This window comes from Blautia sp. MB18-30, assembly GCF_023669475.1.
GTDB classification, from domain to species: Bacteria; Bacillota; Clostridia; order Lachnospirales; family Lachnospiraceae; genus Blautia_A; species Blautia_A fusiformis.
Genome location: NZ_JAMOYY010000024.1, coordinates 1 through 48,742 on the forward strand (window position 1 = coordinate 1; position 48,742 = coordinate 48,742).

Below are 48,742 nucleotides of genomic sequence, written 5' to 3' on the forward strand. Positions count from 1 at the left end.
AACGAACAGACGGAAAATACTTATATAAATATGTGGACGCATTTGGAAACACAAAATATGTGTATGCTTGGAGATTGACACCCACAGACCCGACACCAAAGGGAAAACGGGAAAAACCCTCACTTCGAGAACTGGAACAGCAGATAAGACGGGATATTGAGGACGGTATCGACAGCACAGGCAAGAAAATGACGCTTTGCCAACTCTATGCCAAACAGAACGCACAGAGGGCAAATGTGAAGAAAAGCACAATGAAACAACGGGAACAACTCATGCGGTTATTGAAAGAGGATAAGTTAGGTGCTAGGAGCATTGATACAATCAAGCCCTCTGACGCTAAGGAATGGGCATTACGCATGAAAGACAAAGGCTTTTCCTACAATACCATTAACAACCATAAACGCTCGTTAAAAGCGTCATTCTATATCGCTATACAAGACGATTGCGTAAGGAAGAACCCTTTTGATTTCAAGTTAAATGAAGTCCTAGAAAATGATACCAAAGAGAAAGTCGCATTGACAGAGGAACAGGAACAAGCCTTATTGTCATTTATTAAGACGGACAATGTGTATCACAAGCATTATGATGATGTGCTGATACTGTTAAAAACAGGACTTCGTATCTCGGAACTGTGCGGACTGACAGTAGCCGATATTGATTTCAAGAATGAAGTTGTGATTATCGACCACCAGTTACTAAAGAGCAAGGAACAAGGCTATTATATTGAAACGCCTAAGACGAAAAGCGGAATAAGGCAAGTACCATTAAGCAGAGAAACGATACAGGCATTTCAACGGGTTATGAAAAAACGCCCAAAGGCAGAACCATTTGTGATAGACGGACGGAGCAATTTTCTGTTTGTCAATCATAAAGGCAAGCCCAAAGTTGCGATTGATTATAACGCCTTATTTATCCGTATGGTAAAGAAATACAACAAGCACCACAAGGACAATCCCTTGCCACATATCACACCGCATACGCTACGCCATACGTTCTGCACAAGGCTGGCAAGCAAGAACATGAACCCAAAAGATTTACAGTATATCATGGGGCATTCAAACATTAGTATCACAATGAATTGGTACGCTCATGCGTCCATAGATACCGCAAAATCAGAGGTTCAGCGTCTAATTGCATAGAAGTATTTACCACGATTTTAACCACGTTTGATAGAGAAAATATAAGAAGATAGACCTAGATATGTGAGGTTTACCACAAAAGAAAAATGCCCGTAGAGCCGATAAAATAAGGCTTTGCGGACATTTAAGAAGATATAAAAAGATAGTCAAAAAGACATATATAATTTCATCTAAATGCCAATAATATTTAGGCATTTTAACAGATTTGCCTAGTTTTTGGTCATGCCAATTATATTGTCTATTGTTATTCAAATGGAAAAAACGTACAGTAACACCATGAGTCAGGCAAAGATAGTAAGAAAGCTTTGGTACTCGAAATGCAGTGTGACGGAATGAAGATGTCCGTTTAGCTAGATTGCATATTTACATTGAGAGAAATAAGGAGAGATAGTATGAGCGCAATGAACACACTTAAGAAATTCGGACTTGAACAGGCATTCAATTATGTTTATAAAGATCCGGATAAGAATTTTATCAAGATCATGGACTGGGCAGATAAATTTTCCGGTGGTGGATTTCCTACACAGAGAGCAATGATCCGCGCAGCCATTTCTAATCCGGAACATCCGTATTATCCGTTTATTCATAGATTGGTAACTGATATTGATCCGCATGTTATGAAAACTCTGGTTGCAAACTTCTTTATCAATGCAAATCTTGCAGGCTGGAAGAAACAGGATGAATGCCGTGAGAAATATGGCTGTAATATCCCGTGGGCAATCCTTCTTGACCCAACAAGTGCATGTAACCTGCACTGTACAGGATGCTGGGCAGCAGAGTATGGAAACAAGCTGAACCTCACCTACGATGAGATCGATGACATCATCCGCCAGGGTAAGGAGCTTGGCGTTTATATGTATATTTACACAGGCGGAGAGCCACTTGTAAGAAAAAAGGATCTGATCCGTCTTTGCGAGAAACATAATGACTGTATCTTCCTTTCCTTCACAAATGCAACACTGATCGATGAGGATTTTGCAAATGATATGCTTCGGGTAGGAAACTTTGTTCCTGCAATTTCACTGGAAGGATTTGAGACTGCAACAGATGGCAGAAGAGGAAATGGTGTATACCAGAAGGTTATCAAGGCCATCAATCTTCTCAGAGAGAAGAAGCTTGTATTTGGTATCTCTGCATGTTATACGAGTGCAAATTTCGAGTCTATCACATCAGAGGCATTTTACGACAGCCTGATCGATCTTGGAGCGTACTTTATCTGGTATTTCCATTATATGCCGGTTGGAAATGATGCAGCACCGGAGCTGCTTCCTACTCCTGCACAGAGAAGAGAAACCTATGAGCGTATCCGTAAATACCGTGCAACAAAGCCGTTGTTTGCCATGGATTTCCAGAATGATGCAGAGTTTGTGGGAGGATGTATTGCAGGCGGCCGTCGCTATCTGCATATCAATGCAAACGGCGATATCGATCCATGTGTGTTTATCCATTATTCTGATTCCAATATCCGCGAGAAAACACTTCTGGAAGCACTGCAGTCTCCGATGATGATGGCATATCATGACGGACAGCCGTTTAATGACAATATGTACCGTCCATGCCCGATGCTTGAAAATCCGCAGAAGCTGAGAGAAATGGTAGAAAAATCCGGAGCACATTCCACAGATCTTCAGTCACCGGAGAGTGCAGAGCATCTCTGTGCGAAATGTGACCGGTATGCTGAAAACTGGAAGCCGGTAGCAGAGGAAATGTGGAAGGAAGACCAGGAGAGAAAGGCAGCGAAGAAAGGCTGCTGATCCTGAAACTTAAAAAAGCAGAACTTATGAAAGAGCACGGTACCGGAAACAGGTGCCGGTGCTCTTTTTTTGAAAACGGAGGGATCAGATCATGAAAAAAATGATTGACAACATCAGAAAATATCTGCCAGCGGTGCTCCTTCTTGTGCTTCTCCTTTTCTGTATCCGTTATAGAGAGGATCTGTCTGTGGAAAGGATCTTAAGCTATACACCGGAGGAACCTGTTAAGGCTGCATTACTTATGCTTGGGCTTTATGCAGTGAAAAGTGTCTCTTTTATATTTCCAATTGCGATCCTGCAGCTTGCTGTAGGGCATCTGTTTTCTACAGGAACAGCACTTCTGGTGAACTTTCTGGGAAGAGCAGTCACATTGGCACTTCCATATTGGATGGGACGCTTCTCAGGTGCATCCATGGTGGAAAGTCTTACAGCTAAATATCCGAAACTGAAAACAGTAGTAGATTACCAGAACGGAAATTGCCTGTATATTTCATTTTTTATGCGGACATTGAACTTTTTACCGGGAGATGCTGTGAGTCTGTTTCTCGGAGCTGAAAAGATTCCATTTGGAACCTATATGGCAGGTGGCGTGCTTGGAACGCTGCCGGGAGTTATTCTCGCTACAATATTTGGAGCAAATATCAAAAATCCGAAGTCTCCGGCATTCTGGCTTTCCGCAGTGCTTCTTGTGATGATCAGTGTATTCTCGATCCTGATCCATAGATATATTTCCGGGAAGAAAAAATAAAAGGGCTTTCTCCTTCCTGCTTTTACTGTGAAGAAAAATGTAGTATAATGCAGACAGTAAAGAAAAGAAGGGAAGGAACATGGGGATCGATCATAACAAAAGATTAAAGGAACATTTATATTATTACAGTGCAAGAATCAGCCGGGATATCTCAAATCTGATCAAGTGGCTGGTTTTTGCTGTCATTACAGGATGTATCGTAGGTGCTGCCAGCACACTGTTTTCTTTTACGTTGAAGGCAGTGACCAGTTACCGGAAGGCGCATGAATGGATTTTTCTTTTGCTGCCATTATCCGGACTTGTCATTGTATTTTTGTATGAGAAGCTTGGAAAAGAGGATGGAGGGACCAATCAGGTTCTTTCTACCGTGCGTTCCAGAGATGATGTGCCAATCCTTTCTGCGCCTCTGATCTTTATCACAACGGCGCTGACTCATCTTGCCGGTGGTTCTGCGGGACGTGAGGGAGCAGCGATCCAGCTTGGAGGAAGTATTGCCAACCAGCTTGGAAGATGGATCCATCTGGACGAGGAGGACCGTCATGTAATTGTCATGTGCGGCATGAGCGCGGCGTTTTCCGCATTGTTTGGAACACCGATGGCAGCGGCAGTTTTTGCGCTGGAAGTGGTCAGTGTGGGCGTGATGTATTATGCAGCACTGATGCCGTGTATGATCGCGTCACTGGTCGCTTCCGGATTTGCAGCCGGAATGGGAGTCACACCTGAAAGTTTTCATGTGACGGATATTCCGGCACTGACTGTGGAAACTGGCCTGAAAATGGGAGTGATCGCTCTGGGCTGTGCAATTGTCAGCATTATGTTCTGTATTGCGCTGAATGGTGCAGCAGGACTTTATGGCAGATGGTTTAAGAATAAATATGTCAGGGTTGCAGTGGGCGCCTGCCTGGTCATTGTTGTCACCTTTATTCTGAGAACAGATGAATATATGGGCGCTGGTGCGGAGCTTATTGAAAAAGCGGTGGAAAACGGACAGGCGGATACTTTCGCCTTTTTCTGGAAAATGGTGCTTACAGCACTGACTATGCGCGCAGGATTCCGCGGGGGAGAGATCGTACCTTCTTTCTGCATTGGAGCTACCTTTGGCTGTGTGATGGGTAATCTTATGGGAATTTCTCCGTCGATCTGTGCAGCCTGCGGAATGGCAGCAGTTTTCTGCGGTGTGACCAACTGTCCGATCACTTCGATCCTGATCGCTTTTGAAATGTTTGGCTTTAAGGGAGTATCCTTCTATCTGATCGCAGTATCTATCAGCTATGCAGCATCGGGATATTATGGCCTTTACAAGGATCAGACCATTGTGTACTCCAAATATAAAGCAAAATATGTGAACCGACATACCAGATTCTGATATAGAACGAAATGTGAAGGGGTGTGTATACTGGCATAATATCTTATGGAATACCGCATGGACATGGCTGGAAAATATCTGGACATCTGCGGAAATCTGATGTAATATATTAAACGTTAGTATTTACAGAAAGGCAGATTTTAAGGTATGGAAGAGAAGATTCTTGATTTTATCATGGAGTATGCACAGGAGAATGAGGGAGTCCCGTTTCAGGTGATCGAGGAGAATTTTAATATCGTTATGGATGATAAGCTGAAAGATATCATCAGTGATGCGATCTGGGACAGAGACAATGTTTCTGATGTGATCATGGAAAGTGAGCGTTATGTGATCACCTGTTTTGAAGATTAATACAGGACTATCTGTGACCGTTACGGTAATGGAATTAAGAAATCTGATATGAGGAGAATGCATATAGGGCATTCTCCTTTTTTCGTCAATCTGTCAAAAGAATCCAAAAGAATCTAAAAGAATCTAAAAGAATTGAAGTTCCCTAAAAAGAATGATATCCTAAAGAAAAACAGATGGGGTGGTTGAAATGAACAGCAAATATGAGATCAGCACAAAAGAAAACCGGGAATTTCTGAAAGCATCCTGTGAGGAGCTTTTGAATTTCGGGCATCGGTTTCCTTCACCGAATGGAGGTTCCTATTATCTGGGGGACGACGGAACACCATGGAAGGACAGAAACCGGGAAACCTGGATCACCTGTCGTATGGCGCATGTATACAGTCTGGGTCTGATGCTTGGCCATGAGGGAAGCGAAGAGCTTGCGGATGCGGCATTGAAAGGTCTGAAGGGAGAGCTTCACGATGAAAAAAACGGTGGCTGGTATGCAGGTGTAACACCGGAAGGAGATATTGTGCCCAATAAACAGTGTTATGCCCATGCATTTGTGATCCTGGCTGCATCTTCCGCACTGACAGCCGGAAGGCCCGGGGCGAAAGAGCTCCTTGAAGAGGCATTGGCTGTTTATGACCGACATTTCTGGAATGAAGAGGAGGGGCTGGCCTGCGATACCTGGAATACGGAATTTACCGTGCTGGATGATTACCGGGGATTAAATGCCAATATGCATACGGTAGAGGCTTTTCTGGCAGCAGGAGATGTCACCGGGGATAAAAAATATCACATTCGTGCAGGCAGGATCATTGATCATGTGATCCAGTGGGCAGAAGATAACTCCTGGAGGATCCCGGAACATTTTACGAAGGAATGGGTGGCAGATCTTGACTGCAACCGTGACCGTCCGGATGATCCGTTCAAGCCATACGGCGCAACACCGGGACATGGAATCGAATGGGCAAGGCTGATCACACAGTGGACGCTTGCAAACTGTGGAGAAGAGAAAGAAAAACTGGAAAAATATCTTCAGGCAGCAGAGAAACTTTACACAACAGCAATAAAAGACGGCTGGAACGCAGATGGTGCACCGGGAATTGTATACACGACAGATTGGAATGGCAAACCGGTGGTACATGACCGTATGCACTGGACTCTTGCGGAAGCGATCAATACCTCTGCAGTTCTTTATCAGGTGACCGGTAAGGAGAAATATGCGAAAGATTATGCTGCGTTTATGAAGTACCTGGATGAAGTGGTCATGGATCACGAAAACGGCTCCTGGTTTCATCAGCTGGATGAGCAGAATCATCTGAAAGGAACCGTATGGCCCGGAAAATCCGATCTGTACCATGCACTGCAGTCTACACTGATCCCATATCATAAAGCAGATACGTCTATTGCACCGGCAGTGAAGAAAAAACTGGAGATCTGAACAAAATCGTTTTGCGATTTTTGTTCGTGAGCATGTAATGAAGCGGAGTGCGAATGTTCAATAAAAAAACTTCCTGTGTTTACAGAAAAATTTCTCAGGACAGATACTTGCAGAGATACAGGTATCCGGTCTCGAAGAAATAAGAAAACACAGGAAGGTTTTTTGTTGAATAGTTATTACTCCGTAACCTCTTTCAGATCCGAAATATCCGGAGAAGCCATGAGAGAATAATTGGTGTAATAAACAACGAAACCGGGTTTCGCACCGGCAGGTTTTTTCACATGCTTTTTCTGGATATAATCGATTTCTACCTTGGGAGCAGAGTGTCCTTTGGAGTACCAGGCTGCCAGGCGGCCTGCTTCTTCGAAGGTACGGTCCGGAAGTTCACCGTCTTTGGTGCGGACGATCACATGGGAACCAGCCATTTTCTTTGCATGGAACCACCAGTCATTTCCGGTTGCGAACTTGAAAGTCAGCTCATCATTCTGGAAATTGTTTTTTCCCACATAGATATCAAAACCGTCACTGGATATGTAGTGGAGCGGTTTGGATTTCGGCTGGGCTTTCTGGCCTTTTTTGTTTGTGTAGTGACGTTTGATATAGCCGTACTCAGTGAGCTCTTCCTTGATCTGGGAAAGGTCACTTTCAGATCTGGCAATATCCAGAGCATTGGAGATAGATTCCAGATGAGAGATCTCACTTTCCGTATCTGTGATCTGTTCTGTGACGGCTTCCTCTGTACGCTTTAGCTTTCCGTATTTATCAAAATATTTCTTGGAATTCTGTGCCGGAGTCAGTGTCGGGTCAAGAGGGATAGTGATCTCCTCATTGGTGTAATAGTTCAGTGCCGTAAAGGATCTGCAGCCTTCCTCAAGCCCGTATCCGTAGGTGTTGATCAGTTCACCGTAGACCTTGAATTTATCTTTTTTTGCAGTATCATTCAGCTGCTTTTTCTGGATGTTGTATTTTTTTCGGTTACGTTCCAGAGCGGTCTGTACTACACGGCGAAGATCGGAGGATTTCTGGTGGATACGTGTCAGCAGACTTTTGGTAGCATAATAGGTTTCCAGCATAACAGAGACACTGTCAAAGATTTCGCTGCGGTATTCACTGCCAAACTGCTGATAAGGAAAGACACCGTATTCCACAGGTTCCTCTCCGCGGTAGACAATATTCGGGGTGAACTCTCTGTTCCGGATCTGTTCCATAAGGCGGAGAAAGGTATGATAAAGATGGGTGCAGGCTGCCTCATCCAGGGACTGCGATGCATCGCTTCCGTCAATGGATGCACGGTAGCAGATCTCCTCAGCCATTACCGGGCTCATACCTGTGAGTGAAGTGTAAAGCGCCTTGGAAATATTCACAGGCTTTTTACAGATGTGCTGTGTGAACTCCTCCTCGGAAACAGTCAGCGGATTTTCTTTATCCCTGGTATTGGGAATGAAATATTCTCTTCCGGGAAGAACCTCACGGACAGAGCTCATATGAGAAGAGACATGTTTGATGCTGTCCAGGATCATTCCCTTTTCGTCACAGAAGATGATGTTGCTGTGCTTGCCCATCAGTTCCATGATCAGACGCTTTCTGCAGGGATCCCCCAGCTCATTAAGATGCTCCAGCTCAAATTCCACCACACGCTCCATTCCAGGCTGTTTCACATCAAGGATACGGGCGCTTCCGATGTGCTTTCTGAGAAGCATGCAGAAGTTCGGTGCAGTTAAAGGACTGATACGGTTCTTATCTGTAAAATAGATCAGAGGAAGGGATGCGCTTGCACTTAAGAGAAGACGTTTCTGTCCATTTGCGCCCTTTCCTGTGATCAAAAGTTCATCGTTTTCCGGTTGGGCGATCTTGTTGATACGTCCGCCTTTTAAATTATCATCGATCTCTGCCACGAGAGCAGAAACTGTAATTCCGTCAAATGCCATGATTTTACCTCCATTTCAACATCAATCATTATAACAGTAAAAAAAGAGTTTGACTAGGGTTTTGGAATGAACTATAATAAATCCGTATGCAATCAGTTACTGTATTTATCAGCAGCTGATAAACTTAAGAGGCAGTATTGGAGGATAACATGATAAAAAGTATGACCGGCTTTGGCAGGGCAGAAGCAGTTTCCAGAGAGCGTAAGGTTTCTGTTGAACTGAAATCCGTCAATCACAGATATCTGGATCTGAACATCAAAATGCCGAAAAGACTCAGCTATTTTGAGGGAGAGATCCGAAATGTGATGAAGACTTATATCCGCCGCGGCAAAGTCGATGTGTTCATCACCTATGAAGACTATACAATGGGCGGAATGGCTCTGAAATACAATGCAGAGCTGGCAAAGGAATATCTGGGCTATCTGAACCAGATGAGTGAGGAACTGGGGATCGAGAATGATATCCGTGTTTCCACACTTTCCAGATATCCGGATGTGTTTACAATGGAAGAGCAGGCTCCGGATGAGGAAGAGCTCTGGAATTTTCTGGAAGGTCCGCTTCATGAGGCCTGCCGGAAATTTGTGGAGACCCGCCAGCGTGAGGGTGCTAATCTGAAACAGGACCTTCTTGGGAAGCTGGACGGACTGGAAGCAAAGGTCGATGTAGTGGAAAAACGTTCTCCGGAAGTAGTGAAGGCTTATCGGGAGAAACTGGAAGCCAAGATGCACGAGCTACTTGAAGATAACCAGATCGATGATTCCAGGATCGCCGCAGAGGTGATACTTTTTTCAGATAAGATTTGCAATGATGAGGAGACGGTACGTCTTCGAAGCCACATCCACGGAATGAGAAAGATCCTGGATGAGAACGAGGGCGTGGGACGTAAGATGGATTTCATGGCACAGGAGATGAACCGTGAGGCGAACACTATCCTGTCTAAATCCAATGATCTTATTGTATCCAACGCGGCCATCGATCTGAAGACAGAGATCGAGAAGATCCGTGAGCAGATCCAGAATATCGAGTAACCGGACAGGAAACAGGCTGTACACAGACAGAAAGGGAGAGCGTAAATGGCGAAACTTATTAATGTAGGCTTTGGAAATGTTGTCAATTCACGCAAGATCGTGGCTGTGGTAAGTCCGGATGCCGCTCCTGTAAAGCGCATGATACAGAGTGTCAAGGGGACCCGAACTCTGATCGATGCCACACAGGGAAGAAAAACAAAAGCAGTGATTGTTACTTCCGATGATTATCTTGTCCTTTCCGCTCTGCAGCCGGAAACTATTGCCAGGAGATTTTCGGAAGCGTATGGAGAGGAAATGAGGGAGGAAGGAAATGAGTAAGGGAATTTTAGTTGTTGTTTCGGGCTTTTCCGGTTCCGGAAAAGGTACTGTCATGAAACGGCTGATGGAAAAATATGACAATTATGCATTATCTGTTTCTGTTACTACCAGAAATCCAAGACCAGGCGAGAAGGACGGAGAGGCTTATTTCTTCCGCACAAAAGAAGAATTTGAACAGCTGATCCGGGAAGACGGACTGATCGAGTATGCACAGTATGTGGAGAATTATTATGGCACACCCCGCAAATATGTAGAGGAGCAGCTTTCCGCAGGGAAAGATGTGATCCTTGAGATCGAGATCCAGGGTGCCATGAAGATCCGTGAGAAGTTTCCGGATACACTGCTGGTATTTGTATGTCCGCCGTCTATGGAGGAGCTTAAGAACCGTCTGGTAGGTCGCGGAACAGAGACTCTGGATGTGATCAACGGGCGTCTCAGAAGAGCGGTTGAAGAATCCAGAGGAATGGATAAATATGATTATCTCCTGATCAATGATGATCTGGAGGAATGTGTTGATACACTTCATGAGACCATCCGGTGTGAGCGCATGCGTACATCCAGGAATCATGATTTTGTATCCAGGATCCAGAAAGAAGCGGAAGCTTTTTTATAAATACCAATTAACAAGTTAAATACGGCCCTGCCGTTACAGAAGGGAGAAAAGATATGATACATCCATCTTATTCAGAATTAATTGAGGCTATCAACACAAACAACGAGGACGACGATGAGGCTCTCGTGCTGAACAGCCGTTATTCTCTTGTACTTGCAGCAAGCAAACGTGCCCGCCAGCTGATCGCAGGAGCAGAGCCGCTTGTACCGGGTGCAGCAGGAAAGAAACCGCTTTCCGTTGCCATTGATGAGCTTTACAAGGGCAAAGTAAAGATCCTTCCCGGACAGGAGGAAGAGGAAGAGCTGGAGGCTCTTGAGGCTGAGAAGGAGGCTCTTGAGGCAGCAGAGGGCGAGACCGCAGAAGGCACTGAGACTGCAGAAGCAGCTCAGACAGAAGCGGAGTAATTTTATGAAAATATTATTCATCTCTCTTGGCTGTGACAAGAACCTGGCGGATTCTGAGGAAATGCTGGGACTTCTTACAGCCGGAGGTCATGAGATCACAGACGATGAAACACAGGCAGATGCAATCGTGATCAATACCTGCTGTTTTATCAAGGATGCCAAGGAAGAGAGTGTGGAAACCATTCTTGAAATGGCAGAGTACAAAAAAACAGGAAGCTGCCATGCACTAATCGTTACCGGCTGTATGGCACAGCGATACCAGAAAGAGATCATTGAGGAGGTTCCGGAGGTCGATGCTGTTCTTGGAACTACATCCTACGGCGACATCGTAAAGGCTCTGGAGGAAGCAGTAGCCGGAAATCATTTCGAAGAATTCCGTGATATTGATTATCTGCCGGATACAGGAAGCAAACGTGTCCTTACAACAGGTGGACATTTCGGCTACCTGAAGATCGCGGAAGGCTGCGACAAGCACTGTACCTACTGCATCATCCCGAAGCTCAGAGGTAAATTTCGAAGCGTCCCAATGGAGCGCCTCATTGCCCAGGCAGAGGATATGGCTGAACAGGGAGTGAAAGAGCTGATCCTGGTAGCACAGGAGACCACCGTTTACGGAAAGGATCTTTACGGCAAAAAATCTCTTCACATTCTTTTAAAGAAGCTCTGTGAGATCAGAGGTATCCGTTGGATTCGCATCCTTTATTGTTATCCGGAGGAGATTTACGATGAACTGATCGAAACCATTCGTGATGAGAAGAAGATCTGTCATTATCTGGATATTCCGATCCAGCACGCATCGGACCGAATTCTTAAAAGAATGGGCCGCCGTACTTCCAAACAGGAACTGATCGATATTGTCGGAAAGCTCCGTAAGGAGATTCCGGATATCGTACTGCGTACAACTCTGATCACCGGATTTCCGGGTGAGACGGAGGAAGACCATGAAGAACTGAAGGAGTTCGTAGATGAGATGGAATTTGACCGTCTCGGTGTCTTCACTTACTCTCCGGAGGAGAATACCCCGGCAGCAGAGATGGCAGACCAGGTTCCGGAAGAAGTGAAGGAAGAACGCAGAGACGAGCTGATGGAGCTTCAGCAGGAGATTTCTTATGACAGAGGCCAGGACCGTATCGGACAGGAACTTCTTGTTATGATCGAAGGAAAAGTTGCAGATGAAAGTGCCTATATCGGACGTACCTACGGGGATGCACCGAAGGTTGACGGATACATTTTCGTTCAGACAGGCGAACTGCTTATGACAGGTGATTTTGCAAAGGTACGTGTGACAGGTGCGCTTGAGTATGATTTGATAGGAGTGCTGAGCGATGAATACACCGAATAAACTTACAGTTGCAAGAATGATACTTGTACCATTTCTTGTAGTTTTCTTACTGACAGGCTGGGGAGGAGAAGCAAACCGCTGGATCTGTCTTGCGATTTTTGTCGCAGCAAGTGTGACAGACTGGTTTGACGGTCATCTTGCCAGAAAATATAACCTGATAACCAATTTTGGAAAATTTATGGATCCGCTGGCAGACAAGCTTCTGGTATGCTCTGCCATGATCTGCATGATCGAGGTTGACAAGCTTCCGGCATGGGTTGTGATCATTATCATCGGACGGGAATTTATCATCAGCGGTTTCCGTCTGATCGCAGCGGAGAACGGAATTGTCATTGCCGCAAACTACTGGGGAAAATTCAAAACCGTTTCCCAGATGATCATGATCATACTTCTGATGCTGGATTTCGGAGGTGTTTTTGCAGTGCTGACACAGATATTTATCTGGCTGTCCGTTGCACTGACCATTATCTCCCTGCTGACTTATATCATGCAGAACAGAAAGGTCCTTTCCATGCAGGAGTAGGGATCAGAGTATACGAAAGGAGTTTCTTTTCATGATCACAGAACTGATATCCGTAGGAACCGAGATCCTTCTAGGAAATATCGTAAATACCAACAGCGCCTATCTTTCTGAAAAATGCGCCCTGCTTGGGTTAAGTGTTTACTATCAGGATGTAGTAGGTGATAATGAAGGCCGTATGCGTGACGTGATCCGTACTGCACTGGATCGTTCCGATGTTGTGATCCTCACCGGAGGTCTTGGACCAACAGAGGATGATATCACCAAGGAAGTAACTGCGGATCTGATGGGAATGTCTCTTAAGGAAGATTCCCACTCAAGGAAACTGATCGATAAATATCTGAAGGAATATGAGAAAAACAATCCTCAGAGACGTATCACGAAGAACAACTATAAACAGGCCATGGTTCCTGAGGGAGCCATTGTTCTTGACAATCATAACGGAACTGCTCCGGGACTGATCCTTGAGAAAAAAGGAAAAACCGCGATCCTTCTTCCTGGACCTCCCAATGAGCTGAAGCCCATGTTCGAGGAGTACGTGGTCCCATATCTGCAGAAAAACCAGCCGGAGATCATTGTGTCCCAGATGGTAAAGATTAGCGGGATCGGTGAGAGTCAGGTAGCAGAGGAAATCCAGGATCTGATCGAAAGCCAGACCAATCCTACCATTGCACCTTATGCAAAAACCGGTGAAGTGCATCTTCGTGTGACAGCAAGCGCAGAGAATGAAAAGGCCTGCAGAAAGCTGATCAAACCGGTTGTCAAGGAGCTAAAGAAGCGTTTTGGAGAGAATGTTTTCGCTACAGATGAGAGCAAGACACTGGAGGAAGCAGTGATCGATCTTCTGAAAGAGAAAGATCTGAAGCTTTCCCTGGCGGAATCGCTTACCGGCGGTATGATCGCCCAGCGCATTGTCAATGTATCCGGTGCGTCTGAGGTGTTTGGCTATGGCTTTGTGACTTACAGTAACAAGGCCAAGCATAAATGTCTGGGAGTGAAGAAGCGTACTCTGAAGGAGCAGGGGGCAGTTTCCGCCAAATGTGCCAGAGAAATGGCAAAGGGCGCCTGCAAAGCATCCGGAGCAGACATCAGTATTTCCGTGACGGGTCTGGCAGGACCGGGAGGCGGAACAAAGGAAACTCCAGTTGGTACTGTATTTATGGGCTGCTGCTATAAGGGCAAGGCTATTGCCAAAGAGTTCCACTTTACAGGAAATCGCATGCGGATCCGCGAGCAGACTACAGCGCATGCACTGGCGATGTTACGTGACTGTATCATTATGAGCAGATAGCGAATGTCTTGATCTGCCTGCTATTACGGATCAACCATGATATTTTTTATATAACAGGACTGATTTTTAAACAGATGAAACTTTCGATTTCAAGTATCTGTATCAAAAATCAGTCCTGTTTTATTTTTGTTTCCTGACAATAAGCCCCGGTATGGGCGATGAAAGAATATAAACGATCATATTTACAAGGATACTATCATAAGTGCTAGTGTTTTTATAAGGGATTTCCTCTAAAATGTGATTAAAGCAATATATGACGTAAATATACGTTTTACCGGAAAGGGGGAAATCAGAATGAAAAAGAGAAAAAATCTATTGTGTTTTGTGCTGCTGATCAGCCTTATTTTTACGATGGCATTTGGAAGTGTGACGGTCAGCGCCGCACCAAAACTGAACAGAACAAAAGTAACTCTTTTAAAAGGTGAGAAGACAACACTTAAGGTTACCGGAACCAGGCAGAAGGTTGCCTGGAGATCTTCCAAAAAGAGTGTTGCGACCGTAAACAGCAAAGGTCAGGTGGTTGCCAAAAATAAAGGTTCCGCAATGATCTATGCAAAGGTAAGCAAAAAAACGTATAAATGTGTTGTAAAGGTAGAAACACCGAAGCTCAGCAGGACATCGCTGACATTAACAGAAAAGAAATCCAGTGCCATTAAATTGACAGGAACAACTGTGAAGGTGAAATATTCTTCTTCCAATCCGAAGATCGCACGTGTGGATTCCAAAGGAAAGATCACCGCAGTGAAAAAAGGAACAGCAGTGATCACAGCGAAGGCAAATACGAAGAAATTCAACTGTAAGGTTACAGTAAAAGCAGCGCAGAAACCGAAGCCGACACCTACACCGGTGCCGAAACCATCTTTAAGTGACACCACCTTAAATATGAATAAAGGTGATGTGAGACAGCTTCAGGTAAAGAATTATAAAGAGATTCTTGTATGGACCAGTGATGATACATCTGTTGCAACTGTAGACAGTAAAGGCAAGGTAACGGCAGTGAATGTGGGAACAACAAAGATCCAGGTCCGGGATAAGAGTACCTGGCGAGGCAGCTGTACTGTCCACGTGACACAGACAGTAAAGAAACAGGTGGAGCCGGTTCTTACAAAAGGAACTAAATCTGCAAAAAAAGAGATCACCAATGATAAAGGACAGAAGGAAGTCATTAATGTAACGATAAATACCTATACTTACACCTTTACCACGATCCCGACCAATGCAGAGGAACTGAAACAGTATGATATCACAACGGCAGACGGACGCTATAAGACCATGGCTCTGCTGATCCTTGCATATCGTACCTGGACACCGACCAATCCGACGGACTGCGAGGAGATGATTTCTTATCTCAATAATAAAGAGATGACTCAGTATTACAAAAACTTTTTGAGGGATCGTATGAAAGCGGATAACGGATATAAATATCTTGGCAATTCTTACCTGAACGGAGCAACTCCAGCCAACAATTATACTCCGTCTAAACCGATTTCCATTACGTTAAGACAGGACACACTTCCGGGTAAGGGAAATTCCATCAGTGAAGATATCCCGTATTTTGAACCGACTCAGACCACTCCTGCGATCTACAGATCATTTACTGATTTTGCAGGCAGCGACAGTTCCAGATGGATCTGTACATATAAGCACTCCAAAACCGGAAAATGGTATATCTGGGACCAGTCCTGGCATGATCTTCTTACCAGGATCAAACAGCCGGCAGGAAACTATGAATATTGATCGAATGTGAATGTACCGCTATTCAATCCCATTCTAAAAAAGGAACCGACAGCGTAAAAACTGTCGGTTCCTTTTGGGCATACATAATAGAATATCTCATCGGTGCAGCGCAAACTTTTCAATGGCGCGTGCTACACCGTCTTCGTCATTGGAAGCAGTAATATAATCGGCTGCTTCTTTTACCTGGGGCTGTGCATTGGCCATGGCTACGCCAAAACCGACTTCCCGGAGAAGATGGACATCGTTGTCACCGTCTCCGCATGCCATAATGGATTCCCTTGGGATTCCCAGCATTTCGCCAAGAGCAACAAGAGCGGTTCCTTTGTTGACACCGGCGGCGTTGATCTCAATATTGTAGCTTAAGGAGCCTACAAGCTCCAGCTCCTTAAGTTCACTTAATTCCTTCCAGGCGGCGGCACGTTCCTCCATGTCTGCAAAAAGCGCCTGGACTTTATCCATGCTTCTGTTTTCTTTTGTAATGACATCCTGGATGTCCGGAACCGCGATACGGGTAGTACGGACATAATTCCACATATTAGGGTCGTGATGGTATTTTCCTACATTATCAAGCTTGGCAGCGTCTGCATATCCCTGGCCGTCAAAATAGATCTCACTTAAAGTATCATATTTTTCAAAGATACGGAGAGCTTTTTTTGCACTTTCCATGGGAAGAAGCTGCTCGATAAGAAGTTTATTATGGTCTGTATCAAGGACTCTGGCTCCGTTGGAGGTGAGAGCATAGTGAATTCCCGGAAAATTTCTCAGTTCCGCGGGAATGCCGGTATATGGCCGGCCGGTAGCCATCAGAACAAGGATACCTGCATCAATAGCTTCCCTGAGAACGCGCCTGGTATTTTCTGTGAGTTCTTTTTTTGTATTCAGAAGAGTTCCGTCCAGATCAAGACCGATCATTTTTATCTGCTGCATATTTAAGATTTCCTTTCCCGGTTAAGGTCACATATACAGAAAAACCGTCCCGAAAAAACATTTTCCGGGACGGTACCTATCTGTTTATCAGATATCAAGAAGATCACTGTAAACTTTCAGTGCTCCGTCTGTATCATGAGCGAGAACACGTTTTGCAAGAACCTTACCAAGCTGTACACCCTCCTGGTCAAAGCTGTTCAGGTTCCATACAAAGCCCTGGAACATGATCTTGTTCTCAAAGTGTGCAAGAAGCGCACCCAGAGACTTCGGTGTAAGTTCCTCACCAACAATGATACTGGAAGGACGTCCGCCCTTGAAGTTTTTGTTCAGGTTCTCATCTTCTTTTCCACATGCAAAAGCAACGATCTGTGCTGCAACGTTTGCACAGAGCTTCTGCTGGCTTGTGCTGTTCTCGATATCAACATCAACACCAAGCTGGCTCTTCTTAAAGCCGATGAACTGAAGCGGAACAATATTGGTTCCCTGATGCAGAAGCTGGTAGAAGGAGTGCTGTCCGTTGGTTCCTGGCTCACCAAAGATCACCGGTCCGGTCACATAATCCACTGGCTCACCAAAGCGGTTTACAGATTTACCGTTAGACTCCATATCACACTGCTGAAGATGAGCAGGGAAGCGGCTTAATGCCTGTGAGTATGGTAAAACTGCAGTAGAAGGATATCCCTGTACATTTCTCTCATAAACGCCGATCAGGGCATCCAGCATATCCGGGTTCTCAAGAATGTTCTTATTTGTTGCAAGCTTATCCTCCTCGGCAGCTCCGTCAAGGATGTCTGCGAATACTTCCGGTCCGAATGCAAGGGAAAGGATCGCTCCGCCTACGCCGGAAACGGAAGAGTAACGTCCGCCGATATAGTCATCCATGAAAATAGCGGTAAGGTACTCATCACTCTTTGCAAGAGGAGAGGTCTCACTGGTTACAGCAAGCATATGTCTGGACGGGTTCAGGCCCGCTTTTGTAAGGGCGTCTTTTACGAATGCCTCATTTGTCAGAGTTTCAAGTGTTGTACCGGATTTGGATACAACGATGAAAAGAGAGTGAGCAAGATCTACAGATGCAAGAACAGCAGCTGCATCATCCGGGTCAACGTTGCTGATGAATTTTGCTTCCATCTTGAAGGTGTTGTTTGCCTTTGCCCAGTTCTCAAGTGCGATATATAATGCACGCGGTCCCAGGTCACTTCCGCCGATACCGATCTGTACAACCGTAGTGAATTTCTCACCGGCTTCATTTGTGATCTCGCCTGCATGTACTTTGTTTGCAAAATCTGCAGCTTTCTTCTGCTGAGCTACATAGAATTCTCGCTTGTCCACACCGTCAACAACAACAGGCTCGCCAAGCTGTGTACGTGCAAGATGATGAAGGACCATACGTTTCTCGCCTGTGTTGATCACTGCGCCGTTATATAATTCCTGGAATTTTTCGATCAGTTCTGCCTCATCAGCCAGTTTGGAAAGTGCGTCAAGAACGGTCTCGTCCACTTCCTTGGCTGCGTAATTGTAAGCCAGACCTGCTGCCATCGGTACGCTGTACTTCTTTACACGTTCTGCACCCTGCTCGCCGGACATTGCTTCTGCAATGTTCACGTGATCTTTCAGACTATTAAGTTTGCTGTAAGAAGCAAGAGTGTCCAGATTTTTCCATGTTGCCATAATCATATTCCTCCTTTAATGACTGTGATCAGAGATATCAACATAAATCCTTCGGATATCTTTTTCACAATTGTCTACAGCCAATTATACTGAAAAAAGCTCTGGATTTCAACGGAAGGAACGATTTAATTGGTGAAAATCTTGTTAAATAAGGTAAAAAATATCAGAGATAACAGGATCGTGACGGAAATATGAAGAAGTTTCCGTCAGCAGCAGGACAGGAATGGGGAAATATGATATGATAGAAAACAGATCACCCGGAGAAAAAAGCCGGGAAAATAATAAGTGATGAAGGGAATTGTTTTATGGAGGAAATGAAGAAAAAAGGAAATGTGATTGCACTGCTGCCTATCGGTGTTTTTCTGGTCCTGTATCTGGGACTGGGGATTTTGTTTGAGTATGTGATGAAGATCCCTATGGGATTTTATAATGTACCGATCGTTGTGGCTTTTCTGTCTGCGATCCTGGTGGCATGTGTTCAGAACAGAACGATCAGCTTTGACAGAAAGCTGGAGCTTATGGCAAAAGGAGTAGGAGATAAAAATATCATCACCATGCTTCTGATCTTTCTGACCGCAGGCTCTTTTGTGGGTGTTGTAGGGCGCAGCAGTGCAGAAAGTGTGGCCTACTGTATGCTTTCTCTGATACCGGCACGTTTTTCTGTTGCGGTATTGTTTGTAGTTGCCTGCTTCGTATCTGTGGCTATGGGAACTTCCGTTGGGACGATCACGCTTCTTACCCCTATTGCGGTAGCGGTTTCCAAAGCTTCCGGTTTTGATATGGCATTTTGTGTGGCATCGGTGATGGGAGGAGCCATGTTTGGTGACAACCTTTCTTTTATTTCTGATACCACGATCGCAGCCTGCAACGGTCAGGGCTGTCAGATGAAAGATAAATTCCGGGAAAACTTCTGGATTGCATTTCCGGCAGCTGTTGTTACACTGATCCTGATCCTTATCCTGTCTTTTCAGACAGAGATCCAGGGAAGAGTGGTACAGGATTATCATCTTATACAGATCTTTCCATATGTTCTGGTGCTGATCGGCGGGATCATCGGCATCAATGTATTTGTGGTACTTCTGATCGGAATTGTCTCCGGAGCATTTATTATGCTTCTTGGAGGACATATCACGCCGGTGGAGCTTCTGACAAATATTGGCTCCGGTGTTTCCGGGATGTTTGAGACATGTATGGTGGCTATCCTTGTAGCAGCCATGTGTGCGCTGATCCGGGAGCATGGAGGCTTTGAAGCACTGCTTTCCGGAATACAGAGAGTTTTTAAAGGGAAAAAAGGCGGACTTCTTGGTATGGGACTTCTGGTTGGAACTATGGATATCGCAACAGCCAATAATACGGTGGCCATTGTTATGGCCAACCCTATTGCAAAGGAAATGGCGCTGGAATATAAGATCACTTCCAGAAAGACAGCTTCTATCCTGGATACATTTTCCTGTATTTTCCAGGGGGTGATCCCATATGGAGCCCAGATGCTGGTTGCCATTTCTGCGGCAAAGGAACTGGGATTTGAGCTTTCTGCTTTTCAGATCATGCCGAAACTGTTTTACCCCATGCTTCTGCTTGTGAGTTCTCTGATCGCGATCTTTGGTATAAAAGGCGGGGATGATAAATGAATCAGGAAGAGATGATCCGGGATGTTCGGAAAAGACTGTTTGAAATGCAGGATACAGGATATCGGGATTTTCATGCAAGGCTGGTTCCGACTGTGGAGAAAGAAAAGATCATCGGTATCCGGACACCGATACTCCGGAAATTTGCAAAAGAATTTGGAAAAACAGAAAGATCCGAAATGTTCCTGAAGGTTCTTCCTCATCAGTATTATGAGGAAAATAATCTCCATGGCCTGCTGATCGAGCAGATCAGAGATTATGATAAATGTCTGAAAGAACTGGAGCGTTTTCTTCCGTATATTGATAACTGGGCGACCTGTGATCTGCTGGCGCTCCATATGATGAAAAAACATCGTGATATATTTATCCGGGAGATTTATCGCTGGATGGAGTCGGATCAGCCGTATATCATCCGGTTCGGGATCAGTATGCTGATGCGCCATTATCTGGACGAAGGATTTAAACCGGAATATCCGGAGAAAGTGGCAGCGATCCGCTCGGAAGAATATTATGTAAATATGATGCGAGCCTGGTATTTTGCTACAGCGCTGGCAAAACAGTATGAGAAGATCCTTCCATTCCTGGAAGAGCAGAGAATGGATATCTGGACTCATAACAAGACGATCCAGAAATCCATTGAAAGCTACCGGATCACACAAGAGCAGAAGGATCATCTCAGGACACTGCGGATAAAGAAATAAACAGCAGGTAAGGGTTGGAATATGAAGGCAATATCGATCTATGCACTTACAAGAAATCAGAATATGGAATGTGTCCAGAAGCTGGAACGCCAGCTTTCCGGCAGAGATTTTTTTCTCAGGATCAAAGAGTGGGAACTGGAAAGTATGAAAGCACTGGTGAAGCAACTGGAACTGCATATGGAGGAAGTGTATAAGCTGCGCTTTTTCTATTCGTTTCAGATCCCGAAGCTTGGAAAGGAGTTCGATCTTCTTCAGATCAAAGATGACCAGATCGTGAATATTGAACTGAAAAGCGGCATTGTGTCGGACGAGGCTATCCGGAGACAGCTGATCCAGAACCGGTATTATCTGTCTGTTTTTGGAAAACCGATCCTGTCGTATACCTATATCAGCAGTGAAGATCATCTGGTGAGACTGACCAATCATGATCACATTGTGGAGGGGGACTGGAAACAGCTATGTATTGCATTGGGGAAAGAAAGCCCGGACTATGAGGGAGATATCGCGGATCTGTTTCAGGCAGAGCTTTATCTGATCTCTCCGCTGACAGAACCGGAGCGTTTTCTCAAAAAAGAGTATTTCCTTACTTCCCAGCAGAGAGATATTGAACGGCAGATTCTGAAGAGAATACGTGGAGAAAGAGGAGGATATTTCTGGTTCAGCGGACTTCCAGGAACCGGAAAAACATTGTTGCTTTATGATATTGCGATGAAGTTGTCCGTGCGCCAGAGAGTCTGTATCATTCACTGTGGAGAGGCGGGAAAAGAATGGAAGATTCTTCATGAACGTCTGCGGCGGATAGATTTTCTGGCAGATACTCAGCTGGACGGAACGACGGATCTTGGCTGTTACAGCAGCATTCTGGTAGATGAAGCACATCTTCTGTCCCTGGAAAAATTATCGGTTCTGCTTACATGGAGTGAGCACAGGCCGGTGATCTTTTCCAGTGATTCCGAGGATGTGATCTCACCGGAAGAGATGGATCGTAGCATTGTGGAAAGCCTGGGAAATCTGCCGGAGATCCAGAAATTCCATCTGACAAACCGGATCCGTACCAATGCGGAACTTTCCTCTTTTATCCAGAACATGATGCACCTGCCGGAAAAAAGAAGCCCCAGATGGTATCCGCATATTGCAGTGGTGTATGCCAATAATGACCGCGAGGTGGAAAATTTTCTGAATGATTTTGCGGGACAGGGATATCAGCAGCGGATACCAGAGGGTTCTGGACAGCTTGGTATCCAGGCAGTGAGAGATGCGGAGAAGATCGTTGTATTGCTGGATGAACAGTATTATTACGACGAAAAAGGATATTTAAGATCCAGGTGCTCCGCGGAAAAATATTCCAGTGTACGAAAACTTTTTCATCTTTTGAATCAGGCGAAAGAGAGCCTGGCTCTGGTGGTGAGAGAGAATATGGCGGTATATGAAGTGATGATGGAGATTTTGCAGATGCACAGAAACAGATAAAAACAAAAGATTAAAGACAATGGAGAGGAAGACAGAGAGATGGAAGTTTTGGAGATTGTTTTGCCTGTACTGGCGATGATCATTCTTGGAATCCTGTGCAGAAAATGGAAACTTTTAGATCAGAGTGGTGTCAATAACATGAAAACACTGGTAACAAATATTATGCTTCCTGTGGCAATTTTTCATGCACTGGCAACAGCAGAGTACAGTGGAAAGATCGGAATTCTGGTTCTGATCATGTTTGTGATGCTCTTGATTTCATTTGGGGCAGGATTCTGGATGAAAAGATTTATGGACGAGCCATATAAGAAATATCTTCCGTTTCTGATCTGTATCTATGAAGGTGGAATGATGGCTTACCCGTTGTATACAAGTCTTTGTGGCAGCGAAAATCTTTCACAGATTGCAGTGCTGGATATTGCGGGACTTCTTTTTGGATTCAGTGTGTATATGGGAATGCTGGGACAGACGGAAAACGGGGAAAAGATCAATGCAAAAAGCCTGTTTTACAGTGCATTGCGAACCCCTGCTTTTATAGGAACGGTTCTTGGAATTATTGTGGGACTGACACGAATGATCACCCGGCTTCTGGACAGTCCTTTTGGCAATTGTTATCTCAGTGTGGAGAATATTCTGACAACGGCCATTACGCCGATTATTCTTATTGTAGTTGGGTACAGTATGGAACTTGCGCCGGAACTTATCAGCCCCTGCCTCAAAACCATATTGCTGAGAGTCCTTTTGCAGGCAGTGATGATTGCGGGAGTTCTCATGGCAGTAAAATATTTGGTAGGAGGTTCCAGGCTTCTGAACCTGGCGGTTATTACATATATGTCCTCGCCTGCTACATTCAGTATGCAGACTTTTCTGAGAAAGAAAGAGAGCAGTGCTTATGCATCCACAACAAATTCTCTGTATTGTGTGGTCTCAATCCTGGTTTATATCACACTGGCAGTGGCAGGATGATGGAACTGAAAGAAGGGATCAAATGACGACAACGACATTATGTTATATAGAAAACGATGATAAATTCCTGATGCTTCACAGAGTAAAAAAACAGGATGATATGAATGAGGGCAAATGGATCGGCGTTGGCGGGCATGTGGAAAGTCAGGAAACTCCGGAAGAATGCCTTGTTCGTGAGGTGAAAGAGGAAACAGGGCTGACACTTACCTCCTATAAGTTCCGTGGCCTGGTGACATTTATAAACAGTGAATGCGAATCAGAACTTATGTGTGTGTTCACGGCCGATGAATATACAGGAGAACTGATTGAATGTGATGAGGGAGAACTTTGCTGGGTTGACAAAGCCATGGTGCCGAATCTTCCGGCATGGGAGGGGGATCAGGTATTTCTTGATCTGCTCCTTTCAGGAGAAAAACGCTTTTTTTCTGTAAAATTGCAGTATGAAGGTGACAGACTTGTAGAGAAGAAAATTCATTTGTATTAATAGTAGATTGTTTCATAGCTGGAGGGGAAATCATGTTTAATAAAATGATTGCACAGCAAACCGCAAAAAAAGAAAAACTTCTTGATAATTTTCTGAAAAAACATGAAGCGGAATATCCGTTTCCGGAAGATGTGGAACTCATTTGTGACATTGACTATATGGGAGATGGAAAGCCCTGTCATTTCATGGATATTTACCGTCCCCGAAAAATTATGAAGGTTCTTCCCTCCTATATTTACGGGAAACACTGGAAAAAGAGTTCGTTTTATCCATATATAAATCCGGAAAACAAAGAAATTATCCGAAACCTGCCACCGTCATTTCTGGTCACAGCTTATGGAGATACTCTTCGAAATTACAGCAGACAGTATGCAAAAGCGATAAAAAAAGCCGGTGTGATCTGTCATCTTGAAGATTATGAGGTGGACAAAAAACTTCCGCATGCTTTTAGTACAACTTTTCCTGAAATGGAGGAAAGTAAATGTGCAAATACGCAGATGGTGGAATTTCTTCTTAAATACTGATGAAATGCCAGGAAACCTTACTGGAGTCCGGATCCGGATTATTCTCCCTGCACAAGGATGCAATCGCTATATACAGTTAAGAACACAATTTTCTTGAAATCCTAACCATAGATGATTATAATAGGGAGAAGGTATGTCAATTTTGTGCTATTAGTGATATTTGGCATTGCATTGTATTTTAATATACAAAATGCCATTTTTCTTTACGATAAGTTCGCGAAAATCCGCAGGATATTAACTGTTTGAGGGTAATGATAACCGTTGTTGGCAAGTTGAAAAATGTCCATTTTTGACCAAACGGGGTTTTGGGCACCATTTTATAGCAACTTTTTACACAAGAATTGGCTTACAAATATAAACATTTTTGATGTTTCACTGAATTTTATAGCTTTAAATTCTTTGTGAAATATTACTAATTTTAGAAAGGAATAGAATGAGAAAATTAGCATTAAGTGATGAAATTTTGCTCAAAGTTGACAAAGCTGCCCGCTATATCGGCGGTGAAGTCAACTCCGTAATGAAAGATAAAAATGCGGTAGATATCCGTTTTGCAATGTGCTTCCCGGATGTCTACGAGATCGGCATGTCAAACCTGGGCATGATGATCCTCTATAACATGTTCAACCAACGTGAGGATGTATGGTGTGAGCGTCTCTTTTCTCCATGGCCGGATCTGGATAAGGTGATGAGGGAGAAGAAGATTCCGTTGTTTGCACTGGAATCCCAGGAGCCCATCCGGGATTTTGATTTTCTCGGAATTACGATCGGGTACGAGATGTGCTACACCAATATCCTTCAGGTACTGGATCTCAGTGGTATCCCGCTGAAAAGCGCAGACCGTGGTGAGGATTTCCCTATTGTGATCGGTGGCGGTGCCTGTGCGTATAATCCGGAGCCGCTGGCACCTTTTTTTGATATGTTTTATATCGGAGAAGGGGAAACGGTTTATGATGCACTTTTTGATGCATACAAGGCCAATAAAAAGGTTGGCGGCAGCAGGAGAGATTTCCTTCTGGCAGCAGCTAAGATTCCTGGAATTTATGTTCCGTCTCTCTATGAAGTTACCTATAAAGAAGATGGTACGATCGCATCCTTTGCACCGACGGCGGATGGTGTTCCTGAGAAGGTCCAGAAACAGCTGATCATTGATATGGAAAAGGAATATCGTGCTGTGGAGGCACCGGTCGTTCCTCACATTAAGGCAACACAGGATCGTGTAACTCTTGAGATCCAGAGAGGATGCATTCGAGGCTGTCGTTTCTGCCAGGCAGGTATGATCTATCGTCCGACCCGTGAACGTGATGTGGAGACTTTGAAGGAATCGGCGCGTATCATGCTGAAAAATACAGGACACGAAGAGATTTCCCTTAGTTCCTTAAGCTCCAGTGACTATTCCCAGCTGAAAGAACTGGTGAACTTCCTGATCGAAGAGTTTCATGGAAAGGCTGTTAATATTTCCTTACCATCTCTCAGGATCGATGCGTTTGCACTGGATGTTATGAGCAAAGTGCAGGATGTAAAGAAAAGCAGCCTGACTTTTGCTCCGGAGGCCGGTTCTCAGCGACTTCGTGACGTTATCAACAAAGGTCTGACAGAGGAAGTGATCCTCCATGGTGCGGGCGAAGCATTCAAGGGTGGCTGGAATCAGGTGAAGCTTTACTTTATGCTCGGTCTTCCCACAGAAACAGAAGACGATATGAAGGGAATTGCTCATCTGGCACAGAAGATCGCAGAGACCTATTATGAGGTAGTTCCGAAAGAACAGCGTAAAGGTAAGGTACAGATCAACGTCAGCACATCTTTCTTTGTGCCGAAGCCGTTTACCCCATTTCAGTGGGCACCAATGTATACAGAGCAGGATTTTGTGGAAAAAGCCAAGGTGGTTAAAAATGAAGTCCGCGCCCAGCTGAATCAGAGAAGTATCCGTTATAATTGGCATGAACCGGATGTAACAGCTCTGGAAGGATTTCTCGCACGCGGGGACAGACGATGCGCGGATGTGATCCTGAAGGCTTATGAAAAAGGTGCCCTTTACGATGCCTGGACAGAAAATTTTGATTATGATATCTGGAAGGAAGCTATGGCTGAATGCGGAGTGGATATGACATTCTACACACTTCGTGAAAGAAGCCTGGATGAGATCCTTCCATGGGATTTCATTGATACCGGTGTCAGCCGCAGATTCCTGGAGCGTGAATGGCAGCGTGCAAAAGAGGGTGTTGTGACGGAAAACTGCCGTCAGAAATGTTCCGCATGTGGAGCTATGAAATTTAAAGGAGGTGTCTGCCTTGAAGGTAAGAATTAAATTCAGCAAAGAGGGTCCTATGAAGTTTGTGGGACATCTGGATACCATGCGTTATTTCCAGAAAGCACTTCGTCGTGCAGAGCTTCCGGTAGCGTTTTCCGGTGGATACAGCCCGCATATGATCATGTCTTTTGCGGTTCCACTTGGAGTGGGGATGGAGAGTCTCGGAGATTATTTTGACCTGGAAATGGCAGAAGATATGCCTACTGCAGAGATCGCAGCCCGTCTGGAGGAACAGATGGCAGAGGGGATGCATATCGTTAGCGTCCGCAAGGTAGAGGATGGAAAAGCGGGTAAAGCGATGGCACTGGTGGCAGCAGCAGATTATCTTGTGGAATTCCGTCCGGGCAAAGAGCCTTCTATTGACTGGAAAAGCCGTGTGAAAGAATTTCTGGCACAGCCGGAGATCAAAGTGACCAAGCAGACCAAGCGCAGCGAAAAGGAGATCGATCTTCGTCCGAATATCTATAAAATGGAAGTAAGAGAGAATGGGTTCTTTTATATGCTGGCATCTGCAAGCTCTAATTATACGAAGCCGGAGATGGTAACAAACACATTTTTCCACTGGATTGGAGAAGAACTTCCGGAATTTGCCTTCACAGTGAAACGTCTGGAAATGTATGCCGATAAAGGAGAAAATGCAAGCCCACGTTTTGTGACTCTGGAATCATTAGGTGAGGAAATTGAGTAAACTGATCATAACAAGAATGGAGATCCATGGTGTGCTCTGTACAGTAGCGGCTCTTTCGGAGGAGGAACGGATCGTTGAGATCCGACTGGAATCCGATCAGGAAAAATCCATTCTTGGAAATATATACACCGGACAGGTCGAAAATATCGCATCCAATATCCAGGCGGCTTTTGTGCAGATCGAGCCTGGAAAGAGATGCTACTATTCTCTTGCAGAGGCACAGAGAGCTGTTTTTTCCGCAGGAAGAAAAGGAAACGGACCATTGCGGCCTGGAGATGAGCTCCTGGTACAGGTGAGCAGGGATGCCATGAAGGGAAAACTTCCGGCACTGACATCCAATCTGAATTTTACGGGAAGATATCTTGTTCTCACTACAGGAGATAAAAAGTTTGGTCTGTCTTCCAAGCTGGCACTGGAAGATCGCCATCGCCTCAGCGGATGGCTGAAAGAGGAAGCAGAGCGTCCGGATAAGGAATTCGGTATCATTGTCCGGACCAATGCCGCAGACGCTTCCAAAGAAGAGATCCTGAAGGAACTGGAGTGGCTGAAGGGCCGCTACCATAAAGCCGTAGTTCAGGGACGGAACCGTACCTGTTTCAGTCTTGTACTGGAGACAGAACCATTTTATGTGGCTGCTGTAAGGGATGCTTATGGTCGTGACCTGGATGAGATCATTACCGATGTGCCGGAAATCAGAGAAATGATCCTGGGATATCTGGAAGAGATCAGCCCGGAGCTTAAAGAAAAGCTTCGTTTTTATCAGGACAAACTTCTTCCGCTTTATAAGCTGTATCGTGTGGAAACTGCACTGGATGCGATCCAGAAAGAAAAAGTATGGCTGAACAGCGGTGGATTTCTGGTGATCCAGCAGACGGAGGCATTTGTGTCCATTGATGTAAACAGTGGAAAATATACCGGAAAGAAGAAAATGGAAGAAACCTTCCGTAAGATCAATCTGGAAGCGGCAGCGGAGATCGGCCGGCAGTTGCGGCTGCGTAATCTTTCAGGTATTATCCTGATCGATTTTATCAACATGGAAAATCCGGATCACAGAGATGAACTCTTTCATGTTTTACAGAAGCTTCTCAGAAAGGATCCGATAAAGAGCAGGGCCATTGATATCACACCATTGCATATCCTGGAAATGACCAGAAAGAAAGTAAGACGTCCGGTGATCGAGGACATTCGTGAGCTTACAAAAAAATAATAAAAATATCAAAAAAACTATTGACATAACAGTATGTCACTGTTATGATAATCGAGTATGCCGCACAAAGAGGTTAAAGAGCTTCAGTTTCAGAACAGGAGCCACCGAATTTGGCGAGTAAATAATTAGGAGGTGCCACAGATGTACGCAATTATTGCAACAGGTGGTAAACAGTACAAGGTTGCCGAGGGTGACGTAATTAAAGTTGAAAAGCTCGGTGTAGAAGCTGGTGAAACCGTAACATTTGACAACGTGATCGCAGTCAGCAATGACGGATTAAAGGTTGGCGAGGATGTAAAAGATGCCAGTGTTACCGCTTCTGTAGTTGAAAACGGTAAGAATCGCAAGGTCATCGTTTACAAATACAAACGCAAAACTGGATATCACAAGAAAAACGGACATAGACAGCAGTACACCAAAGTTAAGATCGAAAAGATTAACGGTTAATCTGGTGTCATCATGATTACAATTAAAGTCAGAAAGAAAAACGGATCTTACGAAGAATTTATTTCGAAGGGACATGCCGGTTATGCAGAAGCCGGACAGGATATTGTCTGTGCTGCGGTATCTGCACTGATCATTACCACGGTGAATTCTCTTGAGGAATTCACAGATGATAAATTTGATGTGCAGGAAAAGGATGGATTTGTTTCCATTCATTTCAGAAATGATCTTTCTGAACGGGGGATGCTCCTTATGGATTCCTTACTTCTCGGTCTGACGGAAATTGCTGGTAGTTATAACAATCGATATTTGACAGTAAAAGTCAAGGAGGTGTAACAACAATGATGAAGATGAACCTTCAGTTATTCGCACATAAAAAGGGAGTTGGTTCTACAAAGAACGGTCGTGATTCCGAGTCTAAGAGATTAGGTGCGAAAAGAGCAGACGGACAGTTTGTAAAAGCCGGAAACATTCTTTACAGACAGCGCGGAACCAAGATTCACCCAGGTGAAAACGTAGGCTGCGGTAAAGACTATACTTTATTTGCACTTACAGACGGAGTCGTAAGATTCACAAGAAAAGGTCGCGATAAGAAACAGGTTTCTATCGTTCCTGTAGACGCAGAGTAATGAAATAGGTAAAAGGCTTCAAATCGATCCGGTTTGGAGCCTTTTTTTGGAATAGAGGTGTAATATGTTTGCAGATAGAGCAAGGATCATTATCCGCTCCGGTAAAGGCGGCGACGGACATGTAAGCTTCCGACGTGAGCTGTATGTACCCAATGGCGGGCCGGATGGCGGCGATGGTGGCCGTGGCGGTGATGTGATTTTTGAGATCGACGAGGGCCAGAATACTCTCGGAGACTACAGACACAGAAGAAAATATAAAGCTGAGGATGGCCAGGAAGGCGGTAAAAAACGCTGCCATGGTGCAGACGGTAAGGATGTGGTCCTGAAGGTTCCGGAAGGTACGGTGATCATGGATGCGGAATCCGGCAAGGTCATCGCGGATATGTCCGGTGAGAATCGCAGACAGGTCGTATTAAAAGGCGGTCGTGGTGGAAAAGGCAATCAGCACTATGCAACAGCTACCATGCAGGTACCGAAATATGCCCAGCCTGGACAGCCGGCTCAGGAACTTGAGGTTCTCCTTGAGCTTAAAGTGATCGCAGATGTCGGTCTGGTAGGATTTCCGAATGTTGGTAAATCTACTTTCCTTTCCCGTGTGACAAATGCACAGCCGAAGATCGCCAACTATCATTTTACAACATTGAGCCCTAATCTTGGAGTTGTAGATACTGATAACGGCGGCTTTGTTATCGCTGATATCCCGGGACTGATCGAGGGTGCATCAGAAGGTGTGGGACTTGGACATGAATTCCTCCGTCATATTGAGCGTACACGAGTTATCATCCACATTGTAGATGCCGCTTCCGTAGAAGGTCGTGATCCAGTGGAGGATATCCACAAGATCAATAAAGAACTGGAGGCCTACAATCCGGAAATTGCAGCAAGACCGCAGGTGATCGCAGCCAACAAGATTGATTGTATTTTTGATGATGGCGAAGAAAGCCCTATTGATCAACTGAAAGCAGAATTTGAGCCACAGGGTATTTCGGTTTATCCAATCTCAGCCGTTACCGGGCAGGGTGTCAGAGAACTCCTTTTCCATGTGAAAGAGCTTCTGGATAAGAGCCCGATGAAACCGGTAGTGTTTGAACAAGAATTCTTCCCGGAAGATGTTCTTGTAAATGAAAATCTTCCGTTTACTGTGGAGCGCAGCGAGGAAGATCCGGAAGTATTCCTTGTGGAAGGTCCTAAGATTGAAAAAATGCTTGGCTATACAAATCTGGATTCTGAGAAGGGATTTGCCTTCTTCCAGAAATTCCTGAAAGAGGGCGGTATCCTGGAGGAACTGGAAAAAGCCGGTATCCAGGAAGGCGATACGGTTCGTATGTATGGCTTTGATTTTGATTATTATAAATAAGAGGTATGACAATGACAAGTAAGCAGAGAGCATATTTAAAAGGCCTTGCCATGACAATGGATCCGATCCTTCAGCTTGGCAAGGGTGGTCTTACTCCTGAAAATACCGCTGCTGTTGAGGAAGCTCTTGCAGCAAGAGAGCTGATCAAGATCAGCGTTCTTCAGAACTGTCTGGAGGATCCACGTGAAATGGCACAGGTTCTTGCAGAGAGAACAAGATCTCAGGTAGTACAGGTGATCGGTAAAAAGATCGTTCTCTACAGAGAAGGTAAAAAGGACAAGAAAAAAATCATTCTTCCGTAATCTCGGGAGGTTATAAATGAGCAAAGCAACAAAAAAAATAGGAATCATGGGTGGTACTTTTGATCCCATTCATATGGGGCATTTGATCCTGGGAGAAAAAGCCTATGAACAGCTTGAGCTTGATAAAGTTTTGTTCATGCCCTGCGGAAATCCACCTCATAAACGGAACCGTAAGGGCAGAGCGACTGATGAACAGCGTGCGGAAATGGTCCGTCTTGCCATAGAGGATAATCCTCACTTTGAGCTGTCTCTGATCGAGATGCATGAGGAAGGCTATACGTATACTTACCGGACTCTGGAACAGCTGAATAAAGCGAATCCGGACACAGAGTATTATTTTATCATCGGTGCAGATTCGCTTTTTAATTTTGATACCTGGATGGAACCGGAACGCATTTGTCAGGAAGCAGTACTGGTAGTGGCAACCAGAGATCATACTCCATTGAAGGAACTTGATCAGCAGATGCAACTTCTGTCACAGAAGTATAACGGGAATTTTATTCGACTGGATACCATGAATATTGATGTTTCCAGTGAGCTGCTCCGTTCCTGGCATGAAAGCGGGCAGAGTCTCCGCTATTATGTTCCCAAGCCTGTGATTTCCTATATTGAGAAAAACGATATCTATAAAGGAAATGATTCAGATGGGAAAATATGATTTTATCAAGATAAAAAAGAAACTTTCCAAATATCTGGATGAGGCCAGATTTGAGCATACAATGGGGGTTATGTACACTTGTGCTGCGCTTGCCATGGTTTATGATTATGATCTGGAGGATGCACAGGCTGCAGGACTTCTTCATGACAGTGCAAAGTGTATTCCTAATAAAAAGAAACTGAAGCTGTGCAGCCAGCATGATATTCCGGTATCAGATTTTGAAAAGGATCATCCGTTTCTTCTTCATGCCAAACTGGGGGCTTATGTGGCCAGCAGTAAATATGATATTAAAGACGAAGAGATCCTGACAGCGATCACTTATCATACAACAGGAAGACCGGGAATGAGCCTTCTTGAGAAGATCGTATATATTTCAGACTATATTGAACCAATGCGTGACAAAGCTCCGAATCTTGCGAAGGTGCGAAAGATTGCTTTTGAAGATCTGGATGAGTGTATGTATGAGATTTTAAAGGATACACTGGAATATCTGGAGGAAAATCCCAAGGAAATCGACAGTACGACCAGGGATGCTTATGTTTATTATAAAGAACTCCATGACAGAAAAATGCAGGATGCAGCCAACAGACAGGAGGATTAAAATTCTATGAGTATCGAAAAAGAGATGGTCCGGATCGCCTGCAAGGCACTGGATGATAAAAAAGCAAAGGATATCAAGATCATTGATATCCATGAGGTTTCCGTGATCGCAGATTATTTTGTGATCGCAAGTGCTTCCAACCAGAATCAGGTACAGGCAATGGTTGACAATGCAGATGAAATGCTTGGCCGTGCCGGATATGAAGCAAAACAGATCGAGGGAACCAGAAACTCCAGCTGGGTCCTCATGGATTACGGTGACATGATCATCCATATCTTTGATGAGGAAAACAGACTTTTCTACGATCTTGAGAGGATCTGGAGAGACGGCAAGATTCTTGATGCGGAAGAATTTCTTGGTGAGAATGAGTAAAATTTGTTATATTGGTTTACTGTAAAAATATTATGTGAACTAAATAAGAAGAAATCAAAAAGCAGAAGTTTTCTGCTGAAAAAAAGAGAGATATCTTTGTGGGGCTGTACAGCTACCTTAAAGATATCTCTCTTTTTAGATCACATTACATTGGGTGGGATCTGTTGTTTATATTTTCATGAAAAGAAACGAAATACACCAAATACTTTGCCGAGGATCTGCAGATTACCGGTGATGATGATCGGTTCCATATTGTCGTTCTCCGGCTGAAGTCGATAATAACCATTTTCTTTGTAGAAAGTCTTAACTGTTGCAGAATCATCGATCAGAGCAACTACCATGTCGCCGTTTTCTGCTGTTGCCTGCTGCTTTACAAGAACCTGATCTCCATCAAAAATACCTGCATTGATCATACTGTCGCCTTTGACAGTCAGCATGAAACTTTGTTCATTGGGCATATATTCAGCCGGGATCGGAAAGTAAGCATCGATATTTTCCACTGCCAGGATCGGCTGTCCGGCAGCAACAGTGCCTACAAGAGGAACATTGACAACCTCGCGGCGGACCAGATTGAAATTATCATCAATGATCTCGATCGCACGGGGCTTGGTGGCATCTCTGCGGATATATCCGTTTTTTTCCAGAGCTTCCAGATGGGAGTGAACGGAAGATGTGGATTTCAGGTTTACTGCTTCACAGATTTCACGGACGGAGGGCGGAAAACCTCTGTTAAGGATCTCATTTTTCATATAATCCAGTATTTCCTGCTGCTTTTTACTGATTCTGCCATATGTCATGTGTACTTACCTCCCTGGGTTGATTTTATCTGCTGTCGACCATAATATGACAGCATCACGAAATTATATTTTGAATAGTATAACATACTTTTGAAAAAATGGCAAACGGATATTCGGAAAGTATGTTCGCACGTTTTAAAGCTTGTATTCATTTAAATAAAATGTTACAATAAAACGAACTTTAAGAGATGAACGATGTAAAGGAGGCATTCATTTGCCGGATAATAAAGTACATTCCGGAAAAACTCCGGGATTCTTAGCAAAGCTTCGTAAAATTTTTGGTCTGAACATTGGAACTGTAATGTTCGGAGCAATTTTTATCTATATGATCTTTAGTGTGATTCTTTATCTTACAGCTTCTCATATGGAATCTTATCAGGTTCCCTCCGGTCCGTTATCCATGAATGAGACATACACAGGGCTGACGATCATGACAGAGAACGTAGTGCAGGCAGATGCGGGCGGTTACGTTACATATTACGCAAGGGAAGGTACCAAGATCAATGCCAACGGTGCTGTCTACAGCCTGAACAGTTCAAGATCTGCAGACAATGTAACCTCTCTGAGCAGAGAGGAACTGGCGGATATACGCAGTAATATGCAAAGCTTTTCCAAAGGATTTGATCCCAGCAAATTCAACAGTGCCTATAGTTTTAAATATCAGCTCAATGGAAGCATCCTTCAGTATGCTTCAGACAGTTCGGGAGCTTCTTCTGCAAGCACGACGTCTGAAGATGGAGAGGAAGCCACAGTTACAACAATAGTTTCCAGTGATCCGAATATCCGCCGTGCGCAGACAGACGGGATCATCCTGTATTCTACAGATGGCTACGAAACCAAAACCGTTGATAATGTCACAGCTGCTGATTTTGATCAGAATTCCTATCAGGAAACGGATCTGAAAACAGATGGACAGATAAAGGCCGGAGATGATATTTATACGATCATTACAGATGAACGCTGGAGTCTTTTGATTCCTTTAAGTGAGAAGCAGGCTGCTAATCTGAAGGAGCGTACATCGATCCGTGTCAAGTTCCTGAAAGATGATCTGACGCAGACAGGAGACTTTTCGATCATGGAGATCGATGGGGCTAAATACGGTAAGATTGATTTTAATAAGGGACTGATTCGATATGCGTCAGACCGGTTTCTGGAAATAGAACTTGTCACGAACAATGTGACAGGTTTAAAGATCCCGTTATCTTCTATCGTAACGAAGGAGTTTTATGCAATACCTTCCAAATATCTTACGACGGATGATGAAACACAGCAATCCGGATTTATGCTTTCCGGAAGAAATAAAAAAGGCGACAGTACGATAACCTTTGTCAGTGCCGGTATCTATGGCCGTGATGAGATCACAGACAAAGAAACACAGGAAACAAGCTATATTTATTACGTAGACAAGAATAAATTTAAAGAAGGCGATGCTCTTGTTGAGCCGGATAGTGGAGAGAAGTTTATCATCGGAGATACAGAAGTTCTGGAGGGAGTTTTCTGTGTCAATCAGGGATATGCGGTATTCCGCCGGATCGAGATCCTGGATGAAAATGAGGAATATGCGGTTGTATCAAAGGAAACCTATAATGGGCTTGTCCGATATGACCGTATTGTGAAAAATGCAGATAAAGTAAGTGAACAGGATATACTTTACTAATTAAAGGAGGATTTATATCATGGTAGCGGAAAATTTGGCACAGGTGCGGAAAAATATTAATGAATCCTGCAATAAAATTAACAGAGATCCGAATGAAGTCACACTGATCGCAGTAAGCAAAACCAAACCGGTGGAGATGCTGAAGGAGGCTTATGATGCCGGAGCACGTGTCTTTGGAGAGAACAAAGTGCAGGAGATCGTGGATAAATATGATCAGATGCCTTCAGATGTCAAATGGCATATGATCGGACATCTTCAGCGTAATAAAGTAAAATATATTGTGGATAAAGTTGCAATGATCCATTCTGTAGATTCGCTTCGCCTGGCCGAGACGATTGAAAAAGAAGCAGCGAAAAAAGCGGTTATTGTTCCGATCCTTATAGAAGTAAATGTAGCGCAGGAAGAAAGTAAATTTGGTCTGAAACCGGAAGAAGTTTTACCGCTTATAGAACAGATCGCAGATTTTTCACACATTCGGATAAAGGGGCTCATGACAATTGCTCCCTATGTTGATAATGCAGAGGAAAATCGCGAAATTTTCCGTGAACTTAAGAAATTAAGTGTTGACATTGCTGCTAAAAACATTAATAATGTTACTATGAGTGTTCTGAGTATGGGAATGACCGGAGATTACATGGTTGCCGTGCAGGAGGGCGCTACGATGGTGCGTGTAGGCACTGGTATTTTTGGTGCAAGAAATTACGCATTATAAGACTAATAAGATTGGAGATTTAAAATGGGCGTTTTAGACAAGTTTTTAGATGCCATCAAACTGAACGACGATTATGACGATGACGAATTGTTAGATGATAGCCTTCTTGAGGATGAGGACGATTATGAGGACGATTTCCTCGATGAAGATGATGATATGGAAGAGAAACCAAAGAAGAAATTTTTTGAGAAATTTTCCAAGAAAAAAAATGACGAGGAAGAGGATTTTCTGGATGATGAGCCGGAAGATGAAACGGTTAAGGCACCTGTTGCCAAGTCATCTGTAAAGACAGCTGCAGCCAAGGCCCCGGCAAGGCAGGAACGTATTTCCAGACCGGCACCTTCTTCCAAAATCACCCCAATGCGTACAAGCAAGCGTTCTTCCCAGGCTGCAAATATGGAAGTTTGTGTGATCAAGCCTACAACCATGGAGGAAGCAAGAGAAATTGCGGATACACTGGTCGATAATTCTACCGTGATCCTGAATCTTGAAGGAATCGATGTGGAGCTTGCACAGAGGATCATCGATTTTACTTCCGGTGCATGTTATTCACTTGGAGGAAGCCTTCAGCAGGTATCCAGCTATATTTTTGTACTTGGACCATATAATGTAGATATTACAGGTGATCTTCAGAATATCCTTGGCGGTTCTGTGCCGTCTGTTAGAGTGGGTTATTAACCTCATGGATAAAGAAGAACTTTTTGTTAAGAGAATCCGTGAACTGGCAAATCTGGCCTATCAGAGAGATATTACCACATTTACGGATTTTCTTAATTTAAATGAACGGAATATTTTAAACAGTCAGAATTTTCATAAGCTGGGTGTTACAGCGGAAGGTTTTGGCGGATATGAGAATGCAGAGCGTCAGATGGTAGCCTTTCACCCTGATGCTCTTGCTTTTACATGGGATTATCCCATTGATTGTATCCGGCTTGAGCCAAAAGCAGTGAAATTTTCAGAAGATCTGACACATCGGGATTATTTGGGAGCGATCCTGAATCTTGGGGTTGACAGGAGTGTTGTTGGGGATATTCTTATAGAAGATCATACTGCGAGTTTTTTTTGTCTGCGTCAGATGACAGATTTTTTTCTGGAGAATCTGTGTCGTGTAAGACATACCACAGTTGTGGCGTCGAAGATAGAAGATCCGGGTGATCTTCCGAGGCCGGAACTGAAACCAGTTAGTGGAACCTGTGCGTCCGTACGCCTGGATTCTCTGATCGCACTGGCTTTTGGGACTTCCAGAAGCAGTATTGTGCATTGTATTGAAGAAGGGCTTGTTTTTGTAAATGGAAAACTGATCACATCCAATGGTTATGAGCCCAAAGAGGGAGACATCATATCCGTTCGGAAAAAGGGACGTTTTATTTATGATGGGGTATCCCGTCAGACAAAAAAAGGACGTCTTGGAGTACGGATTCTGCTTTATATCTGAACAGCTAGGAGGAAAACGCAATGACAGCATCAAAATTACTTGTAAAACGAGAAGGTGATTTTCATTATCCCATCTGTTTTGAAGAAGATTTTTCTAATCTGGCACAGGTTATGAAGGAAGAAGGACTTGTTGACAGAAAAATCTGCATTGTAACAGATTCTAATGTGGGACCACTGTATGAAGAATCTGTAAAACAGGTTTTAAGTGAGGTAAGTTCCGATATTTCTGTGTTCACCTTTGAGGCAGGAGAAAAAAACAAAAACCTTAATACCGTTTCGGCATTGTATCAGGCCCTGATCCAAAATGGTCTTGACCGAAAAAGTCTGCTTGTTGCATTAGGCGGTGGTGTGGTAGGCGACCTTACCGGATTTGGCGCGGCAACTTATCTCAGGGGGATTGACTTCATTCAGGTACCGACAACACTGCTTGCACAGGTAGACAGCAGCGTTGGCGGAAAAACCGGCGTAGATTTTCAGCAGTACAAAAACATGGTAGGAGCTTTTCACCAGCCACGTCTTGTATATATGAATCTAAGCACTCTTTCTTCGCTTCCGGCAGAACAGTTTGCCTGCGGAATGGGTGAGATTTTAAAAACAGGATTGATCTGTGATGGAGATTTTTTCCGCTATGTATGCTGTGAGCAGAAAGGGATCAAAAAGCTGGATATGGAACGGATTGCCAGAATGGTACGCAGATGCTGTGAGATCAAAGCAGGCGTTGTGGAGCGTGATCCTAAGGAACAGGGAGAGCGTGCGCTTCTTAACCTGGGACATACTGTGGGGCATGCAGTAGAAAAACTTAAGAATTTCACCCTGCTCCACGGACAGTGTGTGGGAGTCGGACTGGTAGCTGCGGCATATCTTTCCATGAAACGAGGACTTCTGACCAAAGAAGAATATCAGGAAATCTGCCAGGGATGTTCGGATTACGATCTTCCGGTGCATGTAGATGGTCTTATCCCGGAAGAAGTTCTTTCCGCAACAAAGAAAGACAAAAAAATGGAACAGGGACATATCAGGTTTATCCTGATGGATGGTATCGGAAAAAGCTTGATCGACAAAACAGTTACCGATGAAGAAATGCTTTCCTGTATTCAGGAGATAACTCTATGATCAGTCGTGTTAACCATCATCAGAAAATGTCTTTTAGTAAGTGTATGTCGGGGGACATTTTTTTGCTGATCTTACTCGTGGCTGCGGATCAGGGAGCAAAATGGCTGTCATATCTGTATCTGAAAGGACAACCATCGGTTTCGCTGATTCCTGGCGTACTTGAACTTCATTATCTCTATCCGGAAAACAGGGGAATTGCGTTTGGAATGTTTCAGGGAAGTGTACTCTTTTTTGCCATTGTGAGTGTACTGTTTCTGGGAGTGATCCTCTATGCATGGATCCGTATTCCGAAAGAGCGGTTTTATCTGCCGTTGCTCACCATTGCTACAGTACTTGCAGCTGGTGCACTGGGAAATTTTATCGATCGTTTTTTCAGAGGGTATGTGATCGATTTTATCTATTTCTCCCTGATCGATTTTCCGGTATTTAATCTTGCGGATGTTTATGTGGTTGTAAGTGGAATTTTTCTGATCCTGTTTGTATGCACGAAATACAGAGATGATGATTTTGCGTTTCTGAATATCAAACAGTGATCCGGGCAGAGATATAATGCATTTATCTGTTCTTGTAGGAGATATAAATGGAAATATATGATTATACAGTAGAAAAAGAAGAATCAGGTATACGAATCGACCGCTATCTTGCTGAGAAAGACAGCGGTCTTTCCAGGTCTTTCCTTCAGAAACTTCTGAAAGAAGGACAGATTACCGTGGGAGAGAAGGCTGCCAAATCTAATTATAAGGTCCGTGAAAATGACAGGATCCATCTGGAGATCCCGGATTCCAGTGAGCCGGATATCGTTCCGGAGGATATTCCGTTGGATATTCTTTACGAGGATGAAGATGTACTGATCGTTAATAAGCCCAAAGGGATGGTTGTACATCCTGCAGCCGGGCATTATCAGGGAACACTGGTCAATGCAGTTATGGCACATTGTGGTGACAGCCTTTCCGGTATTAACGGAGTGATGCGGCCTGGAATTGTCCACAGAATTGATAAGGATACCACCGGGGCACTGTTGGTATGCAAAAATGATATTGCTCACCGGGATCTGGCAGAACAGCTGAAATGTCACAGTATCCGCAGACGCTACCGGGCAGTTGTGCAGGGAAATCTGAAAGAGGATGAGGGAACAATAGAGGGACCTATTGGACGGCATCCGACAGATCGTAAAAAAATGGCCATCAATCATAAAAATGGTAAAGATGCAATAACACATTACAAAGTGCTGGAACGTTTTGGCGAGGCCACGTATGTGGAATGTCGTCTTGAAACAGGTCGTACCCACCAGATCCGTGTGCACATGGCCAGTATCGGACATCCGCTTCTTGGGGACACGGTGTATGGTTCATCCAGAAATCCCTATCATCTGGAGGGACAGGCACTTCATGCAATGATCCTTGGATTTGTTCATCCACGTACCGGGGAATATATGGAATTTACAGCCCCACTTCCGGAATATTTTGTTAAATTGCTGACAAAATTGCGAAAATAGCTGGAAAACTTGTGGAATATAGTGTATAATAACTATATTAAAGAGGAAGCGGAGTTAATATTTGCAAATTCGCTGAATCTGAGCAGAAAGGATGTGGCTGTTATGAGTAACAATACAACAAGTTCTATTATTACTATCGGTCGTAAATATGGCAGCGCCGGAAGACAGATCGGCCAGGAAGTTGCTAAATATTTTGGAATCAAATGCTATGATAAAGAGCTGCTGGAGCACGCAGCCAATGACAGTGGGATCTGCAAGGAGCTGTTTGAGCATCATGATGAGAAGCCAACAAACAGTTTTCTTTATTCTCTTGTAATGGATACTTATTCATTTGGGTATTCCTCAGCCGGATTTACAGACATGCCTATGAACCATAAGATTTTTCTTGCACAGTTTGAGGCAATCAAGAAGCTGGCTTCAGAAGGTCCCTGTGTAATGGTCGGCAGATGTGCGGATTATGCACTTGCAGATAATCCGGATTGTTTCAGTGTATTTGTTCATGCAAACCTTGACTGGCGTATCAACCGTATTGCTCAGAAATACAATAAAAATGCTAAAGAGGCCAAGGACATGATCAACAAAACAGACAAAAGCCGTTCCAGCTACTATAATTATTATACCAACAAGAAATGGGGATCTGCGGACAGCTATAATCTTTGTCTGGATAGCAGCAAGCTTGGCATTGATGGAACTGCGAAGGCAATTATCGAAGCCATTCACATTTATGACAGCCTGAAAAAATAAACATCAGATTTTTAGGCACCCTGCCATTTTATGGCGGGGTGTTTTCTGTATCAGCGCGATACCCTGAAGTCGGAATTTATCTTTGCAGGTTATTGGAAAATAATGTTTATGTTTTTTTTAGACACAAACCAGAGATGCTATGTTATAATCACCTGGTGGAGGAAATTACTATGAAAATTCGTTGGAACCATCGTTATGTGCAGTTAGGTGTGACTGCATTTCTGGTTATTGCTGCCAGTATTTTATTTTATTACGGGATTTTCCATATGAAATCTCTGATCACCGGAATTAAAACATTTTTCGGTATTATGGCGCCGATCATTTACGGAGCTGCCATAGCATATCTGCTAACCCCCATTGTTAATTTTCTGGAGCGGAAGATCATTTTTCCGATTTTTGAAAAAAGGAATAAAGCACTTCAGAAAAAGGGGAGGAAAGTAGTACGCTGGATCTGTGTGATCCTTTCTGTATTTCTTATGTTTCTGGTCATTTATGCCCTTGTCATGATGATCCTTCCTCAATTGATTCGAAGCATCATGAATATTATCTACAGTTTTCCTCATTACGTAAGTGTAGTGGAAAACTGGTTAAATTCCGTCGTGGAAAAGGGATGGAAACTGAATCCGGATATGATCAGCCAGATCAATCAGTATTCCAGCAGATTACAGGAGTATCTGACAAATACGATCCTTCCCCAGATGCAGTTTATGATGAAAAATATATCCGCAAGCTTTCTGGATCTTCTTGTTTTTCTGAAGAATTTCCTTATTGGAGCGATCGTATCTCTTTATATACTGGCGGATAAAGAGGGATTTGTTGCCAAGGCAAAAATGGCTGTTTATGCAGTTCTTCCAACCAAATGGGCAACCTTTCTTGTTCATTCCATGCGTTTTACGCATAAAACCTTTGGTGGATTTATCAGCGGAAAGATCCTGGATTCCGCAATTATCGGTGTATTGTGTTATGTTGGAACATCGATCATCGGAACCCCATATGCGATTCTGGTCAGTGTGATCGTCGGTGTTACAAATGTTATTCCGTTTTTCGGGCCATATCTGGGAGCAGTTCCGTGTTTTCTTCTTATTTTGCTGGTAGATCCCATTCAGAGCTTGTATTTCCTGATCTTTATTTTGATCCTTCAGCAGTTTGACGGAAATATCCTTGGACCAAAGATCCTGGGTGAGTCGACCGGACTGTCCAGCTTTATGGTTATTGTTGCAATCATGGTCGGTGGTGGTTTATTTGGAGTTCCGGGAATGATCGTTGGAGTTCCGGTATTTGCTGTGCTGAATGCTGCTGTATGGAAGCTGATCGGACGTAGTCTTGATGAAAAAGATATGTCTGCAGATGCTGAGTTTTATAGAGATATTGATTGTGTAGACCCCGTTTCCGGAAAGGTCCTGCCAATGCCGGTGAAAAAATCTGTATCAAAAGCACAGGAAGTTACAGTAAAAGCGGAAAAAAACAGAATCTGGTCCGGGGCTTGGGATGAAATTAAACGAATGTTTACATTTTTAGTTAAATTTATTCAGGCGAAATATATAGGCTTTCGATTGAAGCAGAAAAACAGACGGAGACGGAGGAAGAACAGGTTATGAAATTTGTAATTCAGCGTGTAAATCATGCAGAAGTCAAAGTGGACGGAGAAATTGTCGGAAAAATCGGAAAAGGGTTTCTTGTTCTGATCGGCGTTGGCCGTGAGGACACCAAAGAGGATGCAGACTGGTATCTGAAAAAGCTTCTGGGACTTCGTATTTTTGAGGATGAAAATGGAAAGACCAATTTGTCCTTGGCGGATGTAAACGGGGAATTGCTTTTGGTTTCACAGTTTACCTTATATGCAAACTGCCGTAAGGGAAACCGTCCAAGCTTTATAGAAGCCGGTGCACCGGATGAAGCAAATAAATTATATGAATATATTATTTCGGAAGCCAGTAAACAGGTTCCGGTTGTAGAACATGGAATTTTTGGTGCAGATATGAAAGTATCTTTGGAAAATGACGGACCGTTTACCGTTATTTTTGATGAAAGCCTCAGAGGGTAACGACAAATAATAATAAAAAGTGCTTCCATAAGGAGGCACTTTATTTACTTGAAAATTTATCAAAAACAGGCAATTTTGTAGGAAGTAGCTGTTTATACTACCCATCTATTTGAAAAACTCGGGTTTGTCGTATAGATATAGATGAGTGTAAAAACACTTCTTTTAACAGGTGTTTCAGGTGTTTCAGGTATTTCCTGCAAATTATGTAAAATTTATATATTAAGGAGTTTTTATGGATAACAAAATTACTTACCACGAACAAAATGACATTGACAATACTTTAAAACTCCGTGAGGTTTTAAAAACGCTTCCGCCATTTTGCAGGGATTATTTCCGGGCTATTGATGCAACGACTACAACCAAGACCAGAATTTCCTATGCATATGACATTCGTATATTTTTTCAGTTTTTACTGGAGCAAAATCCAATGTTCAAAGACAAAACCATGTCGGATTTCACAGTTGATGTTCTGGATCAGGTCAAGGCTGTTGATCTTGAGGAATATGAAGAATTTCTCAAAGTTTATAAATCCGCGGACTCTTCCAAAACGGAAACAAATGGTGAACGTGGCGTCAAACGTAAAATTTCTGCTTTAAGAAGTTTTTATGCTTACTATTATAAACATGAAATGATCACCACCAACCCGTCTGTTCTGATCGATGTGCCCAAGATCCATGATAAGAATATTATTCGTCTGGATACAGATGAGGTTGCCATGCTGCTGGATTATATTGAGCATTGCGGAGATACGCTGACCGGGCAGAAACGGATGTACCATGAAAAAACGAAGGACAGAGATCTTGCTATTGTTACTCTCCTTCTTGGTACCGGGATCCGAGTATCGGAATGTGTCGGACTGGATGTTGAGGATGTAGACTTCAAAAACAATGGAATCAAAGTTACCCGAAAAGGCGGAAATGAAATGGTTGTATACTTTGGTCCTGAAGTAGAAAAAGCATTGAAGAAATATCTGGAAGTCAGGGAGAATATTACGCCTCTGGCAGGCCATGAACACGCTCTCTTCTATTCTACCCAACGCCGCCGGATCGGTGTTCAGGCTATCGAGAATCTGGTTAAAAAATATGCCAGGGAGATCACAACTACAAAAAAGATCACCCCGCATAAGCTTCGCAGCACCTATGGTACTGCCCTGTACCAGGAAACCGGTGATATTTACCTTGTAGCGGATGTTTTGGGTCATAAGGATGTCAATACTACTAAGAAGCATTATGCGGCTCTGGATGATGCTAGACGGCGTCAGGCGGCCAAGGCGGTACGTCTTCGCGAGGACTGATGAATAATGGGACTGCGGAGCAACTGATTCGTTTGACATGCATTGCATATAAATATAGAGACAGTTAGTTCACATAATATAAATTATGTAAATCAACTGCCTCTATATATTTAATCAGATCAAGAAAATCTCAAATTCCCTGTAGGGTTCAAAAAACCTTAAGCAGTGATTATGGACATCTGTATTATATCCATGACCCAAAATCAAAATCCGTACTTAACTTATTTATCAAAATCTGTCTCGAATACACCCTCCGGAGTACGCATGGTAAGAACACCCAGATTAAATTCACTGTCCATAATTGAGATATGATATTCAAAGATCACATCATCATCAAATTTGGAAAGCAGCACATAGCTTCCATTCTCTTTCCCATCAATCTGATCGCAGATGTCGTCGTAAACTTCCTCTCCGGAAATCTTTCGCGGGTATCCGCTTGCCTTGATCTTCTCTTCGATCGCTTTATATAATTCTTCCATACCTTATCCATATCCTTTCTGATATTAATTGGCTGATAAACCAGATATGTTTTTATCATACCAGATTTATCAGCAAAAATCAGCAAATATTTGGTTGTTTCTGATAAAGTTTCAGATAGGAGTACAGTTATATAATATAAAACTGTGTAGCCGAAGAATTTATTTTTTCTCGTAAAGGAATTCTTCCGGCAGAGTTACTTTGAAATCCTTTGCAAGGGCGCGGAAGTTATTCGGTGTGATAGTCTGCAGCTTTTGTGGAGCCATGGATAAGATCTTAACCAGGATCTCTGCGGATTTTTCAACGGTATGAAGAAGTCCGAAGGTCAGGTCAAAATCCTCGCCTGAGCAGAACATACCATGATGCGCCCAGATAACAACATCATATTTTTTCATCAGTTCAGCGGTTTTGATCGCGATTTCTCTTCCACCTGGAACCATCCATCCGATGACACCTACACCATCCGGGAATACTACCGGACACTCAGTTGCGGATTCCCAGAGTTCACGGGTAAATACCTTGTCATCCAGGGGAAGAACGAAGGTAAGTGCAATGGTATTGGTGGTATGTGCATGGTAAATAACACGATGTTTACCGTTGGTAAGTTTTTTCTTTACTTCATGGTTCATCAGATGAGTTGGAAGCTCACTGGTCGGACGACCGCCTTCCACAAGACCCCAGCGGATACGGTAGTTGGTTCCTGTTTCGTCAAGCTCAATGATCGCAAGACATACTTCCGGGTCAACGATGATATTACGGAAATATTTACCGCTTCCTGTTACCAGGAAAAACTCTCCGGCAAGTCCCGGAACCTCAACACCGATGGGGGTCCATTCTCCGGGGGCGTTCAGTCGTGGGCGGATCATTTCCACTTCTTCTGCTTTCAGACGATAGCTTAAGTTTCCGCCGTTTCTCTCGTGCCATCCCTGCTGATATCCATCGTCTGCCATTTTGATAAAGCCCTGTACGAATTTAGATTCAAGAATTTTCATAATATATTCCCTCCGTGTTTAAATGTGGTTTGTTGTTGTGTTTACGATTGCTTTAATATGTTTTCTTGTTGTTTATGACTTCATTATATGCCCGATTGTGTGGATTTGTAAAGGGCTTTTTTGAAAAAATATCAATAAATCCACATATAAAATGCGAAAAATCTTGTAAACATTCAATAAACCACATGAAAATAAACACAAAACAACAAAAAACACAATTGGTCAATAGTAATGACATGTACATTGAATGTGGTTTGGTGTTGCTTTGTGATGTGGGATTTATAGTATGGTAGATAAACTTGGAACGCCGAAGAATTGTAAGAAAAGAAAAAACAGGAACATTTCCGTATTCTGTACCTTTGATACTCACACGAAAATATTCCTGCTGGTTTAAAAAAGATTTTTATTTAATTTTTTCGGAAGCATACTGAGATAAGAAGTCTGTACAGTGTCCGACATGTGATATCCCAATATGGCAAGCAGATCTTCCATTTTGGATAAAATTTCTTTCCGCTCACTTTCCTGCTCTGCGATCACCTCAAGCTCCAGAAAGTCTCCAAGTCCCTCTACCTGATCCAGACAGGCGGTAAATCTGCCACATTTCATATACTTTCGCATTTTCATGACAGACGCTACCGGAGAAAAATCCAGATGGATGAGAATATTTTTAAGCACTTCTGCATCGGATACTTCTGTTTCCAGTTCCATTCGGGACATGGAGATTTTATCCAGTTTGGGCCCCTTAAAATTAATCTGAGTCTTAGAAATACCGGATCTGCAGTCTGTGCTTGTTCGGATACGCAGTGCTTCATCACGTTTTTTTACATCGTGATAGACACTGTTAAAATAGGTATCTTCTTCCTGAATCTGTGCTGTCTCCTGAAATCCCTGATCTGTCAGAAATTTCAGGGTTTCCTTAAGATTCTTTAATGGAAGCTTGATCTCAATTTCAAACTGGGCCATGTGATTACTTCAGAATTTCTGCTTTTTTGTTCAGAAGTGCTTCGCAGGCTGCACATGCTGGGCAGTCACAATATTTTGCACCGGAAGCTTTGATCTCTTCAGCATGAGCCAGGATCTTTTTTGCGTCATCTGCGCCAAATACCTGTGCGCCCATGTCAGAACCTGCAAAAGAGATCAGTCCGTCGATGGGCATGATATCTGCTTCCAGCTCTTTTACGTAAGCAGTTGCCGCATCTGCTTCTTTCTCAGTTCCTGCCGCATCCAGATAATTCTGTGCCGCTTCTTTTACTTCTTTGCATGCAGATGGTGCCTGAAGAAGATCCTGTGTTAATTCTTTAATTGTTTTTGCCATGATAATTTCTCCCTTCTGATCACAGCACTCCCAGAAATTACTGCATCAAGTTCAGCTGTGCAGAACATGAATGGTTGGAAGTGCTATAATAACAGATAAAATCTGCCTGTTATGTATTGATAACAATATCATACCACAACCCTGGATTATTTGCAGAAAATATTGAGACGTTTTTTATAAAGGCATGCAGGAACATCCGATTCCCAGTCCGTCCGGGCCAATATGGCAGGAAAGTCCAAGGGAAAGATCATCACACATCACATCCATTCCCGGAAAGCTTTCCCGGATCTGTGAGATCCAGTCTGCGGTAACTTCCGCAGTGCTGCTGGAGGCAGCCATGAGATATACTTTTCCGGCATCATATTCTTTTTTGAAAGTTGTTTCCAATTCTCTGTGCATAGCATCGATCATGGCTTTTCTTGATTTTTTCATGCCTCTGCATTTCTGGAAAACATCCAGTTTACCGGTTCCAAATTTCATAACCGGTTTGATATTGAGAAGATTTGCGGCCAGTGCTGTGGTGGTATTGATACGGCCTCCCTTTTTCAGATATTCCAGTGTGCTTAATCCGACATAGATCACGGTTTTTTCACGGGATGCTTCCAGAATATCCTTGATCTGCGGTGCTGTATATCCATCTTCCACCAGGTCTATCGCATCCAGAATGGAACGGTGAAGGGGTGTGGAAACACGCCCGTTGTCTACCACAAACACTTTGTTTTCGTATTTGGGTTCCTGAGACAAGGCGGCAGCAGTCATGCAGGAACCGCTTAAACTACTGCTCAACGGAATGTAGAGGATCTGATCATAAGATAAAAGCATTTCGTCCCACATTTCCATAACTTCCTGTGGGGAAGGCTGTGAAGTTGAAACATCTGCTCCTTCACGCAGCTTCTCATAAAATCCTGTTCTGGAAAAATCCAGGTCTTCATGAAACAGTTCTCCATTCAGATAAAAAGGCATGGGAAGGACATGAATATCCAGTTCCTCTGCTTCTTGTTTTAAAATGCCACTGTGGCTGTCAGCCATGATTCCAATTTTTTTCATTTTCCATTTATCTCCTGCGTAATTTATGAATGTGTTTCGCAACGCGGTTCTTTTTTGTAAAGAGCTACACTTTCCCGGAAGCGTTTTTTGTTCAGCTCCCGCATCTGGGAAACCTCGTTTTTCTTTACGAAACCATGACTTTCCATAAAGGTTCTTTGATCTAGCTGGTCCATATATATGGAATAATCCGTATCCTTCTCTGTTGAAATCTGTTTGAGAAGCCCGGTACCGATTCCGTTTCTGCGGTAATCTTTGCTTACATAAAGAAAGAGGATATTTCCGGGAGTCGGTTTCTCCGGGGAAACAGTCAATTGTTTTTTCATATCCTGAAGTTTGTTAAAATGCTCCAGATTCTTCCGGCCTTCCTTAGTAAACTTCAGGCGCAGGAAATGATAGCCTTTTTTCAAACGGAAAACCGGGGCAAAATGGCCATGAGATTCTTTACCGGTAATGAGCACCCCAACTACCTGATCACGGTAGGTTGCCACGGTAACGCTATCTCTGTATATCATATAGGTGTAAAAGAAAAGTCTGGTCAGACGTTTTTCGGTATGTGTTTCCTCAAACTCCCAGCGGTCTTTATAATTTCTTCGGATAAATTCCCGGATCATTGAAAAATCTTCCTTTTCTGCTTTCCGGTAGGCAGGTGCTTTTTTTAATAACATAGTCCATATCTCCTGTATTTTTTCATAAATAACTATCCTATACTTTAAAAGATG

The 48,742-nt window shown here is 43.6% G+C and carries 51 protein-coding genes and 1 pseudogene; 42 read left to right on the plus strand and 10 right to left on the minus strand.

Going from position 1 to position 48,742, the window contains the following annotated elements:
• The 6 genes from NCY57_RS11385 to NCY57_RS11410 form a co-directional block, all read left to right on the plus strand.
• The coding region (locus tag NCY57_RS11385; protein ID WP_250789682.1) for a tyrosine-type recombinase/integrase at positions 1-1,139 on the plus strand (1,139 nt) is incomplete at its 5' end.
• 392 nt (positions 1,140-1,531) lie between these two features.
• Positions 1,532-2,893, plus strand: coding sequence for a radical SAM protein (locus NCY57_RS11390; protein ID WP_021652633.1), 1,362 nt, complete (start codon positions 1,532-1,534; stop codon positions 2,891-2,893).
• Between the two features lie 91 nt (positions 2,894-2,984).
• The gene (locus NCY57_RS11395; RefSeq protein WP_250789683.1) at positions 2,985-3,641 is read left to right on the plus strand and encodes a TVP38/TMEM64 family protein; all 657 of its coding nucleotides are present in this window, start codon (positions 2,985-2,987) and stop codon (positions 3,639-3,641) included.
• A 79-nt stretch (positions 3,642-3,720) separates the two neighbouring features.
• Complete coding sequence (locus NCY57_RS11400) at positions 3,721-5,007, plus strand: chloride channel protein (RefSeq protein ID WP_250789684.1); 1,287 nt, start codon at positions 3,721-3,723, stop codon at positions 5,005-5,007.
• 147 nt (positions 5,008-5,154) lie between these two features.
• Entirely contained in the window at positions 5,155-5,358 is a 204-nt protein-coding gene (locus NCY57_RS11405; protein ID WP_015525195.1) for a hypothetical protein, read from the plus strand.
• Between the two features lie 187 nt (positions 5,359-5,545).
• Positions 5,546-6,784, plus strand: coding sequence for an AGE family epimerase/isomerase (locus NCY57_RS11410; RefSeq protein ID WP_173741184.1), 1,239 nt, complete (start codon positions 5,546-5,548; stop codon positions 6,782-6,784).
• 176 nt (positions 6,785-6,960) lie between these two features.
• Here NCY57_RS11410 and NCY57_RS11415 read toward each other — a convergent pair whose 3' ends face one another.
• Positions 6,961-8,712: an Rqc2 family fibronectin-binding protein gene (locus tag NCY57_RS11415; protein ID WP_173740294.1), complete on the minus strand. Its 1,752-nt coding sequence runs from the start codon at positions 8,710-8,712 to the stop codon at positions 6,961-6,963.
• Positions 8,713-8,861: 149 nt separating this feature from the next.
• Here NCY57_RS11415 and NCY57_RS11420 point away from each other — a divergent pair, with 149 nt between their 5' ends.
• The 8 genes and pseudogenes from NCY57_RS11420 (at position 8,862) to NCY57_RS11455 (ending at position 15,965) form a co-directional block, all read left to right on the plus strand.
• Positions 8,862-9,740, plus strand: a complete 879-nt coding sequence (locus NCY57_RS11420) for a YicC/YloC family endoribonuclease (protein ID WP_015525190.1) — start codon at positions 8,862-8,864, stop codon at positions 9,738-9,740.
• Between the two features lie 45 nt (positions 9,741-9,785).
• Positions 9,786-10,058: a DUF370 domain-containing protein gene (locus NCY57_RS11425; RefSeq protein WP_015525189.1), complete on the plus strand. Its 273-nt coding sequence runs from the start codon at positions 9,786-9,788 to the stop codon at positions 10,056-10,058.
• Positions 10,051-10,671, plus strand: coding sequence for a guanylate kinase (gmk, locus tag NCY57_RS11430; protein WP_015525188.1), 621 nt, complete (start codon positions 10,051-10,053; stop codon positions 10,669-10,671). The genes NCY57_RS11425 and gmk overlap by 8 nt, the downstream gene beginning before the upstream one ends.
• A 53-nt stretch (positions 10,672-10,724) precedes the next feature.
• A pseudogene (gene rpoZ / locus NCY57_RS11435) lies at positions 10,725-10,979 on the plus strand (DNA-directed RNA polymerase subunit omega); the annotation flags it as partial.
• Positions 10,980-11,079: 100 nt separating this feature from the next.
• Positions 11,080-12,417 carry a 30S ribosomal protein S12 methylthiotransferase RimO gene (gene rimO, locus NCY57_RS11440; protein WP_021978070.1) on the plus strand — a complete coding sequence of 446 codons (1,338 nt, stop codon included), beginning with the start codon at positions 11,080-11,082 and terminating at the stop codon, positions 12,415-12,417.
• A complete protein-coding gene (gene pgsA, locus NCY57_RS11445; RefSeq protein ID WP_015525184.1) occupies positions 12,401-12,940 on the plus strand; it encodes a CDP-diacylglycerol--glycerol-3-phosphate 3-phosphatidyltransferase in 540 nt (179 codons plus the stop codon). Before rimO ends, pgsA begins: the two co-directional genes overlap by 17 nt.
• A gap of 31 nt (positions 12,941-12,971) precedes the next feature.
• Positions 12,972-14,228 carry a competence/damage-inducible protein A gene (locus tag NCY57_RS11450; protein WP_110104111.1) on the plus strand — a complete coding sequence of 419 codons (1,257 nt, stop codon included), beginning with the start codon at positions 12,972-12,974 and terminating at the stop codon, positions 14,226-14,228.
• Between the two features lie 294 nt (positions 14,229-14,522).
• Positions 14,523-15,965 carry a DUF6935 domain-containing protein gene (locus tag NCY57_RS11455; RefSeq protein ID WP_250789685.1) on the plus strand — a complete coding sequence of 481 codons (1,443 nt, stop codon included), beginning with the start codon at positions 14,523-14,525 and terminating at the stop codon, positions 15,963-15,965.
• Positions 15,966-16,061: 96 nt separating this feature from the next.
• Here NCY57_RS11455 and NCY57_RS11460 read toward each other — a convergent pair whose 3' ends face one another.
• Positions 16,062-16,892 (minus strand): Cof-type HAD-IIB family hydrolase, encoded by an 831-nt coding sequence (locus tag NCY57_RS11460; protein ID WP_092069966.1) that lies wholly within the window; start codon positions 16,890-16,892, stop codon positions 16,062-16,064.
• 87 nt (positions 16,893-16,979) lie between these two features.
• The gene (locus NCY57_RS11465; protein ID WP_044962188.1) at positions 16,980-18,563 is read right to left on the minus strand and encodes a glucose-6-phosphate isomerase; all 1,584 of its coding nucleotides are present in this window, start codon (positions 18,561-18,563) and stop codon (positions 16,980-16,982) included.
• A 314-nt stretch (positions 18,564-18,877) separates the two neighbouring features.
• Here NCY57_RS11465 and NCY57_RS11470 point away from each other — a divergent pair, with 314 nt between their 5' ends.
• The 17 genes from NCY57_RS11470 (at position 18,878) to rsfS (ending at position 32,902) form a co-directional block, all read left to right on the plus strand.
• A complete protein-coding gene (locus NCY57_RS11470; protein WP_330638993.1) occupies positions 18,878-20,194 on the plus strand; it encodes a Na+/H+ antiporter NhaC family protein in 1,317 nt (438 codons plus the stop codon).
• Positions 20,191-20,892, plus strand: a complete 702-nt coding sequence (locus tag NCY57_RS11475) for a DNA alkylation repair protein (RefSeq protein ID WP_250789687.1) — start codon at positions 20,191-20,193, stop codon at positions 20,890-20,892. The genes NCY57_RS11470 and NCY57_RS11475 overlap by 4 nt, the downstream gene beginning before the upstream one ends.
• Before the next feature lie 21 nt (positions 20,893-20,913).
• On the plus strand, positions 20,914-22,362 hold the full coding sequence (locus NCY57_RS11480) for an ATP-binding protein (protein WP_129974507.1): 1,449 nt from the start codon (positions 20,914-20,916) through the stop codon (positions 22,360-22,362).
• Between the two features lie 39 nt (positions 22,363-22,401).
• A complete protein-coding gene (locus tag NCY57_RS11485; RefSeq protein ID WP_022427259.1) occupies positions 22,402-23,328 on the plus strand; it encodes an AEC family transporter in 927 nt (308 codons plus the stop codon).
• Positions 23,329-23,350: 22 nt separating this feature from the next.
• On the plus strand, positions 23,351-23,812 hold the full coding sequence (locus tag NCY57_RS11490; RefSeq protein ID WP_022427260.1) for an NUDIX hydrolase: 462 nt from the start codon (positions 23,351-23,353) through the stop codon (positions 23,810-23,812).
• Between the two features lie 32 nt (positions 23,813-23,844).
• Positions 23,845-24,336, plus strand: a complete 492-nt coding sequence (locus NCY57_RS11495; RefSeq protein WP_250789688.1) for an alpha/beta hydrolase fold domain-containing protein — start codon at positions 23,845-23,847, stop codon at positions 24,334-24,336.
• A 433-nt stretch (positions 24,337-24,769) separates the two neighbouring features.
• On the plus strand, positions 24,770-26,641 hold the full coding sequence (locus NCY57_RS11500) for a TIGR03960 family B12-binding radical SAM protein (protein ID WP_250789689.1): 1,872 nt from the start codon (positions 24,770-24,772) through the stop codon (positions 26,639-26,641).
• Positions 26,616-27,332 (plus strand): TIGR03936 family radical SAM-associated protein, encoded by a 717-nt coding sequence (locus tag NCY57_RS11505; RefSeq protein WP_334292737.1) that lies wholly within the window; start codon positions 26,616-26,618, stop codon positions 27,330-27,332. Before NCY57_RS11500 ends, NCY57_RS11505 begins: the two co-directional genes overlap by 26 nt.
• On the plus strand, positions 27,316-28,539 hold the full coding sequence (locus NCY57_RS11510) for a ribonuclease E/G (RefSeq protein WP_334303672.1): 1,224 nt from the start codon (positions 27,316-27,318) through the stop codon (positions 28,537-28,539). The genes NCY57_RS11505 and NCY57_RS11510 overlap by 17 nt, the downstream gene beginning before the upstream one ends.
• A 141-nt stretch (positions 28,540-28,680) precedes the next feature.
• Positions 28,681-28,986: a 50S ribosomal protein L21 gene (gene rplU / locus NCY57_RS11515; RefSeq protein WP_015525170.1), complete on the plus strand. Its 306-nt coding sequence runs from the start codon at positions 28,681-28,683 to the stop codon at positions 28,984-28,986.
• Positions 28,987-28,998: 12 nt separating this feature from the next.
• Complete coding sequence (locus NCY57_RS11520) at positions 28,999-29,319, plus strand: ribosomal-processing cysteine protease Prp (RefSeq protein ID WP_173745775.1); 321 nt, start codon at positions 28,999-29,001, stop codon at positions 29,317-29,319.
• A gap of 5 nt (positions 29,320-29,324) precedes the next feature.
• Positions 29,325-29,612 carry a 50S ribosomal protein L27 gene (gene rpmA / locus NCY57_RS11525; RefSeq protein WP_015525168.1) on the plus strand — a complete coding sequence of 96 codons (288 nt, stop codon included), beginning with the start codon at positions 29,325-29,327 and terminating at the stop codon, positions 29,610-29,612.
• 64 nt (positions 29,613-29,676) lie between these two features.
• Positions 29,677-30,969, plus strand: a complete 1,293-nt coding sequence (gene obgE / locus NCY57_RS11530) for a GTPase ObgE (RefSeq protein ID WP_021652070.1) — start codon at positions 29,677-29,679, stop codon at positions 30,967-30,969.
• Positions 30,970-30,980: 11 nt separating this feature from the next.
• Positions 30,981-31,271 carry a ribosome assembly RNA-binding protein YhbY gene (gene yhbY / locus NCY57_RS11535; protein ID WP_021978046.1) on the plus strand — a complete coding sequence of 97 codons (291 nt, stop codon included), beginning with the start codon at positions 30,981-30,983 and terminating at the stop codon, positions 31,269-31,271.
• 16 nt (positions 31,272-31,287) lie between these two features.
• Positions 31,288-31,929 carry a nicotinate-nucleotide adenylyltransferase gene (nadD, locus tag NCY57_RS11540; protein ID WP_021652068.1) on the plus strand — a complete coding sequence of 214 codons (642 nt, stop codon included), beginning with the start codon at positions 31,288-31,290 and terminating at the stop codon, positions 31,927-31,929.
• Positions 31,916-32,530 (plus strand): bis(5'-nucleosyl)-tetraphosphatase (symmetrical) YqeK, encoded by a 615-nt coding sequence (gene yqeK, locus NCY57_RS11545; RefSeq protein WP_015525164.1) that lies wholly within the window; start codon positions 31,916-31,918, stop codon positions 32,528-32,530. Before nadD ends, yqeK begins: the two co-directional genes overlap by 14 nt.
• Before the next feature lie 6 nt (positions 32,531-32,536).
• Positions 32,537-32,902, plus strand: coding sequence for a ribosome silencing factor (gene rsfS, locus NCY57_RS11550; protein ID WP_015525163.1), 366 nt, complete (start codon positions 32,537-32,539; stop codon positions 32,900-32,902).
• A 176-nt stretch (positions 32,903-33,078) separates the two neighbouring features.
• Here the strand turns inward: rsfS and lexA are convergent, their stop codons facing one another.
• Positions 33,079-33,699: a transcriptional repressor LexA gene (gene lexA / locus NCY57_RS11555; protein ID WP_015525162.1), complete on the minus strand. Its 621-nt coding sequence runs from the start codon at positions 33,697-33,699 to the stop codon at positions 33,079-33,081.
• A 214-nt stretch (positions 33,700-33,913) separates the two neighbouring features.
• On the opposite strand from lexA, the gene NCY57_RS11560 reads away from it, so the two are divergent.
• From NCY57_RS11560 to NCY57_RS11610, 11 genes are all read left to right on the plus strand, one after another.
• A complete protein-coding gene (locus NCY57_RS11560; protein ID WP_244092768.1) occupies positions 33,914-35,356 on the plus strand; it encodes an HlyD family efflux transporter periplasmic adaptor subunit in 1,443 nt (480 codons plus the stop codon).
• Between the two features lie 19 nt (positions 35,357-35,375).
• Positions 35,376-36,068 (plus strand): YggS family pyridoxal phosphate-dependent enzyme, encoded by a 693-nt coding sequence (locus NCY57_RS11565; protein WP_173745777.1) that lies wholly within the window; start codon positions 35,376-35,378, stop codon positions 36,066-36,068.
• 24 nt (positions 36,069-36,092) lie between these two features.
• The gene (locus NCY57_RS11570) at positions 36,093-36,746 is read left to right on the plus strand and encodes a cell division protein SepF (protein WP_250789691.1); all 654 of its coding nucleotides are present in this window, start codon (positions 36,093-36,095) and stop codon (positions 36,744-36,746) included.
• A gap of 4 nt (positions 36,747-36,750) precedes the next feature.
• The gene (locus tag NCY57_RS11575) at positions 36,751-37,503 is read left to right on the plus strand and encodes a YlmH family RNA-binding protein (RefSeq protein ID WP_021652062.1); all 753 of its coding nucleotides are present in this window, start codon (positions 36,751-36,753) and stop codon (positions 37,501-37,503) included.
• Positions 37,504-37,523: 20 nt separating this feature from the next.
• On the plus strand, positions 37,524-38,615 hold the full coding sequence (gene aroB, locus NCY57_RS11580; RefSeq protein WP_110103147.1) for a 3-dehydroquinate synthase: 1,092 nt from the start codon (positions 37,524-37,526) through the stop codon (positions 38,613-38,615).
• Between the two features lie 62 nt (positions 38,616-38,677).
• A complete protein-coding gene (gene lspA, locus NCY57_RS11585) occupies positions 38,678-39,148 on the plus strand; it encodes a signal peptidase II (protein WP_242872557.1) in 471 nt (156 codons plus the stop codon).
• Between the two features lie 47 nt (positions 39,149-39,195).
• Complete coding sequence (locus NCY57_RS11590) at positions 39,196-40,110, plus strand: RluA family pseudouridine synthase (protein WP_015525156.1); 915 nt, start codon at positions 39,196-39,198, stop codon at positions 40,108-40,110.
• Positions 40,111-40,212: 102 nt separating this feature from the next.
• On the plus strand, positions 40,213-40,854 hold the full coding sequence (locus NCY57_RS11595; protein WP_022427272.1) for a cytidylate kinase-like family protein: 642 nt from the start codon (positions 40,213-40,215) through the stop codon (positions 40,852-40,854).
• Positions 40,855-41,024: 170 nt separating this feature from the next.
• Entirely contained in the window at positions 41,025-42,452 is a 1,428-nt protein-coding gene (locus NCY57_RS11600) for an AI-2E family transporter (RefSeq protein WP_044961815.1), read from the plus strand.
• Positions 42,449-42,898 (plus strand): D-aminoacyl-tRNA deacylase, encoded by a 450-nt coding sequence (gene dtd / locus NCY57_RS11605; protein ID WP_114001611.1) that lies wholly within the window; start codon positions 42,449-42,451, stop codon positions 42,896-42,898. Before NCY57_RS11600 ends, dtd begins: the two co-directional genes overlap by 4 nt.
• Positions 42,899-43,130: 232 nt before the next feature.
• Complete coding sequence (locus NCY57_RS11610) at positions 43,131-44,192, plus strand: tyrosine-type recombinase/integrase (protein ID WP_022427274.1); 1,062 nt, start codon at positions 43,131-43,133, stop codon at positions 44,190-44,192.
• Between the two features lie 221 nt (positions 44,193-44,413).
• Here the strand turns inward: NCY57_RS11610 and NCY57_RS11615 are convergent, their stop codons facing one another.
• From NCY57_RS11615 to NCY57_RS11640, 6 genes are all read right to left on the minus strand, one after another.
• Positions 44,414-44,671: a hypothetical protein gene (locus tag NCY57_RS11615; protein WP_092070005.1), complete on the minus strand. Its 258-nt coding sequence runs from the start codon at positions 44,669-44,671 to the stop codon at positions 44,414-44,416.
• Positions 44,672-44,830: 159 nt separating this feature from the next.
• Positions 44,831-45,661 (minus strand): rhamnulose-1-phosphate aldolase, encoded by an 831-nt coding sequence (rhaD, locus tag NCY57_RS11620; protein WP_092070008.1) that lies wholly within the window; start codon positions 45,659-45,661, stop codon positions 44,831-44,833.
• A gap of 390 nt (positions 45,662-46,051) precedes the next feature.
• Positions 46,052-46,624 (minus strand): class IV adenylate cyclase, encoded by a 573-nt coding sequence (gene cyaB / locus NCY57_RS11625; RefSeq protein ID WP_022427276.1) that lies wholly within the window; start codon positions 46,622-46,624, stop codon positions 46,052-46,054.
• A 4-nt stretch (positions 46,625-46,628) separates the two neighbouring features.
• Positions 46,629-46,976, minus strand: a complete 348-nt coding sequence (locus tag NCY57_RS11630; protein WP_015525145.1) for a hypothetical protein — start codon at positions 46,974-46,976, stop codon at positions 46,629-46,631.
• Between the two features lie 174 nt (positions 46,977-47,150).
• Complete coding sequence (locus NCY57_RS11635; protein ID WP_092070011.1) at positions 47,151-48,023, minus strand: DegV family protein; 873 nt, start codon at positions 48,021-48,023, stop codon at positions 47,151-47,153.
• A gap of 23 nt (positions 48,024-48,046) precedes the next feature.
• A complete protein-coding gene (locus NCY57_RS11640; RefSeq protein ID WP_148446934.1) occupies positions 48,047-48,688 on the minus strand; it encodes a GNAT family N-acetyltransferase in 642 nt (213 codons plus the stop codon).
• Between the last annotated feature and the right edge of the window lie 54 nt (positions 48,689-48,742).

Coding starts and splice junctions, on each gene's coding strand:
- pgsA (WP_015525184.1), top strand. CDS start 12,401: ATGAATACACCGAATAAACTTACAGTTGCAAGAATGATACTTGTACCA.
- NCY57_RS11595 (WP_022427272.1), top strand. CDS start 40,213: ATGAGTAACAATACAACAAGTTCTATTATTACTATCGGTCGTAAATAT.
- NCY57_RS11520 (WP_173745775.1), top strand. CDS start 28,999: ATGATTACAATTAAAGTCAGAAAGAAAAACGGATCTTACGAAGAATTT.
- NCY57_RS11635 (WP_092070011.1), bottom strand. CDS start 48,023: ATGAAAAAAATTGGAATCATGGCTGACAGCCACAGTGGCATTTTAAAA.
- NCY57_RS11610 (WP_022427274.1), top strand. CDS start 43,131: ATGGATAACAAAATTACTTACCACGAACAAAATGACATTGACAATACT.
- NCY57_RS11420 (WP_015525190.1), top strand. CDS start 8,862: ATGATAAAAAGTATGACCGGCTTTGGCAGGGCAGAAGCAGTTTCCAGA.
- gmk (WP_015525188.1), top strand. CDS start 10,051: ATGAGTAAGGGAATTTTAGTTGTTGTTTCGGGCTTTTCCGGTTCCGGA.
- NCY57_RS11465 (WP_044962188.1), bottom strand. CDS start 18,563: ATGGCAACATGGAAAAATCTGGACACTCTTGCTTCTTACAGCAAACTT.
- NCY57_RS11490 (WP_022427260.1), top strand. CDS start 23,351: ATGACGACAACGACATTATGTTATATAGAAAACGATGATAAATTCCTG.
- rsfS (WP_015525163.1), top strand. CDS start 32,537: ATGAGTATCGAAAAAGAGATGGTCCGGATCGCCTGCAAGGCACTGGAT.
- NCY57_RS11480 (WP_129974507.1), top strand. CDS start 20,914: ATGAAGGCAATATCGATCTATGCACTTACAAGAAATCAGAATATGGAA.
- NCY57_RS11575 (WP_021652062.1), top strand. CDS start 36,751: ATGGATAAAGAAGAACTTTTTGTTAAGAGAATCCGTGAACTGGCAAAT.
- NCY57_RS11415 (WP_173740294.1), bottom strand. CDS start 8,712: ATGGCATTTGACGGAATTACAGTTTCTGCTCTCGTGGCAGAGATCGAT.
- obgE (WP_021652070.1), top strand. CDS start 29,677: ATGTTTGCAGATAGAGCAAGGATCATTATCCGCTCCGGTAAAGGCGGC.
- lexA (WP_015525162.1), bottom strand. CDS start 33,699: ATGACATATGGCAGAATCAGTAAAAAGCAGCAGGAAATACTGGATTAT.
- NCY57_RS11395 (WP_250789683.1), top strand. CDS start 2,985: ATGAAAAAAATGATTGACAACATCAGAAAATATCTGCCAGCGGTGCTC.
- NCY57_RS11615 (WP_092070005.1), bottom strand. CDS start 44,671: ATGGAAGAATTATATAAAGCGATCGAAGAGAAGATCAAGGCAAGCGGA.
- NCY57_RS11500 (WP_250789689.1), top strand. CDS start 24,770: ATGAGAAAATTAGCATTAAGTGATGAAATTTTGCTCAAAGTTGACAAA.
- cyaB (WP_022427276.1), bottom strand. CDS start 46,624: ATGGCCCAGTTTGAAATTGAGATCAAGCTTCCATTAAAGAATCTTAAG.
- NCY57_RS11400 (WP_250789684.1), top strand. CDS start 3,721: ATGGGGATCGATCATAACAAAAGATTAAAGGAACATTTATATTATTAC.
- NCY57_RS11570 (WP_250789691.1), top strand. CDS start 36,093: ATGGGCGTTTTAGACAAGTTTTTAGATGCCATCAAACTGAACGACGAT.
- NCY57_RS11405 (WP_015525195.1), top strand. CDS start 5,155: ATGGAAGAGAAGATTCTTGATTTTATCATGGAGTATGCACAGGAGAAT.
- aroB (WP_110103147.1), top strand. CDS start 37,524: ATGACAGCATCAAAATTACTTGTAAAACGAGAAGGTGATTTTCATTAT.
- rimO (WP_021978070.1), top strand. CDS start 11,080: ATGAAAATATTATTCATCTCTCTTGGCTGTGACAAGAACCTGGCGGAT.
- NCY57_RS11495 (WP_250789688.1), top strand. CDS start 23,845: ATGTTTAATAAAATGATTGCACAGCAAACCGCAAAAAAAGAAAAACTT.
- NCY57_RS11460 (WP_092069966.1), bottom strand. CDS start 16,892: ATGCAGCAGATAAAAATGATCGGTCTTGATCTGGACGGAACTCTTCTG.
- rhaD (WP_092070008.1), bottom strand. CDS start 45,661: ATGAAAATTCTTGAATCTAAATTCGTACAGGGCTTTATCAAAATGGCA.
- NCY57_RS11475 (WP_250789687.1), top strand. CDS start 20,191: ATGAATCAGGAAGAGATGATCCGGGATGTTCGGAAAAGACTGTTTGAA.
- NCY57_RS11450 (WP_110104111.1), top strand. CDS start 12,972: ATGATCACAGAACTGATATCCGTAGGAACCGAGATCCTTCTAGGAAAT.
- NCY57_RS11565 (WP_173745777.1), top strand. CDS start 35,376: ATGGTAGCGGAAAATTTGGCACAGGTGCGGAAAAATATTAATGAATCC.
- nadD (WP_021652068.1), top strand. CDS start 31,288: ATGAGCAAAGCAACAAAAAAAATAGGAATCATGGGTGGTACTTTTGAT.
- rplU (WP_015525170.1), top strand. CDS start 28,681: ATGTACGCAATTATTGCAACAGGTGGTAAACAGTACAAGGTTGCCGAG.
- rpmA (WP_015525168.1), top strand. CDS start 29,325: ATGATGAAGATGAACCTTCAGTTATTCGCACATAAAAAGGGAGTTGGT.
- dtd (WP_114001611.1), top strand. CDS start 42,449: ATGAAATTTGTAATTCAGCGTGTAAATCATGCAGAAGTCAAAGTGGAC.
- yhbY (WP_021978046.1), top strand. CDS start 30,981: ATGACAAGTAAGCAGAGAGCATATTTAAAAGGCCTTGCCATGACAATG.
- NCY57_RS11390 (WP_021652633.1), top strand. CDS start 1,532: ATGAGCGCAATGAACACACTTAAGAAATTCGGACTTGAACAGGCATTC.
- NCY57_RS11600 (WP_044961815.1), top strand. CDS start 41,025: ATGAAAATTCGTTGGAACCATCGTTATGTGCAGTTAGGTGTGACTGCA.
- NCY57_RS11485 (WP_022427259.1), top strand. CDS start 22,402: ATGGAAGTTTTGGAGATTGTTTTGCCTGTACTGGCGATGATCATTCTT.
- NCY57_RS11410 (WP_173741184.1), top strand. CDS start 5,546: ATGAACAGCAAATATGAGATCAGCACAAAAGAAAACCGGGAATTTCTG.
- NCY57_RS11640 (WP_148446934.1), bottom strand. CDS start 48,688: ATGTTATTAAAAAAAGCACCTGCCTACCGGAAAGCAGAAAAGGAAGAT.
- NCY57_RS11455 (WP_250789685.1), top strand. CDS start 14,523: ATGAAAAAGAGAAAAAATCTATTGTGTTTTGTGCTGCTGATCAGCCTT.
- NCY57_RS11470 (WP_330638993.1), top strand. CDS start 18,878: ATGAAGAAAAAAGGAAATGTGATTGCACTGCTGCCTATCGGTGTTTTT.
- NCY57_RS11630 (WP_015525145.1), bottom strand. CDS start 46,976: ATGGCAAAAACAATTAAAGAATTAACACAGGATCTTCTTCAGGCACCA.
- yqeK (WP_015525164.1), top strand. CDS start 31,916: ATGGGAAAATATGATTTTATCAAGATAAAAAAGAAACTTTCCAAATAT.
- NCY57_RS11425 (WP_015525189.1), top strand. CDS start 9,786: ATGGCGAAACTTATTAATGTAGGCTTTGGAAATGTTGTCAATTCACGC.
- NCY57_RS11590 (WP_015525156.1), top strand. CDS start 39,196: ATGGAAATATATGATTATACAGTAGAAAAAGAAGAATCAGGTATACGA.